General features: G+C 71.6%; 53 protein-coding genes (1 of these 53 cut by a window edge). 35 read left to right on the plus strand and 18 right to left on the minus strand.

The annotated features are described in order from the left end of the window. Nucleotides 1-10: 10 nt before the first annotated feature. Both KUF83_RS40570 and KUF83_RS40575 read right to left on the minus strand, forming a co-directional pair. Nucleotides 11-819 (minus strand): IS5 family transposase gene (locus KUF83_RS40570; protein WP_217456034.1). Its coding sequence is split into 2 segments (ribosomal slippage): nt 11-469 and nt 472-819, totalling 807 coding nucleotides; the frame shifts between segments, so codons are not numbered across the junction. Between the two features lie 67 nt (nt 820-886). After that, nucleotides 887-2,221 (minus strand): DUF2252 domain-containing protein, encoded by a 1,335-nt coding sequence (locus KUF83_RS40575; RefSeq protein ID WP_217460138.1) that lies wholly within the window; start codon nt 2,219-2,221, stop codon nt 887-889. Between the two features lie 247 nt (nt 2,222-2,468). Here KUF83_RS40575 and dnaE point away from each other — a divergent pair, with 247 nt between their 5' ends. Beyond that, nucleotides 2,469-6,011, plus strand: coding sequence for a DNA polymerase III subunit alpha (gene dnaE, locus KUF83_RS40580; protein ID WP_217460139.1), 3,543 nt, complete (start codon nt 2,469-2,471; stop codon nt 6,009-6,011). Between the two features lie 160 nt (nt 6,012-6,171). Here the strand turns inward: dnaE and KUF83_RS40585 are convergent, their stop codons facing one another. Next, a complete protein-coding gene (locus KUF83_RS40585) occupies nt 6,172-6,351 on the minus strand; it encodes a hypothetical protein (RefSeq protein ID WP_143637796.1) in 180 nt (59 codons plus the stop codon). A gap of 224 nt (nt 6,352-6,575) precedes the next feature. Here KUF83_RS40585 and KUF83_RS40590 point away from each other — a divergent pair, with 224 nt between their 5' ends. The 4 genes from KUF83_RS40590 (at nt 6,576) to KUF83_RS40605 (ending at nt 10,597) form a co-directional block, all read left to right on the plus strand. Next, the gene (locus KUF83_RS40590) at nt 6,576-7,802 is read left to right on the plus strand and encodes an NYN domain-containing protein (RefSeq protein WP_217460140.1); all 1,227 of its coding nucleotides are present in this window, start codon (nt 6,576-6,578) and stop codon (nt 7,800-7,802) included. Nucleotides 7,803-8,033: 231 nt separating this feature from the next. Next, nucleotides 8,034-9,014, plus strand: coding sequence for an ABC transporter ATP-binding protein (locus KUF83_RS40595; RefSeq protein WP_217460340.1), 981 nt, complete (start codon nt 8,034-8,036; stop codon nt 9,012-9,014). A gap of 70 nt (nt 9,015-9,084) precedes the next feature. After that, nucleotides 9,085-9,927: an ABC transporter permease gene (locus KUF83_RS40600; protein WP_217460141.1), complete on the plus strand. Its 843-nt coding sequence runs from the start codon at nt 9,085-9,087 to the stop codon at nt 9,925-9,927. 34 nt (nt 9,928-9,961) lie between these two features. Next, nucleotides 9,962-10,597, plus strand: a complete 636-nt coding sequence (locus KUF83_RS40605; RefSeq protein ID WP_217460142.1) for an AAA family ATPase — start codon at nt 9,962-9,964, stop codon at nt 10,595-10,597. Between the two features lie 266 nt (nt 10,598-10,863). Here the strand turns inward: KUF83_RS40605 and ybaK are convergent, their stop codons facing one another. The 4 genes from ybaK to KUF83_RS40625 form a co-directional block, all read right to left on the minus strand. Then, nucleotides 10,864-11,367 carry a Cys-tRNA(Pro) deacylase gene (ybaK, locus tag KUF83_RS40610; RefSeq protein WP_217460143.1) on the minus strand — a complete coding sequence of 168 codons (504 nt, stop codon included), beginning with the start codon at nt 11,365-11,367 and terminating at the stop codon, nt 10,864-10,866. A gap of 107 nt (nt 11,368-11,474) precedes the next feature. After that, complete coding sequence (locus tag KUF83_RS40615) at nt 11,475-12,215, minus strand: LON peptidase substrate-binding domain-containing protein (RefSeq protein WP_217460144.1); 741 nt, start codon at nt 12,213-12,215, stop codon at nt 11,475-11,477. Between the two features lie 11 nt (nt 12,216-12,226). Next, nucleotides 12,227-13,282: a hypothetical protein gene (locus tag KUF83_RS40620; protein ID WP_254645113.1), complete on the minus strand. Its 1,056-nt coding sequence runs from the start codon at nt 13,280-13,282 to the stop codon at nt 12,227-12,229. Between the two features lie 154 nt (nt 13,283-13,436). Then, complete coding sequence (locus KUF83_RS40625) at nt 13,437-15,017, minus strand: oxidoreductase (RefSeq protein WP_217460145.1); 1,581 nt, start codon at nt 15,015-15,017, stop codon at nt 13,437-13,439. A gap of 213 nt (nt 15,018-15,230) precedes the next feature. Between KUF83_RS40625 and hisD the strand changes: the two genes are divergently transcribed. The 10 genes from hisD (at nt 15,231) to KUF83_RS40675 (ending at nt 23,025) form a co-directional block, all read left to right on the plus strand. Continuing rightward, on the plus strand, nt 15,231-16,553 hold the full coding sequence (hisD, locus tag KUF83_RS40630) for a histidinol dehydrogenase (RefSeq protein ID WP_217460146.1): 1,323 nt from the start codon (nt 15,231-15,233) through the stop codon (nt 16,551-16,553). Continuing rightward, the gene (locus KUF83_RS40635) at nt 16,550-17,665 is read left to right on the plus strand and encodes a histidinol-phosphate transaminase (protein ID WP_217460147.1); all 1,116 of its coding nucleotides are present in this window, start codon (nt 16,550-16,552) and stop codon (nt 17,663-17,665) included. Before hisD ends, KUF83_RS40635 begins: the two co-directional genes overlap by 4 nt. Further along, on the plus strand, nt 17,662-18,255 hold the full coding sequence (gene hisB, locus KUF83_RS40640; protein ID WP_055518513.1) for an imidazoleglycerol-phosphate dehydratase HisB: 594 nt from the start codon (nt 17,662-17,664) through the stop codon (nt 18,253-18,255). Before KUF83_RS40635 ends, hisB begins: the two co-directional genes overlap by 4 nt. Nucleotides 18,256-18,259: 4 nt before the next feature. Next, complete coding sequence (locus KUF83_RS40645) at nt 18,260-18,424, plus strand: hypothetical protein (protein ID WP_217460148.1); 165 nt, start codon at nt 18,260-18,262, stop codon at nt 18,422-18,424. Next, entirely contained in the window at nt 18,415-19,065 is a 651-nt protein-coding gene (hisH, locus tag KUF83_RS40650; protein ID WP_217460149.1) for an imidazole glycerol phosphate synthase subunit HisH, read from the plus strand. Before KUF83_RS40645 ends, hisH begins: the two co-directional genes overlap by 10 nt. Before the next feature lie 3 nt (nt 19,066-19,068). Further along, nucleotides 19,069-19,794: a bifunctional 1-(5-phosphoribosyl)-5-((5-phosphoribosylamino)methylideneamino)imidazole-4-carboxamide isomerase/phosphoribosylanthranilate isomerase PriA gene (gene priA / locus KUF83_RS40655; protein WP_217460150.1), complete on the plus strand. Its 726-nt coding sequence runs from the start codon at nt 19,069-19,071 to the stop codon at nt 19,792-19,794. Beyond that, complete coding sequence (locus tag KUF83_RS40660) at nt 19,791-20,189, plus strand: RidA family protein (protein WP_217460151.1); 399 nt, start codon at nt 19,791-19,793, stop codon at nt 20,187-20,189. Before priA ends, KUF83_RS40660 begins: the two co-directional genes overlap by 4 nt. Next, the gene (hisF, locus tag KUF83_RS40665; RefSeq protein ID WP_217460152.1) at nt 20,186-20,941 is read left to right on the plus strand and encodes an imidazole glycerol phosphate synthase subunit HisF; all 756 of its coding nucleotides are present in this window, start codon (nt 20,186-20,188) and stop codon (nt 20,939-20,941) included. Before KUF83_RS40660 ends, hisF begins: the two co-directional genes overlap by 4 nt. A 138-nt stretch (nt 20,942-21,079) precedes the next feature. Further along, nucleotides 21,080-21,667 (plus strand): transcriptional regulator, encoded by a 588-nt coding sequence (locus KUF83_RS40670; protein ID WP_217460153.1) that lies wholly within the window; start codon nt 21,080-21,082, stop codon nt 21,665-21,667. Between the two features lie 44 nt (nt 21,668-21,711). Then, nucleotides 21,712-23,025, plus strand: coding sequence for an MFS transporter (locus tag KUF83_RS40675; protein WP_308403396.1), 1,314 nt, complete (start codon nt 21,712-21,714; stop codon nt 23,023-23,025). Between the two features lie 13 nt (nt 23,026-23,038). Here KUF83_RS40675 and KUF83_RS40680 read toward each other — a convergent pair whose 3' ends face one another. After that, the gene (locus tag KUF83_RS40680; RefSeq protein WP_217460154.1) at nt 23,039-23,674 is read right to left on the minus strand and encodes a TIGR03085 family metal-binding protein; all 636 of its coding nucleotides are present in this window, start codon (nt 23,672-23,674) and stop codon (nt 23,039-23,041) included. 170 nt (nt 23,675-23,844) lie between these two features. Between KUF83_RS40680 and hisI the strand changes: the two genes are divergently transcribed. The 11 genes from hisI (at nt 23,845) to lgt (ending at nt 33,213) form a co-directional block, all read left to right on the plus strand. Next, nucleotides 23,845-24,246, plus strand: a complete 402-nt coding sequence (gene hisI, locus KUF83_RS40685) for a phosphoribosyl-AMP cyclohydrolase (protein WP_217460155.1) — start codon at nt 23,845-23,847, stop codon at nt 24,244-24,246. Nucleotides 24,247-24,257: 11 nt separating this feature from the next. Then, the gene (locus KUF83_RS40690; protein WP_217460156.1) at nt 24,258-25,757 is read left to right on the plus strand and encodes an anthranilate synthase component I; all 1,500 of its coding nucleotides are present in this window, start codon (nt 24,258-24,260) and stop codon (nt 25,755-25,757) included. 155 nt (nt 25,758-25,912) lie between these two features. Next, nucleotides 25,913-26,554, plus strand: coding sequence for a TIGR02234 family membrane protein (locus tag KUF83_RS40695; protein WP_217460157.1), 642 nt, complete (start codon nt 25,913-25,915; stop codon nt 26,552-26,554). 182 nt (nt 26,555-26,736) lie between these two features. Beyond that, nucleotides 26,737-26,970: an HGxxPAAW family protein gene (locus tag KUF83_RS40700; RefSeq protein WP_217460158.1), complete on the plus strand. Its 234-nt coding sequence runs from the start codon at nt 26,737-26,739 to the stop codon at nt 26,968-26,970. Between the two features lie 124 nt (nt 26,971-27,094). After that, complete coding sequence (locus KUF83_RS40705; protein ID WP_217460159.1) at nt 27,095-27,538, plus strand: DUF2752 domain-containing protein; 444 nt, start codon at nt 27,095-27,097, stop codon at nt 27,536-27,538. Between the two features lie 167 nt (nt 27,539-27,705). Further along, nucleotides 27,706-28,515, plus strand: coding sequence for an indole-3-glycerol phosphate synthase TrpC (trpC, locus tag KUF83_RS40710; RefSeq protein WP_217460160.1), 810 nt, complete (start codon nt 27,706-27,708; stop codon nt 28,513-28,515). Nucleotides 28,516-28,523: 8 nt separating this feature from the next. Then, nucleotides 28,524-28,808 carry a tryptophan biosynthesis modulator TrpM gene (gene trpM / locus KUF83_RS40715; protein WP_254645116.1) on the plus strand — a complete coding sequence of 95 codons (285 nt, stop codon included), beginning with the start codon at nt 28,524-28,526 and terminating at the stop codon, nt 28,806-28,808. Between the two features lie 260 nt (nt 28,809-29,068). Further along, nucleotides 29,069-30,361, plus strand: a complete 1,293-nt coding sequence (trpB, locus tag KUF83_RS40720; protein ID WP_217460162.1) for a tryptophan synthase subunit beta — start codon at nt 29,069-29,071, stop codon at nt 30,359-30,361. After that, nucleotides 30,358-31,173 carry a tryptophan synthase subunit alpha gene (gene trpA / locus KUF83_RS40725; protein ID WP_217460163.1) on the plus strand — a complete coding sequence of 272 codons (816 nt, stop codon included), beginning with the start codon at nt 30,358-30,360 and terminating at the stop codon, nt 31,171-31,173. The genes trpB and trpA overlap by 4 nt, the downstream gene beginning before the upstream one ends. A 115-nt stretch (nt 31,174-31,288) precedes the next feature. Continuing rightward, the gene (locus KUF83_RS40730; RefSeq protein ID WP_217460164.1) at nt 31,289-32,062 is read left to right on the plus strand and encodes a thioredoxin domain-containing protein; all 774 of its coding nucleotides are present in this window, start codon (nt 31,289-31,291) and stop codon (nt 32,060-32,062) included. A gap of 128 nt (nt 32,063-32,190) precedes the next feature. Beyond that, complete coding sequence (gene lgt, locus KUF83_RS40735) at nt 32,191-33,213, plus strand: prolipoprotein diacylglyceryl transferase (RefSeq protein WP_217460165.1); 1,023 nt, start codon at nt 32,191-32,193, stop codon at nt 33,211-33,213. A gap of 63 nt (nt 33,214-33,276) precedes the next feature. Here the strand turns inward: lgt and KUF83_RS40740 are convergent, their stop codons facing one another. The 6 genes from KUF83_RS40740 to KUF83_RS40765 are packed head-to-tail and all read right to left on the minus strand — an operon-like array spanning nt 33,277 to nt 40,244. Next, the gene (locus KUF83_RS40740; RefSeq protein WP_217460343.1) at nt 33,277-34,122 is read right to left on the minus strand and encodes a CoA ester lyase; all 846 of its coding nucleotides are present in this window, start codon (nt 34,120-34,122) and stop codon (nt 33,277-33,279) included. Nucleotides 34,123-34,160: 38 nt separating this feature from the next. Beyond that, the gene (locus KUF83_RS40745) at nt 34,161-35,369 is read right to left on the minus strand and encodes a CaiB/BaiF CoA-transferase family protein (RefSeq protein ID WP_217460166.1); all 1,209 of its coding nucleotides are present in this window, start codon (nt 35,367-35,369) and stop codon (nt 34,161-34,163) included. After that, nucleotides 35,366-36,805, minus strand: coding sequence for an ADP-ribosylglycohydrolase family protein (locus tag KUF83_RS40750; protein ID WP_217460167.1), 1,440 nt, complete (start codon nt 36,803-36,805; stop codon nt 35,366-35,368). Before KUF83_RS40750 ends, KUF83_RS40745 begins: the two co-directional genes overlap by 4 nt. Then, nucleotides 36,802-37,953: an ADP-ribosylglycohydrolase family protein gene (locus KUF83_RS40755; RefSeq protein ID WP_217460168.1), complete on the minus strand. Its 1,152-nt coding sequence runs from the start codon at nt 37,951-37,953 to the stop codon at nt 36,802-36,804. Before KUF83_RS40755 ends, KUF83_RS40750 begins: the two co-directional genes overlap by 4 nt. Nucleotides 37,954-37,960: 7 nt before the next feature. Continuing rightward, nucleotides 37,961-39,220 (minus strand): ADP-ribosylglycohydrolase family protein, encoded by a 1,260-nt coding sequence (locus KUF83_RS40760; protein ID WP_308403399.1) that lies wholly within the window; start codon nt 39,218-39,220, stop codon nt 37,961-37,963. 16 nt (nt 39,221-39,236) lie between these two features. After that, on the minus strand, nt 39,237-40,244 hold the full coding sequence (locus KUF83_RS40765) for an ADP-ribosylglycohydrolase family protein (RefSeq protein WP_217460169.1): 1,008 nt from the start codon (nt 40,242-40,244) through the stop codon (nt 39,237-39,239). Between the two features lie 260 nt (nt 40,245-40,504). Between KUF83_RS40765 and KUF83_RS40770 the strand changes: the two genes are divergently transcribed. The 3 genes from KUF83_RS40770 to KUF83_RS40780 all read left to right on the plus strand — a co-directional run bounded on the left by KUF83_RS40770 (nt 40,505) and on the right by KUF83_RS40780 (nt 47,687). Next, entirely contained in the window at nt 40,505-41,236 is a 732-nt protein-coding gene (locus tag KUF83_RS40770; protein WP_217460170.1) for a VIT1/CCC1 transporter family protein, read from the plus strand. A 402-nt stretch (nt 41,237-41,638) separates the two neighbouring features. Then, complete coding sequence (gene gltB, locus KUF83_RS40775) at nt 41,639-46,234, plus strand: glutamate synthase large subunit (protein ID WP_217460171.1); 4,596 nt, start codon at nt 41,639-41,641, stop codon at nt 46,232-46,234. Continuing rightward, nucleotides 46,227-47,687 (plus strand): glutamate synthase subunit beta, encoded by a 1,461-nt coding sequence (locus tag KUF83_RS40780; protein WP_217460172.1) that lies wholly within the window; start codon nt 46,227-46,229, stop codon nt 47,685-47,687. Before gltB ends, KUF83_RS40780 begins: the two co-directional genes overlap by 8 nt. A gap of 339 nt (nt 47,688-48,026) precedes the next feature. On the opposite strand, the gene KUF83_RS40785 is transcribed toward KUF83_RS40780, so the two are convergent. Then, nucleotides 48,027-48,866 (minus strand): chitosanase, encoded by an 840-nt coding sequence (locus tag KUF83_RS40785; RefSeq protein ID WP_217460173.1) that lies wholly within the window; start codon nt 48,864-48,866, stop codon nt 48,027-48,029. Between the two features lie 74 nt (nt 48,867-48,940). Here KUF83_RS40785 and KUF83_RS40790 point away from each other — a divergent pair, with 74 nt between their 5' ends. The 3 genes from KUF83_RS40790 to KUF83_RS40800 are packed head-to-tail and all read left to right on the plus strand — an operon-like array spanning nt 48,941 to nt 51,038. Further along, complete coding sequence (locus KUF83_RS40790; protein WP_217460174.1) at nt 48,941-49,159, plus strand: hypothetical protein; 219 nt, start codon at nt 48,941-48,943, stop codon at nt 49,157-49,159. A gap of 11 nt (nt 49,160-49,170) precedes the next feature. Continuing rightward, the gene (locus KUF83_RS40795) at nt 49,171-50,274 is read left to right on the plus strand and encodes a hypothetical protein (RefSeq protein ID WP_217460175.1); all 1,104 of its coding nucleotides are present in this window, start codon (nt 49,171-49,173) and stop codon (nt 50,272-50,274) included. Nucleotides 50,275-50,318: 44 nt separating this feature from the next. Next, nucleotides 50,319-51,038, plus strand: a complete 720-nt coding sequence (locus tag KUF83_RS40800) for a VWA domain-containing protein (protein ID WP_217460176.1) — start codon at nt 50,319-50,321, stop codon at nt 51,036-51,038. A 175-nt stretch (nt 51,039-51,213) separates the two neighbouring features. On the opposite strand, the gene KUF83_RS40805 is transcribed toward KUF83_RS40800, so the two are convergent. Together KUF83_RS40805 and KUF83_RS40810 are read right to left on the minus strand one after the other, a co-directional pair. Beyond that, a complete protein-coding gene (locus KUF83_RS40805) occupies nt 51,214-52,278 on the minus strand; it encodes an acyl-CoA dehydrogenase family protein (RefSeq protein WP_217460177.1) in 1,065 nt (354 codons plus the stop codon). Continuing rightward, nucleotides 52,278-53,501: an acyl-CoA dehydrogenase family protein gene (locus tag KUF83_RS40810; protein WP_217460178.1), complete on the minus strand. Its 1,224-nt coding sequence runs from the start codon at nt 53,499-53,501 to the stop codon at nt 52,278-52,280. Before KUF83_RS40810 ends, KUF83_RS40805 begins: the two co-directional genes overlap by 1 nt. Nucleotides 53,502-53,565: 64 nt before the next feature. Here KUF83_RS40810 and KUF83_RS40815 point away from each other — a divergent pair, with 64 nt between their 5' ends. The 3 genes from KUF83_RS40815 to KUF83_RS40825 are packed head-to-tail and all read left to right on the plus strand — an operon-like array spanning nt 53,566 to nt 56,282. After that, complete coding sequence (locus tag KUF83_RS40815; protein ID WP_217460179.1) at nt 53,566-54,432, plus strand: SDR family oxidoreductase; 867 nt, start codon at nt 53,566-53,568, stop codon at nt 54,430-54,432. A 48-nt stretch (nt 54,433-54,480) separates the two neighbouring features. After that, complete coding sequence (locus KUF83_RS40820; RefSeq protein ID WP_217460180.1) at nt 54,481-55,098, plus strand: TetR/AcrR family transcriptional regulator; 618 nt, start codon at nt 54,481-54,483, stop codon at nt 55,096-55,098. Nucleotides 55,099-55,124: 26 nt separating this feature from the next. Beyond that, nucleotides 55,125-56,282, plus strand: coding sequence for an acetyl-CoA C-acetyltransferase (locus KUF83_RS40825; protein WP_217460181.1), 1,158 nt, complete (start codon nt 55,125-55,127; stop codon nt 56,280-56,282). A gap of 90 nt (nt 56,283-56,372) precedes the next feature. On the opposite strand, the gene KUF83_RS40830 is transcribed toward KUF83_RS40825, so the two are convergent. Beyond that, nucleotides 56,373-57,010: the 3' portion of a nitronate monooxygenase family protein gene (locus KUF83_RS40830; RefSeq protein WP_217460182.1), read on the minus strand. The gene runs 418 nt beyond the window's last position; the window shows 638 of its 1,056 coding nt (coding positions 419-1,056); the start codon falls outside the window, past its right edge — the gene reads right to left on this strand; its stop codon occupies nt 56,373-56,375.

The following is a 57,010-nucleotide window of genomic DNA, read 5'->3' on the forward strand; positions in this document are numbered from 1 at the left end:
AGACGTCGTTTCACTTGGTGAGTCGGCGGTGGTTGATGAGGCTGGTGGCGATGGCGGTGAAGGCCAGGAAGTGTTCGGGCTTGCGTTCGTAGCGTCGGTGGAGGCGGCGGCATCCGCTGAGCCAGGACATGGTGCGCTCGACCACCCAGCGGTGTCGGCCCAGGCGTTGTGAGTTCTCGACACCGCGGCGGGCGATGCGAGGAACGATGTTCCGCTCACGGAGCCATCGACGCAGGTAGGGATAGTCGTAGCCCTTGTCGCCGTGGAGCTTTGCCGGCCGGCGACGCCGCGGACCGCGAGGACTGCGGACCGGCGGGATCCCCATGACCAGCGGTTGCAGGGCCAGGCTGTCGTGGGTGTTGGCGGCCGAGATCGCGACAGAGACGGGCAGGCCGGCACGGTCGACGACAAGATGGATTTTCGATCCCAACTTGCCGCGGTCGGTCGGATTCGGTCCCGTCAACTGCCCCCTTTGAGGGCGCGGACACTGACCGAGTCCACGGCGAATCGTGACCAGTCCAATCCCCCCTGAGCACCGAGTTCATCGAGGATGACGCGGTGCAGGCGAGCCCACACACGCTGCTGAGTCCACCGCGCGAAACGTCGGTAGACGGTGGGCCAGACTGGCCCGAACACCGGCGGCAACTGCCGCCAGGAACAGCCCGACGTGGCCACGAACACGATCGCGGTCAGGCATTCACGGTCCCCGGCCCGCCGACGGCCCCCGCCCTGCGGACGCACCACCACCGTCTCCGGCACCACCCGCCGAAACAGCTCCCACAACTCATCCGAGACCAGATGCTCAGCAAGACTTGTCATACCAACACAACGACTCTCCTCGCCAAAGGAAACGTCGTCTAAAGGAGTCCTGTGAGTGGGCGGACGGCTACAGACCCGGAATCCGTCCGTTACGGAACAGGTCCACGAAGATCTGGTGGTCGGCCCGCGCGCGGGCGCCGTAGTCGTGCGCGAAGTCCACGAGGAGGTCGCCGAAGCTGTCCTCGTCGCCCGCGATCGCCGCGTCGATGGCGCGCTCCGTGGAGAACGGCACCAGCTCCGAGTGGCCGCTCTCGTCGTCCGCCGCCGCGTGCATGGTCGCGGTGGACCGGCCCAGGTCGGCGACGACCGCCGCGATCTCCTCAGGGTCGTCGATGTCGCTCCAGTCGAGGTCCACCGCGTACGGCGAGACCTCGGCGACCAGCTGGCCCGCGCCGTCCAGCTCGGTCCAGCCCAGCCACGGGTCGGCGTGCGCCTGGAGGGCACGCTGAGAGATCACCGTGCGGTGGCCCTCGTGCTGGAAGTAGTCACGGATCGAGGGGTCCGTGACGTGCCGGGAGACGGCCGGGGTCTGGGCCTGCTTGATGTAGATCACCACATCGTTCTCCAGGGCGTCCGTGGCGCCCTCCAGGAGGATGTTGTACGAGGGCAGACCGGCCGAGCCGATGCCGATGCCGCGGCGGCCCACGACGTCCTTCACCCGGTACGAGTCCGGGCGGTCCAGGGACGACTCCGGCAGGGTCTCCAGATAGCCGTCGAAGGCGGCCAGGACCTTGTAACGGGTGGCCGCGTCCAGCTCGATGGAGCCGCCGCCCGGCGCGAAGCGGCGCTCGAAGTCGCGGATCTCCGTCATCGAGTCGAGCAGCCCGAAGCGGGTCAGCGAGCGGGCGTCACGCAGGGCGTCCAGGAGCGGGCCCTGCGCGGTGTCCAGCGTGAAGGGCGGCACCTCGTCGCTCTTGGCGCCCGTCGCGAGGGCGTGGATGCGCTCGCGGTAGGCGGCCGCGTACGTCCGGACGAGGGCGGTGATCTGCTCGTCGCTCAGGGCCTTCGCGTAGCCGATCAGGGCCAGGGAGGCCGCGAGGCGCTTGAGGTCCCAGGTGAAGGGGCCGACATACGCCTCGTCGAAGTCGTTCACGTTGAAGATCAGGCGGCCCTGGGCGTCCATGTACGTGCCGAAGTTCTCCGCGTGGAGGTCGCCGTGGATCCACACGCGCGAGGTGCGCTCGTCCAGATACGGCCCGCTGTGCGTGGCCGCCTCCTGCTCCAGGTCCTGGTAGAAGAGCCCTGCCGTCCCGCGGTAGAACGCGAACGCCGAGGCCGCCATCTTCCGGAACTTCACGCGGAACGCGGCCGGGTCGGCGGCCAGCAGATCGCCGAAGGCGGTGTCGAAGACGGCGAGGATCTGTTCCCCGCGCTGCTCGGCGTTGAGCTGCGGAACCGACATCGGTAGGTGCCTCCTGGTGCAGGTGGTGCATGACGAACAGGACGGAATGTGCCGTCCGCCGTGACGGATGTCTCCGTCATCCTCCAACGGACGGGAGTTCGCGGGAGTGCCCGTTTCCCCCGTACGAAGGTACGGGGGAGACAGCTCCGTGTGTCAGTGCTCAGGCATAGACTTCGACGCTGTCCGCCAGACTGTCCGCAGCCTGTCGGGAGCTCGTCGACGCCAGTTCTTCTTGGAGGCCGAAGCCGTGTCAAAGCCGCCGTTCACGCACCTGCACGTCCACACCCAGTACTCGCTGCTGGACGGTGCCGCGCGGCTCAAGGACATGTTCAACGCGTGCAACGAGATGGGTATGTCCCATATCGCCATGTCCGACCACGGCAACCTCCATGGGGCGTACGACTTCTTCCACTCGGCCAAGAAGGCCGGCGTCACGCCGATCATCGGGATCGAGGCGTACGTCGCCCCCGAGTCGCGGCGCAACAAGCGCAAGATCAAGTGGGGCCAGCCGCACCAGAAGCGGGACGACGTCTCCGGCTCCGGCGGTTACACCCACAAGACGATCTGGGCGGCGAACAGCACAGGGCTGCACAACCTGTTCAAGCTCTCCTCGGACGCATACGCGGAGGGCTGGCTGCAGAAGTGGCCCCGCATGGACAAGGAGACCATCTCCCAGTGGTCCGAGGGCCTGATCGCCTCCACGGGCTGCCCCTCCGGCGAGCTGCAGACCCGCCTGCGCCTGGGCCAGTTCGACGAGGCGGTGAAGGCGGCCTCGGAGTACCAGGACATCTTCGGCAAGGACCGGTACTTCCTGGAGCTGATGGACCACGGCATCGAGATCGAGAGCAGGGTCCGCGAGGACCTGCTGCGGGTCGGCAAGAAGCTGGGTATCCCCCCGCTGGTGACGAACGACTCCCACTACACGTACGCGCACGAGGCCACCGCGCACGACGCGCTGCTGTGCATCCAGACCGGCAAGAACCTCTCCGACCCGGACCGCTTCCGCTTCGACGGGACCGGTTACTACCTGAAGTCGACGGACGAGATGTACGCCGTCGACTCCTCGGACGCCTGGCAGGAAGGGTGCGCGAACACCCTTCTGGTGGCCGAGCAGATCGACACGACGGGCATGTTCGAGGCGAAGAACCTCATGCCGAAGTTCGACATCCCCGACGGCTTCACCGAGGTCACCTGGTTCCAGGAGGAGGTGCGCCGCGGCATGGCGCGCCGCTTCCCCGGCGGCGTCCCCGACGACCGCCAGAAGCAGGCCGAGTACGAGATGGACGTCATCATCCAGATGGGGTTCCCGGGGTACTTCCTCGTCGTCGCCGACTTCATCATGTGGGCCAAGAAGCAGGGCATCGCGGTCGGCCCCGGCCGTGGTTCCGCGGCCGGTTCGATCGTGTCGTACGCCATGGGCATCACCGACCTCGACCCCATCCCGCACGGTCTGATCTTCGAGCGGTTCCTCAACCCCGAGCGCGTCTCCATGCCCGACGTCGACATCGACTTCGACGAGCGCAGGCGCGTCGAGGTGATCAGGTACGTGACGGAGAAGTACGGCGCCGACAAGGTCGCCATGATCGGCACGTACGGCAAGATCAAGGCGAAGAACGCCATCAAGGACTCCGCGCGCGTGCTGGGCTACCCGTACGCGATGGGCGACCGGCTCACCAAGGCGATGCCCGCCGACGTCCTCGGCAAGGGCATCGACCTGAACGGCATCACCGACCCCTCGCACCCGCGCTACGGCGAGGCCGGCGAGATCCGGGGGATGTACGAGAACGAGCCGGACGTGAAGAAGGTCATCGACACCGCGAAGGGCGTCGAGGGCCTGGTCCGGCAGATGGGTGTGCACGCGGCCGGCGTGATCATGTCCAGCGAGCCCATCGTTGACCACGCCCCGCTCTGGACGCGCCACACCGACGGCGTCACCATCACGCAGTGGGACTACCCGCAGTGCGAGTCGCTCGGCCTGCTGAAGATGGACTTCCTGGGCCTGCGCAACCTCACGATCATGGACGACGCCATCAAGATGGTGAAGGCCAACAAGGGCATCGACCTGGAGATGCTCTCCCTCCCGCTGGACGACCCCAAGACCTTCGAACTGCTCTGCCGCGGTGAGACCCTCGGCGTCTTCCAGTTCGACGGCGGTCCGATGCGCTCGCTGCTCCGCCAGATGCAGCCCGACAACTTCGAGGACATCTCCGCCGTCTCGGCCCTCTACCGGCCGGGCCCGATGGGCATGAACTCGCACATCAACTACGCGGAGCGCAAGAACAAGCGCCAGGAGATCACGCCGATCCACAAGGAGCTGGAGGAGCCGCTCGAAGAGGTTCTGGCGGTCACCTACGGTCTGATCGTCTACCAGGAGCAGGTCCAGAAGGCCGCCCAGATCATCGCCGGCTACTCGCTCGGTGAGGCCGACATCCTCCGCCGCGTGATGGGCAAGAAGAAGCCCGAGGAACTGGCGAAGAACTTCGTCCTCTACCAGGCGGGCGCCCGGAAGAACGGCTACAGCGACGAGGCGATCCAGGCCCTGTGGGACGTGCTGGTCCCCTTCGCCGGCTACGCGTTCAACAAGGCCCACTCGGCCGCGTACGGACTGGTCTCCTACTGGACCGGCTACCTGAAGGCGAACTACCCGGCCGAGTACATGGCCGCGCTGCTCACCTCGGTCAAGGACGACAAGGACAAGTCGGCGGTCTACCTCAACGAGTGCCGACGCATGAAGATCAAGGTCCTGCCGCCGAACGTCAACGAGTCGGAGCAGAACTTCGCCGCGCAGGGCGACGACGTGATCCTCTTCGGCCTCTCGGCGGTCCGCAACGTCGGTACGAACGTCGTCGAGTCGATCATCCGCAGCCGCAAGGCCAAGGGGAAGTACGCCTCGTTCCCCGACTACCTCGACAAGGTCGAGGCGGCCGCCTGCAACAAGCGCACCACGGAGTCGCTCATCAAGGCCGGCGCCTTCGACACGATGGGGCACACCCGCAAGGGCCTCACCGCGCACTTCGAGCCGATGATCGACAACGTGGTCGCGGTGAAGAGGAAAGAGGCCGAGGGGCAGTTCGACCTCTTCGGCGGCATGGGCGAGGAGGACACCAGCGAGCCCGGCTTCGGTCTCGACGTCGAGTTCACCACCGACGAGTGGGACAAGGCCTACCTGCTCGCCCAGGAGCGGGAGATGCTCGGTCTGTACGTCTCCGACCACCCGCTCTTCGGCCTGGAGCACGTGCTGTCCGACAAGGCCGACGCGGGCATCGCCCAGCTCACCGGCGGTGAGCACGGGGACGGCGCGGTCGTCACCATCGGCGGCATCATCTCCGGCCTCCAGCGCAAGATGACCAAACAGGGCAACGCCTGGGCCATCGCCACCGTCGAGGACCTCGCCGGCTCCATCGAGTGCATGTTCTTCCCCGCGACCTACCAGCTGGTGTCCACCCAACTCGTCGAGGACGCCGTCGTGTTCGTCAAGGGACGCCTCGACAAGCGCGAGGACGTACCCCGCCTGGTCGCGATGGAGCTGCAGGTCCCGGACCTGTCGAACGCGGGCACCAACGCGCCCGTGATCCTCACCATCCCGGCCCTGAAGATCACCCCGCCCATGATCAGCAGGCTCGGCGAGATCCTCAGCCACCACAAGGGCGAGAGCGAGGTGCGGATCAGGCTCCAGGGCCCGAGCAGGACCACGGTGCTGCGGCTCGACCGGCACCGGGTGAAGCCGGACCCCGCGCTCTTCGGCGACCTGAAGGTGCTGCTCGGCCCGTCCTGCCTGGCCACCGGCTGACCGTCTCCTGATCCACGCGAGCCACCGGTTCCATGCCGGTCACCGGTTCCAGGCGGGTCTCCGGACCGATGCCGGTCCTCCGGAACCGCGCGAGGGGCGCACCCGCTGCCGGGTGCGCCCCTCGACGTGTGCCAGGGCCGTAACGGCCCGTGCGCCTGCCTCAGTTGTGGCCGAAGCGCTTCTGGTGCTTACGGGCAACATCGGCGGGGCTGCCCTGGGCCTGCGACATCGGCGACTGCTGCGCCTCCGCCGAGGACCGGTCGGCCTGCTCCTGCGCACGCTCGGCCTGCGAGGAGCGGTCCTGCTGGCCGCCCTGCTTGCGGTTCTTGTTCTTGGCCATGACGATCTGCCTCCTACGGGGGATCTAGGGGCCAGGGCCGGGACCAGACTCACATAGGCTGAGAAGTCACGCATTTCGGAGAATTACCGTGCGTAATAAGGCCTGTCGGTGAGTGCTCCTCCGATCCGCCACGCCGAAGATCGAGTTCCGGCCGTTAACCTCCGCGTGGTCGGGCAGACTCGAAGGAAGCCCGAAGCAAACCTCCCGGAAAGAGGGTGGATCGCGTGGACCGCTGCATTGTCCTGGTGGACGCCGGTTATCTGCTCGGGGCCGCTGCCAGTCTCCTCGCCGGGGAACCCTCGCGATCCCGGATCACCGTTGACCACGCCGCCCTCATCCAGGGGCTGCGCGAGCGCGCCGAGTCCGAGACGGAACGGCCCCTGCTGCGCATCTACTGGTTCGACGGGGCCCCCGACCGCGTACCGCAGCCGGAGCACCGCAGGCTGCGGGTGATGCCCAGAGTCACGGTGCGCCTTGGTGCGCTCACCCGCAGTGACGGGCGGTGGGCGCAGAAGGGTGTGGATGCCGCCATGCACGCCGAGCTCACGGAACTGGCGCGCAACCGTGCCTGCTCCGACGTCGTGCTCGTCACCGGTGACGGGGATCTGCTGCCCGGCATGATGGCCGCCAAGGAGCACGGGGTCGCCGTGCACCTGTGGGCCGTGCAGGCCGCGGACGGCGACTACAACCAGTCGGAGGACCTCGTCGCCGAGGCCGACGAGCGCCGCGTACTCGACCGGATCTGGATCACCAAGGCCGTACGGGCCAAGGAACTCGGCGGGATCTGCGCGCCGGCGCCCGTGCCGCGGCCCGAGATCGCCGCGATCCTCTCCGCGCCGCTGCCCGAGTCCGCGCCGAGCTCCACGGGTGAGCGGGCCGCCCGGGAGACCGAGCACGCACAGGCCGACCCCGGGGAGAACGGCGCGGAGGCGCGGGTACCGGCCGCCAAGGGCGTGCCGACGCCCAAGGACCTTGCCGCGCTGCGCGCGCCCGGCGCCCCCGGAGCGCAGGCCCCCCAGCAACCCGCGAGCGCCACGCTCCGCTGGTCCTCCGACAAGGGGTGGGTCGACCGGCCCGGCACCGCCGCCGAGTCCGCGGAGGCCGCGCTGCTGCCGACGCTCGCGCAGCTCACCTCGGCGGAGCAGCGGTGGGCCGACCGCGAGGAGGACATCACGACGGTGGGCGGTGACCCCTACGAGGTCGGGCAGGTCTTCGCGCGGCGGTGGATGGAGCGGCTGTCGGACCAGGCGCAGTTGCCGAAGCTGTCCACGATGTATCCGCGGGTGCCGCACCGCATCGACGGTGAGCTGCTGCGGTATGCCGCGCGGTTCGGGCTGCTCGCCCACAAGGACGACCAGATCGACGAGCACGACCGGTATGCGATTCGGGCCGGGTTCTGGCGGGAGATCGACGTACGGACCGGGGCCGAGCACGCTCCCGCGGGGGAGTAGAGGGGGCGGACGCCGACGCCGACGGGGTGTTGTGTGTGATCCGCGGGTGAGTGGGGGCTTGTCGCGCAGTTCCCCGCGCCCCTCACGGGGCGCTGTTCCGCGTCCCTGATGTGGCCGATATCGGGCGTATCCCCGCCCCGGGCGTCGCCGGGTGTCCGTGACCCCGTACTCTCAATTCTCGTGAGTACGCGCACCGCACAGGCAGTCCGGGACGGGCACGGTGGGGATGTCGTGTGCGCGGTGCGGGATCTTACGAAGACGTATCCGGCGGTGCGCGGACGGCGCGGGGCACCCGGAACACCCGAGGTGCGGGCCACCGACGGGGTACGGATCGACATCAGGCGAGGCGAGATCTTCGGCCTGCTCGGGCCGAACGGCGCCGGCAAGACCACCCTCGTACGCCAGCTGACCGGGCTGATGCGCCCGGACCGCGGCAGCGTCGAGATCCTCGGGCACGACGTCGTGCGCCACCCCGAGCGGGCGGCGCGCATCCTCGCCTACCTCGGTCAGGAGTCCACCGCGCTCGACGAGCTGACCGTGTCCCTTGCTGCGGAGACCACCGGACGCCTGCGCGGGCTGGACGCGCGCGCCGCCCGGGCCGAGCGTGACGCGGTCCTGGAGGAGCTGGGACTCACCGCCCTGGCCTCGCGGCCCCTGAAGAAGCTCTCCGGCGGTCAGCGGCGGCTCGCCTGCTTCGCCACCGCGCTCGTCGGCGCCCGGCCGTTCCTCGTCCTCGACGAGCCGACCACCGGCATGGACCCCGTCGCCCGCCGTGCCGTCTGGGGCGCCGTCGACCGGCGCCGGGCCGAGCACGCCACGACGGTCCTCCTGGTCACCCACAACGTCATCGAGGCGGAGACGGTCCTCGACCGCGTCGCCGTACTCGACAAGGGCCGCGTCATCGCCTGCGACACCCCCTCCGGGCTGAAGGAACAGGTCGCCGGCGAGGTGCGCCTCGACCTCGTCTGGCGCGAGCGCGCGCCGCTCGACGTGCCCGAGGTCGCCGCCCTGCGCGACCGCGCCGTAGAGTCGGGCCGTCGCTGGTCGCTGCGGCTCGCCCCCGAGGAGGCCCGCGCGGCCGTGGCGGCGGTCACCGGGGGCGCGGCCTTCGCCGCCCTGGACGACTTCACGCTCGCCACCCCGAGCCTGGAGGACGTGTATCTGGCACTGGGCGGCAGCACCGGCAACGTACGGGGGCTGGTCAAGGCATGAGCACGCGGGCCCCCGCAGCCGTACGGAACAGGTACAGGACGACAGCCGAAGCGAACAGGAGCCGCTCGACGTGAGTGTCGTACCCGCCGAGGTCCTGCCCGGCGTAGCCCGCGCGGACGCGAACCGGGGCGTGGACACCGAGGACGGTGCCCGTGCCGTGGCCGCGCTCGGGCCGCGCGCGCGGCTGTGGCCGGCGCTGGCCGCCGTCTACCGGGCACAGCTCTCCCGGGCCCGGGTGGCGCGGATCCCCCTGCTGTTCGTGGCGACGTTCCAGTCCGTCGGGATCATGGTCCTGATGCGGGGGGTCGTGGACGGCGGCGACGAGGCGCGGGCGGTGGTCGCCGGTTCGTCGGTCCTCGTGGTCGCGTTCGTCGCGCTCAACCTGCTCGCCCAGTACTTCGGTCAGCTGCGTGCCAGCGGCGGTCTCGACCACTACGCGACGCTGCCCGTGCCGCCCGCCGCCGTCGTGCTGGGCGCGGCCGCCGCGTACGCCTCCTTCACCGTGCCCGGGACGCTCGTGACCGCCGTCGTGGGCAGTGTGCTCTTCCAGCTGCCGATGACGCACCTGTGGATCCTCGTCGCCGTCATCCCGCTCGCGGGCGCGGCCCTCGCCGGGCTCGGAGCGGCGCTCGGACTCCTTGCGCCGCGTCCGGAACTGGCCACGCTGCTCGGCCAGTTGGGCATGTCGGCCGCGCTGCTGCTCGGCGTGCTGCCGCCGGACCGGCTGCCCACGGTCGTCCAGTACGCGCGTGACCTGCTGCCTTCCACCTATGGCGTCGAGGCCCTCGGGCTGACCTTCGGGCCGGACCCGGACTGGGGCGTCGTCCTGCTCGACCTCGCCGTGTGCGCGGGCGTCGGTGTCGCCTCGCTGGCCGTCGCGACCTGGGCCTACCGCCGGGCGGCCGTCCGGTGACGCGGCCCGGGGGCGGGCCTGGCACGATGTCAGTGTGACCGCACCGCTGACTCCGCCACCGCAGCCGAACGACCAGCCTCCGCACCACACCTGGCAGGCGCCGCCGCCCGGGTACGGGCTCGGTCATGAGGAGGACGGTCCCGGGCTGAGGACGGAACTGCGCGAGGCCGCGATCGTCACGGTCGCGATGGCGCTCGGCGGGGTGCTGCTCGGTGTCCTGTGGTGGTGGCTGGCGCCGCACGTACCGCTCGTCTCGGACAGCACGGCGGTCTATCTCAAGGACACGGAGGGCGAGCAGGCGGTCGGCGTCGACGGCATGTTCACCCTGCTGGCACTCGGCTTCGGCCTGGTCAGCGCGCTCGCCGTGTTCCTCGTACGGCGTCGGGGCGGCATCCCGCTCGTCCTCGCGCTCACCGTCGGCGGCATCCTCGGCTCGCTGCTCGCCTGGCGCCTCGGCATCTGGCTCGGCCCCACCCAGGACGTGATCGGGCACGCCAAGGAGGTCGGCAAGGGAGTCGTCTTCGACGCCCCGCTGGAGCTCGGTGCCAAGGGCGCCCTGCTCGCCTGGTCCCTCTCGGCCCTGCTGATCCACCTCGGCCTGACGGCCCTGTTCGCCCCGCGGGACCCGGAACCCGACCAGTACCCGTACCCGCCGGGCCCTCCTGCCTGACGACGCGACCCGGGGGCGGCGGGCGGGCCGCCGTCCGGGTGCGCGGCACCGGTGCAAGGGTGCGGGGCCCCGCCGCGTGTGCGCGACGAGGCCCCACGGAAGCTCATGTGCCCTCAACCACCAGGTGGGCGGCTACCAGTGGTCCGCGGCCTACGAGGGCCTGCGTCCGTGGTTCGCCCGTCCCTTCCTGACCCGCCACTTCCGCTTGCGCGTCTTCTTCGACATGTCCTCGGTACTTAACCGAGAACCCGGCCTCCGTCGAGGGGTCATGCACGCCCGACAGGTGCCAGAACCGCGTCCGTGAGCTTCACCAGGTCGTCCGGAGCGAGCTCGACCTCGAGCCCCCGCCGCCCCGCCGACACGCAGATCGTGGCGTGCGAGCCCGCGGAGGCGTCCAGCACGGTGCGGAGCCTCCTGCGCTGCCCGAGCGGCGAGATTCCCCCGCGGACGTACCCCGTGGTGCGCTCCGCGGCGGCCGGATCGGCCATCGCGGCCCGTTTGCCGCCGACCGCCGCCGCCAGTGCCTTCAGGTCGAGGGAGCCCGCCACGGGCACCACGGCGACCGTCAGCTCTCCGTCGACGTCCGCGACCAGCGTCTTGAAGACCCGGTCGGGCGAGACGCCCATCGCCTCGGCGGCCTCCTCGCCGTACGAGGGATGCGCCGGATCGTGTGCGTAGGCGTGGACCGTGAACCCGACGCCTGCCGCGGTGAGTGCCACGGTCGCCGGTGTCCCGCCGGTCTGCTGCTGCTTCTTCGACTTCTTCGCCAAGAGATCCTTCTTCGCCGCCGGGAGACCTGCACCCGCGCCGGTCCGGTGCCCGCGCCGGTCCCGTGCCCGCTCACTGCCTGCGCGGGTCCGAGCAGACAGGGCTCACGTCAGTTGAGGCTCGTCGGCCCGCGCGTCAGCTCCGACGCGGGCAACGACGGCAGATTGCGGATGATCGCGGTCTCCGCCCGCAGCAGCGTCAGCTCCTCGCGCAGGCGGGCCGCCGTGTCCGGAGCCTGGAGCAGTCGCTGTTTCGCCGGGACGTCGAGCATCGCCGCGGCCGCGACCAGGTAGGAGACGACCGCCGGCTCGTCCGGCAGGTCGGCCCCGGTCGACAGGGACCGCTCCCGCGCCCCCGCCAGCCGCTTCTGGTACTGCCGGAAAGCCCGCAGCACCCCCTCGGCGAGCGCCCCCGCCTCTTCGCCGGGCTCTTCCGCCAGCTCCTCCAGCTCGGCCGTCAGATAGGCCCCCGAGGCGTCCACGGACAGCAGCCTCACCCGGGTCGTCCCGGTGGCGAGCACCTCGAAGCTGCCGTCGGCCCGCTCCCGGACGGTGGCGGCGTCGGCGACGCACCCCACCGTGTGGAAGGCCTTCACCGGGTCGTCGCCGAAGCCGGCCGAGGGCCCGCTCTGCGGCACGGCCGTCTGGTCCGGCATGCCGGGTGCGGTGCGCGCCACCTCGTGGCCGTCGCGGATGGCGACGACGGCGAACCGGCGCGGTTCGTCCTCCGGGGTCTTCAGCAGATCGCGCATCATCGCGCGATAGCGCTCCTCGAAGACGTTCAGAGGCAGGACGAGCCCGGGGAACAGCACCGAGTTCAGGGGGAAGAGTGGGAGCCGGACGGTGGTCACGACGCAAAATCCTAATGGTCACCGGAGGGCGTACGTCCGTCGTGCTCACTTTGTGGATACGGAAGATCCCTGTTGCGTGTTCTCAGCGGTCTGTCCGAGGCCACCTGGAGCCGGATTCCGTCCCGCAGTTCGAGGAACTGGCCGAGCGGATCGCCCGAGACACGGTCCCAGGGGAACGAGGTGGCGTACGGGCCGATCCTGCGCAGCTGCTCGAGCGCGTCCTCCCAGCGTTCGAGCCGGATCAGCACGTAGGTGAGCAGATTGCGGACCTCGGCGGGCCACGGGTCGCCGTCCGCGTACTCCGCGGAGAGGGCGACGGCCAGGTCGGCGGCCGCGTCGAGGCGCTTGCGGCTCACGGCCGCCCCGCCGCCCTCGGTCAGGTAGGCGAAGGCCGCGCGGACGGGCAGTGCCTGGATCAGGGAACCCGGCAGCGCGTCCTGCGCGGCCCGCTCGGCGAAGTCGAAGCACTCGCGGTGCGATCCGTACCAGGCGGCCGACAGGTACTGCAGGGCGGCCACGTGGCAGCCGTAGTGGTGCGGGGAGCGGCGCACGGCCTGGGCCCACAGCTGCTCGAAGTCGGTGTGCGGCGCGTTCGTGCCCCGGGCGTGGTCGAGGGCGATGCGCCAGGGCACCGGATCGCGCGGGGAGCTCTCGGCGGCGGCGGAGATCAGCGGCCCGACCTGGCGGAGCAGCTCGGCGCGGGCCGGTGACTCCCAGCTCCGGCACACCGCCAGCTCGGCCTTGACCAGGGTCGCGTCCGGGTCGTGCGGGGCGGCGGACCGCCACTCGTCGAACCACTCGCCGCGGGAGAGGGCGAAGGCGGCGAGGCGGATCGTGTACCGGTCCCGGTTCTCCCACTCGGCGGCCTCACGGGTGGCGGCCAGCAGCTTGCCGGCCGGTCCGTACTCGCCGCGGCCCGCCGCGACCAGGGCCGGACCGAGCCGTTCGTCCGGGACGTCGAGGAGCACCTCGTCGTCGGCGGGCAGTCCGGCGGCGAGGCTCGACGTGTTCCTGGCCATCCGGGCCGTACGGAGGAGCGCGCGCAGCAGTGCCATGGTGCTGCCCATTGAAATCCGCAGGTCGGACGCGTACCAGAGGGAGCGCGGTGACGCTTTTGTAACCGTGTATTGGTTGCGTGTGGAAGGGTCAAGGACAGGTAAAAGGTGACTGTTCCTCACATGTCGATCGGCTGTGCGGCCCTCATGCGCAGGGCGGGGCGGCTCAGCCCCTGCGGAGGGTGCGGGTGGCGCCCGCCGCCACTGTCGTCGCGAGGATCCAGCCCAGCAGGATCACCACCGCGGACAGCCACTGCCAGCCGCCGCGCAGCTGCCAGAAGCCGACCTGGCCGAGGTCGATGACCGGCAGCAGCAGATCCAGTGCGAACAGCGCGGGGTTCCACGGCGGATGCTCACCCCTCTTCAGCGGCGGATGATCGGCGTGCGCGAACGCGACCGAGGTCGCCGCCCACAGCACGGCCATCCACACGGCCGCGCGCCCCGGCCGGTATCCGTAGGCGACCGTCCAGTCCTGCGCGTACCCCCACAGCTTGGCCGCGATCGGCAGGTTCTCGCGCCGGTGGCGCTGCTTGGCGAGCAGCACCTCGCGCGCGTCCTCGTCCTCGCCGCCGTTGCGCAGCACCGTGGCCAGCCGCTCGTACGGCTCCGGGTTGTACTCCGGGGTGGCCGCGGCGACCCACTGAAGGCGCCGGGCCAGCGGGAACGGGCCGCGCGGCACCAGGTACTCGTACTGGAAGCCGCCCATCTGCAGCTGGCCCGCGCCCGGCCAGCTGGCCGCCTGGTCGATGAGGGTGATCACCCGCGCGCCGTTCAGCACGATCCGGCCGCGCTGCGGGCGCTCGCCGAGGAAGCGCAGCTCGGGCACCTGGACGCGGCGCAGCGAGACCTCCTGGTCGTCGTGCAGGGTGAGGCGGGCCTGCTCCAGGTCCACCGCGTCCCCGAACCGGCCGTCGTCGAGCCGGATCCCGCCCGTGCACTCGAACCGCTGCACCCGGGTGCCCCGCGCGGGGGTGCGTCCGCTGCTCTGCACGGGGTCGGTGAGGCCCGCGGGGGTCAGGTACACCGTGCGCTCGACGGTCAGCTGCGGCGCGTTCAGTGCCCGGCGCCCGTACGGATTGGCCAGGCGGCTGCCGCGCAGGCTGAGCGAGACGCCCACCTTGGCGCCGCGCAGGCTCAGCTCGCCGTGCGACTCCAGCATCTCGGCCTGTAAATCCTGCCCAACGGTCATCCCGTCGCCGACGAGGGAGCTGCCGCGCCGGTCCCGGTAGATCACCGCCTGGTTGAGCAGCAGGTCCGTGCCGATGTGCGCGTCGGTCAGACGTACGCCGTTGTGGAAGCGGCAGCGCGGCAGATGCAGATCGCCCTCGGTGTGCAGCCGGGCCGCCTCCAGCCGCGGTATCGCGCAGTCCACCAGGCGCAGGGTGGTGAACCGGGACTCGGGCAGCAGGACCTCCTTCTCGAAGCGGCAGCCCTTCATCTCGACATACGGCTCGACGGTGCCGCCCGCGAGATCGAGCGTGTCGACGATCTGCACCCCGGTCAGCTTGAGGGAGGCCACGCGGCCGTCCAGCGCGGGCGGCCCGTCCAGCAGCAGCCAGCACACGATCCGTGCCCGCACGGTGCGCTCCGGGCCCCACGGGTGGCCGCCGTGCGGATCGTCGACGACGGTGTCTCCGGCACGCAGGTCGTACACGCTGCCGTTGCGGAACGCCTGCCACATGCCGGCCTCGGCGGCGGTCAGGTCGTCGGGCAGCTCACCGGCGCGGAGGCCGGCCCCCTCGGTCACGGTTTTCTCTCTCTCCTCTGCTACTCGCGGGTTTCGTACAGTTGTCCACGTGATGCCCACTGAGAGACCGCCTGAACACCCAGAGTGAAGGGGGTCACTCAGCGTCACCGTCAGGTGCGAATTCGGGCCACTTGCATTCCGGTGGTCCACGGCTCGTATCAGCCGTTGATACAGGCGTCCGGCGTCCGACGGCCGTCTGCGAGAATTGGGCATGTGATCTCTCGAATCGATCTGCGCGGCGACGCCCTCCCCGAGGGTTCCGCTCTGCGCGACCTGCTGCCCCGAGCCGACTTCGACGTCTCGGCCGCCCTGGAGAAGGTGCGTCCGATCTGCGAGGCCGTGCATCATCGGGGTGACGCGGCGCTGATCGACTACGCGGAGAGGTTCGACGGCGTCCGCCTGGAATCCGTACGGGTCCCGGCGCAGGCCCTCACCGACGCGCTCGACCGGCTCGACCCGGCCGTCCGCGCGGCCCTGGAGGAGTCGATCCGCCGCGCCCGGACCGTCCACCGCGAGCAGCGCCGCAGCACGCACACCACCCAGGTCGTGCCCGGCGGCTCGGTCACCGAGAAGTGGGTGCCCGTCGACCGGGTCGGGCTGTACGCGCCCGGCGGCCGGTCGGTCTACCCCTCGTCCGTGATCATGAACGTGGTACCGGCCCAGGAGGCGGGCGTCAGGTCGATCGCGCTCGCCTCACCCGCGCAGGCTGACTTCGGCGGCCTGCCCCACCCCACGATCCTCGCCGCCTGCGCGCTGCTCGGGATCGACGAGGTGTACGCGGCAGGCGGCGCGACCGCCGTGGCGATGTTCGCCTACGGCACCGAGTCCTGCCCGTCCGCCGTCATGGTCACCGGACCGGGCAACATCTGGGTCGCCGCCGCCAAGCGGTACTTCGCGGGCAGGATCGGCATCGACGCCGAGGCCGGCCCGACCGAGATCGCGATCCTCGCGGACGAGACCGCCGACCCGGTGCACGTGGCGTCCGACCTGATCAGCCAGGCCGAGCACGACCCGCTCGCGGCCGCCGTCCTCGTCACCGACTCGGTCGCGCTGGCCGACGCGGTCGCGAAGGAGCTGGAGCCACAGGTCGCCGCGACCAAGCACGTCGACGACCGGATCGTCCCGGCGCTGAGCGGCAGGCAGTCCGCGATCGTGCTGGTCGACGGCGTGGAGGAGGGCCTGCGCGTCGTCAACGCGTACGGCGCGGAGCACCTGGAGATCCAGACGGCCGACGCGAGCGCGGTCGCGGACCGCGTACGGAACGCGGGCGCGGTCTTCGTGGGCCCCTGGGCGCCCGTCTCGCTCGGCGACTACGCGGCCGGCTCCAACCACGTGCTCCCCACCGGCGGCTGCGCCTGCCACTCCTCGGGCCTGTCCGTCCAGTCCTTCCTGCGCGGCATCCACATCGTGGACTACACGCGCGAGGCGCTGGCCGAGGTCGCCCACCACGTGGTGACGCTCGCCGAGGCCGAGGACCTCCCTGCCCACGGCGCCGCCGTCAAGGCAAGGTTCGACTGGAAGGTGCCCAGCAAGTGACCGGCATCGACGACCTCCCCGTCCGCGACGAGCTGCGCGGGAAGTCCCCGTACGGCGCGCCCCAGCTCGACGTCCCGGTCCGGCTGAACACCAACGAGAACCCCTACCCGCTGCCCGAGCCGCTCGTCGAGCGGATCGCCGAGCGGGTGCGCGAGGCCGCCCGCAGCCTCAACCGCTACCCCGACCGGGACGCGGTGGAACTGCGCACGGAGCTCGCCGCCTATCTGACGAGGACCGGCGGACACGCGGTCGGTGTCGAGAACGTGTGGGCGGCCAACGGCTCGAACGAGGTCATCCAGCAGCTCCTGCAGACCTTCGGCGGGCCCGGCCGCACGGCGATCGGCTTCGAGCCCTCGTACTCGATGCACGCCCTGATCTCGCGCGGCACCGGCACCGGATGGATCTCCGGCCCCCGCAACGAGGACTTCACGGTCGACCTCGCCGCCGCCGAGAGGGCGATCGCCGAGCACCGGCCGGACGTCGTGTTCGTCACGACCCCCAACAACCCGACGGGCAACGCGGTTCCGCCCGAGACCGTCGTCGCGCTGTACGAGGCCGCGCAGGCCGCCAGGCCGTCCATGGTCGTCGTCGACGAGGCGTACGTCGAGTTCAGCCACGGCGACTCGCTGCTGCCCCTGCTCGAAGGTCGGCCGAATCTCGTCGTCTCGCGCACGATGTCGAAGGCGTTCGGCGCGGCCGGCCTGCGCCTCGGCTATCTCGCCGCGCACCCGGCCGTCGTGGACGCGGTCCAGCTCGTACGGCTGCCGTACCACCTGTCGGCCGTCACGCAGGCGACCGCGCTGGCCGCCCTGGAGCACACCGACACACTGCTGGGATACGTCGAGCAGCTGAAGACCGAGCGGGACCGGCTGGTCGCCGAACTGCGCGCGATCGGCTTCGACGTCACCGAGTCCGACGCCAACTTCGTCCAGTTCGGACGGTTCGACGGCGAGATGGGCTCGCACGAGGCCTGGCGGAAGATCCTCGACCGGGGAGTTCTGGTCCGGGACAACGGCGTACCGGGATGGCTGCGGGTCACCGCGGGCACCCCGGCCGAGAACGACGCGTTCCTCGACGCGGTCCGTGAACTGAAGAAGGAGCAGAGCGCATGAGCCGCGTAGGCCGTGTCGAACGGAACACCAAGGAGACCTCCGTCGTCGTCGAGATCGACCTCGACGGCAGCGGAAAGGTTGACGTGTCGACAGGCGTCGGCTTCTACGACCACATGCTCGACCAGCTCGGCCGGCACGGTCTGTTCGACCTGACCGTGAAGACCGAGGGCGACCTGCACATCGACTCCCACCACACCATCGAGGACACCGCCCTCGCGCTGGGCGGCGCCTTCAAGCAGGCGCTCGGCGACAAGGTGGGGATCTACCGCTTCGGCAACTGCACCGTCCCGCTGGACGAGTCGCTCGCCCAGGTGACCGTCGACCTCTCCGGCCGCCCGTACCTCGTGCACACGGAGCCCGAGAAGATGGCGCCGATGATCGGCGAGTACGACACGACGATGACCCGGCACATCCTGGAGTCCTTCGTCGCGCAGGCGCAGATCGCCCTGCACGTGCACGTGCCGTACGGGCGCAACGCCCACCACATCGTGGAGTGCCAGTTCAAGGCGCTCGCGCGGGCCCTGCGGTACGCCTCCGAGCGCGACCCGCGCGCGGCGGGCATCCTTCCCTCCACGAAGGGTGCGCTGTAAAGCCATGAGCGGCCTCTCCACCATCCTGATCGTCGTCGGGCTCTTCCTGCTCGGCGGGATCTACTCCTTCGTCAAACAGCAGATGCCCAAGAGCCTCATCGTCCTGCTGTCGATCGGCGCGGGCATGTGTCTCGTGGCAGGTGTCCTCCGACTGGAGGTGTGGAATTGAGTACCTCGGCAAAGCGCGTGGTCGTCTTCGACTACGGCTTCGGCAACGTCAGGTCCGCCGAGCGCGCACTCGCGCGCGCAGGCGCCGACGTCGAGATAACGCGCGACTACGACAAGGCCATGAACGCGGACGGGCTGCTCGTGCCCGGTGTCGGTGCCTTCGCCGCCTGCATGAGCGGGCTGAGGGAGGCGCGCGGCGACTGGATCGTCGGACGCCGGCTCGCCGGCGGCCGCCCGGTCATGGGCATCTGTGTCGGCATGCAGATCCTGTTCGCGCGGGGCATCGAGCACGGCGTCGAGACCGAGGGCCTCGACGAGTGGCCCGGCGCGGTCGAGCCGCTGCAGGCCGACATCGTGCCCCACATGGGCTGGAACACCGTCGACACACCGGCCGGCTCCCAGCTCTTCGCCGGCCTGGACGCGGACGCGCGCTACTACTTCGTGCACTCGTACGCCGTCCACGACTGGTCCCTGGAGACCGGGAACCCGGCGATGCGCTCCCCGCTCGTCACCTGGTCCACGCACGGCAAGCCCTTCGTGGCGGCCGTGGAGAACGGCGCCCTGTGGGCCACCCAGTTCCACCCCGAGAAGTCCGGCGACGCCGGAGCCCAGCTGCTCACCAACTGGATCGGAACCCTGTAGACCATGGCCAAGCTCGAACTCCTCCCCGCCGTCGACGTCCGTGACGGTCAGGCGGTCCGCCTCGTCCACGGCGAGTCCGGTACGGAGACCTCGTACGGCTCTCCTCTGGAGGCGGCCCTCGCCTGGCAGCGGTCGGGCGCCGAGTGGCTGCACCTCGTCGACCTGGACGCCGCGTTCGGCACGGGGGACAACCGCGCCCTGATCGCCGAGGTCGCCAAGGCGATGGACATCAAGGTGGAGCTGTCCGGCGGCATCCGTGACGACGACACCCTCGCCGCGGCCCTCGCCACCGGCTGCACCCGCGTGAACCTCGGCACCGCCGCCCTGGAGACCCCCGAGTGGGTCGCCAGGATCATCGCCGAGCACGGCGACAAGATCGCGGTCGGCCTCGACGTACGGGGCACCACCCTGCGCGGCCGCGGCTGGACCCGTGACGGCGGCGACCTCTACGAGACGCTGGAGCGCCTCGACAAGGAGGGCTGCGCGCGGTACGTCGTCACGGACATCGCCAAGGACGGCACCCTCCAGGGCCCGAACCTGGAACTCCTGAAGAACGTGTGCGCGGCGACCGACCGCCCTGTGGTGGCCTCCGGAGGTGTGTCCTCGCTGGACGACCTCCGTGCCATCGCCGAGCTGGTGTCCCTCGGTGTCGAGGGCGCGATCGTCGGAAAGGCCCTGTACGCGAAGGCGTTCACGCTGGAAGAGGCCCTGGCGGCGGTGTCCGCGTGAGCGCCGTACGACGCGTCACGACGGGCGCCCCCTGGGAGGAGGCGTTCGGCTACTCCCGCGCGGTGGAGCTGCCGAACGGCCTGGTCCTGGTCGCCGGCTGCACCTCCGTGGTGGACGGCCAGATCGTCGGGGGCGACCCGTACGAGCAGGCGGTCAACTCCTTCAACGTCGCGCTGGCGGCCCTGAAGCAGCTGGGCCTCGGCCGCGAGCACGTCGTCCGCACGCGTATGTACCTCACGCACGCCCGGGACGTGGAGGACATCGGGCGCGCCCACAAGGAGCTGTTCGACACCGTCCGGCCCGCGGCATCAATGATCATCGTCTCCGGTTTCGTGGACCCCGGTCTGGTGGTCGAGGTCGAGGTGGAGGCGTACCGAGAGGCGCCCGCGTCATGACCCTGGCCGTACGAGTCATCCCCTGCCTGGACGTCGACAACGGCCGGGTCGTCAAGGGCGTCAACTTCCAGAACCTGCGCGACGCGGGCGACCCCGTCGAGATGGCCAAGGTGTACGACGCCGAGGGCGCCGACGAGCTGACGTTCCTGGACATCACCGCGTCCTCCGGCAACCGCGAGACCACGTACGACGTGGTGCGCCGCACCGCCGAGCAGGTCTTCATCCCGCTGACGGTGGGCGGCGGCGTCCGTACGGCCGAGGACGTCGACAAGCTGCTGCGCGCGGGCGCGGACAAGGTCGGTGTGAACACCGCGGCCATCGCCCGCCCCGACCTGATCCGTGAGATCGCGGAGCGGTTCGGACGGCAGGTGCTGGTCCTGTCGGTGGACGCGCGCAGGACGGACACCGGCTCCTTCGAGGTGACCACCCACGGTGGCCGCAAGGGGACCGGCATCGACGCCGTGGAGTGGGCGCACCGGGCCGCCGAGCTGGGCGCGGGCGAGATCCTGCTCAACTCCATGGACGCGGACGGCACGAAGGACGGCTACGACATCGAGATGATCGAGGCCGTACGGGGGCACGTCACGGTTCCGGTCATCGCCTCCGGCGGCGCGGGCCGGCTCGACGACTTCCCGCCCGCCGTCGCCGCGGGCGCGGACGCCGTGCTCGCCGCGTCCGTCTTCCACTTCGGAGACCTGCGGATCGGCCAGGTCAAGCAGGCGCTGCGGGAGGCGGGCCACCCGGTGCGGTGATGCCTCGGTGAGGCCCTGGTGAGAAGTGCTCGGTGAGCCCCGGCTGCCTGACGGCCGGGGCTTTCCGTCGCGCTGATACGAAAGAGAAGTTGCGCAATTTATGTTGCGCAACTTTTCCTTCGTATCTACGGTGGTGTCATGAGCGGCACGGAGAACCTCCCGATCACGGACCTGGGCACCCTCAAGGCCCTGGCCCACCCCCTGCGGATGCAGCTGTACCGAGGACTGTGCGTGGCTCGCACGGCCACCGCCTCCCAGCTCGCGGAGCAGGTCGACGAAGCGGTCTCGCTGGTCAGCTACCACCTGCGCAAGCTCGCCGAGCACGGGCTGATCGAGGCGGCCGAGCCCCAGAGCGGCGACGCCCGCGAGCGCTGGTGGCAGCCCGCGTCGCAGGGCGTGACCATCAGGGACAAGGACTTCAGGCACGCACCCGAGAAGGCGGCCGCCCATCTCGCCGCCACCAGGCTCTTCCACCAGCAGCGGACCGACCTGTACCGCCGCTACCTCGACGAACGCCTCACCTGGGGCCCCGAGTGGAACTCCGCGGCCCCGGACAACGAGTCGCTGCTGCGGCTGACCTCCGCCGAACTGGCCGAGCTCAGCGAGGAGTTGCTCGCCCTCGCCAAGAAGTACGACGAGAAGGGGCGCGCGGCGGAGGCGGCCGGCGAGACCGAGGGACGCGAGAACGTGGCGCTGCACGTGACCGGATTCCCCTTCCGCACCTGAGAGTTCGCCCGGCCCGTGCCCGCGCACTGAGAGAGGCCACCGACGTGACCATCACCCCCGTGAAACCGGGACCGGCGTCCCGCGAGCGACCCGCCCACCGTGACCCCGACGTCCTGCGCTGGCTCGGCGCGTACGCCTCCTCGGCGATGGGCGACAACGTCTACTACGTGGCCCTGTCCTGGGCCGCCGTGCAGTCCGGCACCCCCTCGCAGGCCGGGCTCGTGATGGCCCTGAGCGCCGCGCCGCGCGCCCTGCTCATGCTGGGCGGGGGAGTGATCGCGGACCGGTTCGGTCCCCGTCGCGTCCTGATCGCCGGCAGCGGTGTGCGGTGCGCGGCGGTCGTCACCGTCGCCGCCGTGCTGCTGGTGACCAGCCCCGGGCTGTGGCTGCTCGGCCTGCTCGCGCTGGTCTTCGGGGTGGTCGACGCCGTGCTCATGCCCGCGCTCGGGGCGATGCCGGCCCGCATCACCACCCGCGGACAGCTCGCCCGTGTCCAGGGCATGCGCGGGCTGGCGAGCCGTCTCGCCAACGTCGTGGGCGCCCCGGCCGGCGGTCTCGGTGTGGCGCTCGGCGGGGCGGCGGCGGCCTTCGGTGCGGCGGCGCTGCTGTTCGCGGTGTCACTGCCGTTGCTGACGGCCGTACGGACGGGGCGCCGCCAGGACCGGTCGGCCGACAGCCCGCAGCCCGCGGAGCCCGGGCCGACGGCCCGACCGGGGCTGCCTGCCGCCGGCCGGGGGCCGTCCGCCCCGCCCGCGGGACAGGAGCTCCGCGACGGGCTGGCCCACATCCGGCGCAACCCCGTCCTGGCGCGGCTGATCGTGGTCATCGCACTGAGCGACCTCGGCTTCGTCGGGCCGATGAACGTCGGACTGATCCTCCTCGCGGACGAGCGAGGCTGGGGTGCCTCCGGGATGGGGTGGGTACTGGCCGGATTCGGGGCCGGCGCCGGGACTGCCTCCCTGCTGCTCACCGTGAGGGGGCGGATACCGAGGGCCGGACTGGTGCTGTCCGTGTCGATCACCGCCGGGGCCGTCGCCATCGGCGCGCTCGCGTACACGCAGACCGTCGCCGCCGCCCTCGGCACGGCGCTCGCCCTCGGGCTGCTCGCAGGACTGAGCGGAGCCCTCAGCGGGGCGCTGGTGCAGACCGAGTCCGATCCCGCGTTCGTGGGGCGGGTGACCTCCGTGTCGAGCCTGTTCAGCCTCGGGCTCGCCCCGCTCACGTTCCCGGTGACCGGGGCGGGCATCGCCCTCTGGGGGACCGGTCCCGTCTTCGTGGCCAGCGCGGCCGTGTGCGTCCTCGGCGGGATCTTCGGCCTGTGTTCCCGGCCGCTGCGGCGAGCGGAGCTTCCCCGATAGGTGGCCGACGCGGCTACAGCCCCAGCTGCTTCGCCTCGTGGAGCTTGGCGATCGCGTCCTTGTCGCCCTCCAGCTCCACGTCGGCCGCGCTCTGACGGCCGTTCGCGAAGAGGACGAGCTCGGAGGGTTCGCCGGTGACCGTGACCACGGGGGTGCCCCGGTGGGCCACGGCCGTCTGGCCGTCCGGGCGGCGCAGGACCAGACCGGTGGGCGCGCCACGGCCCATCAGCCGGGCCGTCCGTTCGAGACGGGACCACAGGGCGTCCTGGAAGACCGGGTCGATCACGCGGGGAACCCAGTCGGGCCGGGCACGGCGTACGTCCTCGGTGTGGACGTAGAACTCGATCGCGTTCGACGCCTCGTCGATCTGCTTGAGGGAGAACGGCGAGAAACGCGGCGGTCCCGTACGGATGAGCTGGATCAGCTCCTCGTACGGCTTCGCCGCGAACTCCAGCCTCACCCGCTCCAGACGGGACGCGAGCTGCTTGATCAGGATGCCGCCGGCGGCGTCCGGGCGATGCTCGCGCACCACGGAGTGGGCGGCGAGGTCACGGGTGGTCCAGCCCTCGCAGAGGGTCGGGGCCTCCGGGCCCACGGCCTCCAACAGATCGGCGAAGAGAAGTCGTTCACGCTTGGCATGGGTCGACATACCTGCCAGCCTACGACCGCCCCCGCGGTCCGCCCAGTTCTCACGGCCGCAGGCTCCTCGTCAAGGCGTCCTGGAGCCGAAATGGCGGAGGGCCGGCCTCCGGCGCACCGCCCCTCTCATCCAGTGGACGGCGTCCGGGCGCGTCCGGCCGGCGCGGCACAATGGTCGGCATGACCAGCACGCCCACGCCCAGCAGGCCCAGCGGCCTGGACCCCGAGATCGCCGCCCGCCTCAGGCGTGGCGCCGACGGGCTCGTTCCCGCCATCGCCCAGCAGTACGACACCGGCGAGGTGCTGATGCTCGGCTGGATGGACGACGAGGCACTGCATCGCACCCTGACGACGGGCCGGTGCACGTACTGGTCGCGCAGCCGCCAGGAGTACTGGGTCAAGGGCGACACCTCCGGCCACGTCCAGTGGGTCAAGTCCGTCGCCCTCGACTGCGACGCCGACACCGTGCTCGTCAGGGTCGACCAGGTCGGCGCCGCCTGCCACACCGGCGACCGCACCTGCTTCGACGCCGACGTGCTGCTGGGGGACGCCGATTCCGGCGCACCGGCAGTGGATCAGTAAGGTCAGCCGCCATGGACCTAGAGACGTTCCGCAAGCTGGCCACCGACCGGCGAGTCATCCCCGTCAGCCGCAAGCTCCTCGCGGACGGCGACACCCCCGTCGCGCTCTACCGCAAGCTCGCCGCGGAGCGCCCCGGCACCTTCCTCCTGGAGTCCGCCGAGAACGGGCGTACCTGGTCCCGCTACTCCTTCGTGGGTGTCCGCTCGTCCGCCACGCTCACCGAGCGCGACGGCCAGGCCCACTGGCTGGGCACCCCGCCCGTCGGCGTCCCCGTGCAGGGCGACCCCCTCGCGGCCCTGCGCGCCACCATCGAGGCCCTCCACACGCCGCACGACCTCGCCCATGGCTCCGACCTGTCCGGGCTGCCCCCCTTCACGGGCGGCATGGTCGGCTACCTCGGCTACGACATCGTGCGCCGGCTGGAGAAGATCGGCCCCGGCGAGCGCGACGACCTGAAGCTGCCCGAGCTCACCATGCTGCTCACCAGCGACCTGGCCGTCCTGGACCACTGGGACGGCACGGTCCTGCTGATCGCCAACGCGATCAACCACAACGACCTCGACACGGGCGTTGACGAGGCGTACACCGACGCGGTCGCCCGCCTCGACGCCATGGAGGCCGACCTCTCGCGGGCCGTCTCGCAGCCCCCGGCCGCGCTCCCGCCGTCCGAACTGCCCGAGTACACCGCGCTGTGGGGCGGCCCCGACTACCAGGACGCCGTCGACGACATCAAGGAGCGCATCCGGGCCGGCGAGGCCTTCCAGGTCGTCCCCTCCCAGCGCTTCGAGACGCCGTGCACGGCCTCCGCGCTGGACGTCTACCGGGTCCTGCGGGCCACCAACCCCTCCCCGTACATGTACCTCTTCCGCTTCGACGGCTTCGACGTCGTGGGCTCCTCCCCGGAGGCCCTGGTCAAGGTCGAGGACGGCCAGGCGATGGTGCACCCCATCGCGGGCACCCGGCCGCGCGGCGCCACCGTCCAGGAGGACCAGGCCCTCGCCGACGAGCTGATCGCCGACCCCAAGGAGCGCGCCGAGCACCTGATGCTCGTCGACCTGGGGCGCAACGACCTGGGGCGGGTCTGCGAGCCAGGCTCCGTGGAGGTCGTCGACTTCATGTCCATCGAGCGCTACTCACACGTCATGCACATCGTGTCGACCGTGACCGGCAGGGTCGCCGAGGGCCGTACGGCCTTCGACGTACTGACGGCCTGCTTCCCCGCCGGCACCCTCTCCGGCGCCCCCAAGCCCCGCGCCATGCAGATCATCGACGAACTGGAGCCCTCGCGGCGCGGCCTGTACGGCGGCTGCGTCGGCTACCTCGACTTCGCGGGCGACTCCGACACCGCCATCGCCATCCGCACGGCCCTGCTCCGCGACGGCACGGCGTACGTGCAGGCCGGCGCCGGAGTCGTCGCCGACTCGGACCCCGTCGCCGAGGACACCGAGTGCCGCAACAAGGCCGCCGCGGTCCTCCGCGCGGTCCACACGGCCAACCGGCTGGCCCAGTAAGCCCAGTAGGGCGCGCACCGGCCCCGGGCACGACGCACACCGGTGGGAACGGCACGTCGCGTCCGGTTCCGGACGCCCGGAAGCGGACATACGCGCCCAGTGCGACGCGTCTCACGTGAGCCCCGGGTGACGGTTCGCCCGGGGTTCAGGCGATAGTGGAGCACGTGACTGCTGTTCCGCACCCCCGATCCGAAGCCCCCGGACCCGCCCGGTCCGGCCGCCGAAGCCTCGCCCTCGCCCTGGTGTCCGGCGCGCTCGGCGCGGCCGTCGTGCTGCTCGCCACCCGCCGTGGCTGGTCGGACGGCACCGCGACCGTCGCAGGCGGCGCATTCCCGCTGAGCGCCTCGGGCAGTGACGTCACGGGCGTCCCCGCCTCCCTGGCGATAGTGGGACTGGCCTCCCTCGTCGCGGTCTTCGCCGTCCGCCGGGCCGGCCGCTTCCTGGTCGCCGGACTCCTCGCGCTCTCCGGCGCGGGCACGATCGCCGCGGCGCTCCTCGGAGTGTCCGACAGCTCCGCGCTCGACGAGAAGGCCGCCCAGGCCACCGGGGACACCGCGGCGACCGTTGACACCATGACCCACACCGCCTGGCCGTACGTGGCCGCCGCAGGCGGTCTGCTGCTCCTCCTCGCCGGCCTCCTCGCCCTGCGCTACGGACGGCTGTGGCCGGCCATGTCGGGACGGTACGAGCGCGACGGCGCCCCGCGGGTGCGCAGGACCCGGGCCCCGGCGGACCCCGACCGACCCGAGGAGATCTGGAAGGCCCTGGACCGCGGCGAGGACCCGACCAGCGCCTGACGGATCCGCCACCCGGTCCGCCGGAACCGCCGTGAGACGCGGGCGGGTCCGCGGTGGCCGGCCGCGCGGCCCCCGCGCCCGGCGGGAGCGTGGCACCCCCGGCTCCGAGCGGTCCCGCAGGTACGGAACAATGGGCGGCGAGCGTCCGACTCACATACGCACACAGCAACGAGGAGCAAGTCATGGCGGGCAGCAGCCACGGTCACACCCCGGCCGCCTGGACCGGTGTCATCATCGCCTTCATCGGTTTCTGCGTCTCCGGTGCCTTCATGGTGATGGCCAGCCCGCTGGGCTTCTGGGCCGGCATGGTCATCGTCGTCCTCGGTGGCGTGGTCGGCATGGCCATGCGCGCGGCGGGCCTCGGCCAGCCGAAGCGCACCCACCCGACCCACCAGGTGGCGTCCGCCGAGAGCTGAGCCCGCCCGTAGGGCTGCACGGTTCCACGGCATCACGGGAGGCGGGTCCGGCTTCGAACGCCGGGGCCGCCTTCTCCGTGTGTCCCGGCGCGGGCCGGTGCGCGGTCCACCCCGGCGCGGCACAATGCGACGGGTGAACGCCGATTCCCAGAGGGTGACGCCCGCTCCCGGATCCCTGCCGCGCCGGCTCGCCGTGCCCGGCGGGATCCTCGCGGCCGTCGTCGGCGCCTTCGCGTACGTGGGGACCGTCGACCCGAACGAACCGGGGCACTACCCCGCCTGCCCGCTGCTCCGGTACACCGGCCTGTACTGTCCCGGCTGCGGCGGGCTGCGCAGCGCCTACGCCGTGGTGCACGGGGACTTCGGGGCCGCCCTCGGGGCCAACGCGGTCGCCGTTCTCGGCTACGCCGCCTTCGCCGCGCTGTGGACCGTCTGGGTGGTCCGCTCGGTCCGTGGACGGCCGACGCGCGTCGATCCGGGGCCGTCCCTGCTGTGGACGCTGGGCGCGTTGTTGCTGGTCTTCACCGTTGTCCGGAACCTGCCGTTCGGTGGCTGGCTCCACCCTTGATCAATGTACGAATGTCCAGGTAGTGGGACCGCCGTCAACCGGATGTGAGGCCTAAGCCCTCCTCCGGATACCATCGCAGTGACCACCGGTTTCGTCCGATGCGACGGATCCGGGGTCAACAGCAGAACCGCTGCAAGTGCCAACCGTCAGGGAAGGGGGCCGCTCGCGTGAGTGTGCTCGACGAGATCATCGACGGAGTCCGTGCCGACCTCGCGGAGCGACAGGCGCGCGTCAGCCTCGACGAGCTCAAGGAGCGCGCCGCGAAGGCTCCGGCAGCCAAGGACGGTGTCGCGGCCCTGCGCGGCGACGGCGTCAAGGTCATCTGCGAGGTCAAGCGCTCCAGCCCGTCCAAGGGCGCCCTCGCCGCGATCGCCGATCCCGCGGCCCTCGCCGCGGACTACGAGGCGGGCGGCGCGTCCGTCATCTCCGTGCTCACCGAGCAGCGCCGCTTCGGCGGATCGCTGGCCGACCTGGAGGCCGTGCGGGCCAAGGTCGACATCCCGGTGCTGCGCAAGGACTTCATCGTCACGTCGTACCAGCTGTGGGAGGCCCGGGCGTACGGCGCGGACCTCGCGCTGCTCATCGTGGCCGCGCTCGACCAGCCCGCCCTGGAGTCCCTCATCGAGCGTGCCGAGTCCATCGGACTCACCCCGCTCGTCGAGGTGCACGACGAGGACGAGGTCGAGCGGGCGGTGGACGCCGGCGCGAAGGTCATCGGCGTCAACGCGCGCAACCTCAAGGACCTCAAGGTCGACCGCGGCACCTTCGAGCGCGTCGCACCCGAGATCCCCGCCCACATCGTGAAGATCGCGGAGTCCGGCGTCCGTGGTCCGCACGACCTCATCGCCTACGCGAACGCCGGCGCCGACGCCGTACTGGTCGGCGAGTCCCTGGTCACCGGCCGGGACCCGCGCACCGCCGTCTCCGACCTGGTCGCCGCCGGCGCGCACCCCGCGCTGCGGCACGGACGGGGCTGACACCCCGGATGCGCACCGGCCGTACCCCCGCCGCGACCACCCGTCCGGGCTCACGCCCCGACGGTGGTCCGGCGTGTGTGCGGTCCGCCGCCGCGGGGCCCTCGGTGGCCCGCGGCCCCTACGCCCGGCTCGCCCGCGGCTGCCGTCCGCGCGGCTGCCGCGCGCCCGCCAGGCGGGTGCACGGGCGCCGGGTGCGGTACGTCATCGGCGACGAGCCGGGCCAGGTGAACGGCATGCGATGGCGCCGGCGCGTACGCGCCACCACCGCCCACGGACTCCGCCCCGTCTCCTGACCGGGCCGGGCCCCGGTTCGGCGCCACCCGATCCCCGTCGCGCGGGCTCTCCGCGCGCGGCCGGGTGGGTGCCACTCTCTCCTGCTCGTTCCCGGCCCCGTTCGGGCCCGGGAACTCCTTCCGCGCCGCGACGACCACGCGGCGCGGTCCGGCGGCACTGCGACCGCCGCGGCCGGGGAGACGGACCGCCGGCGGACGCGGCGCACACGTGACCGTCATCCGACCTGTAGACCGGGGCCACGCCCCAGCGAGGTAACCGCATGCCCAGCGAGTTCTTCATTCCCGACCCCGAGGGTCAGGTCCCCAGCGCCGAGGGGTACTTCGGCGCGTTCGGCGGAAAGTTCATCCCGGAGGCGCTGGTCGCCGCCGTGGACGAGGTCGCCGTCGAGTACGACAAGGCGAAGTCCGACCCCGCGTTCGCCCGGGAACTGGACGACCTGCTCGTCCACTACACCGGCCGCCCCAGCTCCCTCACCGAGGTGTCGCGCTTCGCCGAACACGCGGGTGGCGCCCGGGTGTTCCTCAAGCGCGAGGACCTGAACCACACCGGCTCCCACAAGATCAACAACGTGCTCGGGCAGGCCCTGCTCACCAAGCGCATGGGCAAGACCCGCGTCATCGCCGAGACCGGCGCGGGCCAGCACGGCGTCGCGACGGCCACCGCCTGCGCGCTGTTCGGCCTCGAATGCACCATCTACATGGGTGAGATCGACACCCAGCGCCAGGCCCTGAACGTGGCCCGGATGCGCATGCTCGGCGCCGAGGTCATCGCCGTGAAGTCCGGCAGCCGCACGCTGAAGGACGCCATCAACGAGGCGTTCCGCGACTGGGTCGCCAACGTCGACCGCACCCACTACCTGTTCGGTACGGTCGCGGGCCCGCACCCCTTCCCCGCCATGGTCCGCGACTTCCATCGCGTCATCGGCGTCGAGGCCCGGAGGCAGATCCTGGAGCGTGCCGGCCGCCTCCCCGACGCGGCCGTCGCCTGCGTCGGCGGCGGCTCGAACGCCATCGGCCTCTTCCACGCCTTCATCCCGGACGCGGACGTCCGCCTGATCGGCTGCGAGCCCGCCGGGCACGGCATCGACACCGGCGAGCACGCGGCGACGCTGACGGCCGGCGAGCCGGGCATCCTGCACGGCTCCCGCTCGTACGTCCTCCAGGACGAGGAGGGCCAGATCACCGAGCCGTACTCGATCTCGGCCGGACTCGACTACCCGGGCATCGGCCCCGAGCACGCCTACCTCAAGGACAGCGGCCGCGGCGAGTACCGGGCCGTGACCGACGACGCTGCGATGCAGGCCCTGCGCCTGCTCTCCCGCACCGAGGGCATCATCCCGGCGATCGAGAGCGCCCACGCGCTCGCCGGAGCCATGGAGATCGGCAGGGAGCTCGGCCCGGACGGGCTGATCGTCGTCAACCTGTCCGGCCGCGGGGACAAGGACATGGACACGGCCGCCCGCTACTTCGGCCTGTACGACGAGGGCGCCGACGCCGTCGTCGAGGCGGACGCCGACAGCGACCGTGCCGAGATCGAGGGGGACGCCAAGTGAGCGGCAACATCCAGCTGTTGAGCGACACGCTCGCCGGTGCGAAGGCCGAGGGCAGGTCCGCTCTCATCGCGTACCTCCCGGCCGGCTTCCCGACCGTCGACGGCGGGATCGCGGCCGTCAAGGCCGTCTTCGAGGGCGGCGCGGACGTCGTCGAGGTGGGGCTGCCGCACAGCGACCCCGTCCTCGACGGCCCGGTCATCCAGACCGCCGACGACATCGCCCTGCGCGGCGGCGTCCGGATCGCGGACGTGATGCGCACGGTCCGCGAGGCGTACGAGGCGACCGGCAAGCCCGTCCTCGTGATGACGTACTGGAACCCGATCGACCGCTACGGCGTCGAGCGCTTCACCGCCGAACTGGCCGAAGCGGGCGGGGCCGGCTGCATCCTGCCCGACCTCCCGGTGCAGGAGTCCGCGCTGTGGAGGGAGCACGCCGAGAAGCACGGCCTCGCGACCGTCTTCGTCGTCGCCCCCAGCAGCAAGGACGCCCGGCTCGCCGAGATCACCGCGGCGGGCTCCGGCTTCGTGTACGCGGCCTCACTGATGGGCGTCACCGGCACCCGGGAGTCCGTGGGCGCGCAGGCGCAGGACCTCGTCCGGCGCACCAAGGCCACCACCGGCATCCCGGTCTGTGTCGGCCTCGGCGTCTCGAACGCCCGGCAGGCCGCCGAGGTGGCCGGCTTCGCCGACGGCGTCATCGTCGGCTCGGCCTTCGTGAAGCTGATGCTGGACGCCCCGGACGAGGCCGCCGGGCTGGACGCCGTACGCGCTCTCGCGGCCGATCTCGCCAAGGGCGTGCGCGGCACGAAGTGACAACCGTTCGTTGCCGTACGGCTGTTCACGTACGTAACGGACAATCCGCTCACTCGAACGGGTGGACCTGAGGCCGGGGAGGCGCGGAGCGCCTCCCCGGTTCGTTCTGCGGGATGTGAGCGAGAAGAACCGTGAGGGAAAGCGCACCGCCCGCGAGCGGCTGGCGGAAGAGCGAGACAAGCAGAAGGCCGCGGAGAAGCGCCGCCGCGTACTGGTCGTGGGCGGGGCAGTCGTCGCCGTGCTCGGCCTGGCCGCGGTGATCGGCGTACTGGCCGCGAACTCCGGCAAGGACGAGGCGGACACGGCGGGCCCGCTGACGGCCCCCTCGGGGGCGAACGGCGACGACAGCCTGGCCATCCCCGCGGGCAAGGAGAGCGCCAAGTCCACTCTCACCGTGTGGGAGGACTTCCGCTGCCCGGCCTGCAAGAGCTTCGAGGACGCCTACCGCTCGACGATCCACGAGCTGACGGACGCCGGACAGCTGAAGGTCGAGTACCACCTCGCGACCCTGATCGACGGGAACATGGGCGGCAGCGGCTCCCTGCACGCAGCCAACGCCGCGGCCTGCGCCCAGGACGCCGGGAAGTTCACGGCGTACCACGACGTGCTCTTCGAGAACCAGCCCGCCGAGACGGACGACGCGTACGCGAAGAACAGCAAGCTGATCGAGCTGGCCGGCAAGGTCGACGGACTGACCACCGACCCCTTCAAGAAGTGCGTGGAGGACGGCACGCACAACAGCTGGGTCGCCAAGTCCCACAAGGCCTTCCAGAGCGGCAACTTCAGCGGCACCCCGACGGTGCTGCTGAACGGGAAGAACATCTACCAGGACCAGACGATGACCCCGGCCAAGCTGAAGCAGATGGTGCAGCAGGCCGACAAGGCGTGAGCGCGGCGGGCCGCGGGGGGCCGCACGGGCGCACCACCGGCCCCAGCGGTCCCGCCGGTCTCGTTATGGACCCGTAGCCCGGGCGGGTTGCCGTACGTGGCGCCCGGCAGGGTAGCGTCGACTCCGCCATGGAAATTGCCTACATCCCCAGCCCGTCGCGCGGAGTGTACGAACTATTCGGCGTCATTCCGCTGCGCGGCTACGCGTTCTGCATCATCATCGGCGTCTTCGTAGCCGTCTGGCTCGGCAACAAGCGGTGGATCGCGCGCGGGGGCCGTTCAGGCACCGTGGCGGACGTCGCCGTGTGGGCCGTGCCGTTCGGCCTCGTCGGCGGGCGGCTGTACCACGTCATCACTGACTACCAGCTGTACTTCAGCGAGGGTCAGGACTGGGTCGACGCCTTCAAGATCTGGGAGGGCGGCCTCGGTATCTGGGGGGCCATCGCCTTCGGCGCGGTGGGTGCCTGGATCGGCTGCCGCAGCCGTGGCATCCCGCTGCCGGCGTGGGCCGACGCCCTCGCCCCGGGCATCGCCCTCGCACAGGCCATCGGCCGCTGGGGCAACTGGTTCAACCAGGAGCTGTACGGGCGGGAGACGGACCTCCCCTGGGCGCTGCACATCACGTCCTCGACGGACGGCCGGGTGCCGGGCTACTACCACCCGACGTTCCTGTACGAGTCGCTGTGGTGCATCGGTGTCGCGCTCCTCGTCATCTGGGCCGACCGCCGCTTCAAGCTCGGCCACGGCCGCGCCTTCGCCCTGTACGTCGCGGCGTACTGCGCGGGCCGCTTCTGGATCGAGGCCATGCGGGTCGACGAGGCCCACCACTTCCTCGGGATGCGTCTCAACGAGTGGACCTCGATCGTCGTCTTCCTCCTCGCGGTGCTCTACATCGTGCTGTCGGCGCGGCGCAGGCCGGGCCGGGAAGAGGTCGTCGAGCCGGGCGCGTCCGACGGGGACACGGACGACGGAGCCGCGGTGGAACTGGACAAGAAGTCCGGGGACGAGAAGTCCGGGGACGAGAAGTCCGGGGATGCGAAGTCCGGGGATGCGAAGTCCGAGAACGAGAAGCCCGGGGACAAGAAGACCGACGACGGCGCCGAGGATTCCGCCGCGACGAAGGACGAAGCCGGGTCGGCGAAGAAGTCCTGACCTGAGCGAGTACGTGGACAGGGGCGCCCCCAGTACTGGGGGCGCCCCTCTTCCTGTGCGCGGTCAGGGGCGGCGGGCCAGTGCCAGGGTGCGGTGGGCCCCCGCGACGACCGCCGCGTCGATGAAGTGGCCGTCGGGGAGGGCCTGGGCGCCCGGCCGGGTGGCCGCCGCCTCGATGACGGACTCGGCCGTCTCGATCTCCTGGGGGGTCGGCAGGTAGGCGGCCTCGATGACCGGGAGCTGACGGGGGTGGATGGCCGCGCGGCCGAGGAAGCCCAGGGCGCGGCCGTGGGCGCAGGACGCGGCCAGGCCGGCGAGGTCGTGCACGCGGGGATGGACGGACTGGGCCGGCGGGGCGAGACCCGCCGCGCGGGCGGCCAGGACCACTCGGGAGCGGGGCCAGTCGAGGCCCGTGTCGTCGTGTACCCCCAGGTCGGCACGGAGGTCCGCCTCACCGAGGCCGATGCCGCGCAGGGCGGGGTGGGCCGAGGCGATCGCGTACGCGTGCTCGACGGCGAGGGCGGATTCCAGGAGGGCGTACAGAGGGAGGTGCGGGGCCCTGTCCGCCGTCCGTACGACCTGGGCGGGGGAGGAGACCTTCGGCAGGCGCAGGCCCGCGAGGGCCGGGAGCGCGGCGAGGGCGTGGAGGTCGGCGGCGCACTCCGGGCCGTCCGGGGCGTTGACGCGGACGTGGACCGGGACCGAGTGCGGCTCCGCGAGGAGGTCGGCGGTGGCGGCGCGGGCGTACTCCTTGCGGCCGGGGGCGACCGCGTCCTCCAGGTCGACGACGACCACGTCGGCGCCGGCGGTCAGGGCCTTCGCCACCACCTCGGGCCGGTCGCCGGGAACGTACAGCCAGGTGAGAGGGAGAGCGCCCCAGGCCCTCGCGGATTCCGTGGCGGGTTCCACGGCTCCCGGGGCTCCCGTTGCTCCCGCGGCTTCTGTGGTCACAGGGCGCCCTCCGCCCGGAGTTCGGTGATCTCGCCTGCCGTCAGGCCGAGTTCGGTGAGCACCGTGTCGGTGTCGGCGCCGTGCGGACGGCCCGCCCAGCGGATCCCGCCGGGGGTGTCGGTGAGACGGAAGAGGACGTTCTGCATGCGCAGCGGGCCCAGTTCGGGGTCGTCGACGGTGGTGATCGTGTCGAGGGCCGCGTACTGCGGGTCCTCCATGACGTCGGTGACGTCCTGGACGGGAGCCACCGCCGCCTCCGCCTTCTCGAAGGCGGCGATGACGTCGGCGCGGGTGTGACGGGCGATCCACGAGCCGACCGCGTCGTCGAGGACGTCGGTGTGGCGGGCCCGGTCCGCGCCCGTGGCGAACCACGGCTCGGTGATCAGGTCGGGACGGCCGACCAGGCGCATCACGCGTTCTGCGACCGACTGCGCCGATGTCGAGACGGCGACCCAGGTGCCGTCGGCGGTGCGGTAGGTGTTGCGGGGCGCGTTGTTCTGGGAGCGGTTTCCGGTGCGGGGCTGGACGTGGCCCAGCTGGTCGTACCAGAGAGGCTGCGGGCCGAGGACCGTGAGGATCGGCTCGATGATCGCCATGTCCACGACCTGTCCACGGCCCGTGCGGTCGCGGCCCGCCAGGGCCGTCATCACCGCGTACGCCGTGGCCAGGCCCGCGATGGAGTCGGCGAGGCCGAAGGGCGGCAGGGTGGGCGGGGCGTCCGGCTCACCGGTGATCGCGGCGAACCCGCTCATCGCCTCGGCGAGCGTGCCGAAGCCGGGGCGGCGCGAGTACGGGCCGAACTGGCCGAAGCCGGTGACGCGGGTGAGGACCAGCCGGGGGTTCACGGCCGAGAGCTCCTCCCAGCCGAGGTCCCACTTCTCCAGCGTGCCCGGCCGGAAGTTCTCGATGATCACGTCGGTGGTGGCGGCGAGGCGCAGCAGGGTGGCGCGGCCGCCGTCCGTGGAGAGGTCCAGGGTCATCGTGCGTTTGTTGCGTCCGAGGAGCTTCCACCACAGACCGATGCCGTCCTTCGACGGGCCGTGGCCGCGGGACGGGTCCGGCCGCCGGGGGTGCTCGACCTTGATGACCTCGGCGCCGAAGTCGCCGAGCATGGTGGCGGCGAGAGGGCCGGCGAAGAGGGTCGCGAGGTCGAGGACGCGGAGGCCGTCGAGGGGCGCCGGGGCGGTCGCGGCGGTGGCGGTCATGGGTGCGGGGCCTCCTGGGGGCTGGGACGGGCCGCCGGTGCGGCGGCCGGTGCGGCGGTCAGCCGGGCTGTCAGGTGGGCGAGGGAGTCGAAGCCGGTTCCGTCGAAGTCACCGACGGAGGTGGCCAGGCGGTTCTTCAGGGGGGCCGTCCACCGGGACGGGAGGGCCCGGGGGCTCCCCGCGAGCAGACCCGCGATCGAACCGGCCGTCGCGCCGTTGGAGTCCGTGTCCCAGCCGCCCGACACGGCACGGCAGACGGAGGCGGCGAAGTCGCCGTCCGCGTGGGTGAGGGCGGCGGCGAGCAGGGCCGTGTTGGGGACGGCGTGCACCCAGTGGTACGAGGCGTGGGTGGCGTGCAGTTCGTCCACGACACGGTCGAAGTCCCGCTGCTCCCGCGCCAGTCGGACCGCGTGGCGGACGGCCACAGCGAGGCGGGAGCCGGGGGGTACGACGGTGAGCCCCGTGCGGAGGCAGGCGTGGACGTCGCTGGTGCCGGTGGCCGCCTCGGACAGGGCGGCCGCCGTGAACATCGCCGCGTAGACGCCGTTCGCGGTGTGGGTGAGGGTGGCGTCCCGGTGGGCCTGTTCCGCGGCGGCCGCGGGGGCGCCTGGGTTGGTCCAGCCGTGGACGTCGGCGCGGATCAGGGCGCCGATCCATTCGCGGAACGGGTTGCGGTGGCGTGCCGTCTGCGGGGGTTCGACGCCGTCGAGGAGGTTGCGGTAGGCGATGCGTTCCGCGGTGAACGTACGGCCTGCGGGGAGTTCGTCCAGCCAGAGCCGGGCCACGTCCGTGGTGGTGAAGTGCCTGCCGTGGCGTTGCAGCAACAGGAGGTTCAGGACGGGGTAGTTGAGGTCGTCGTCCTCCGGCATGCCGTCGATGTTCTCGGCGAGGGAGGTGAGGGCGGAGCGGCGGTTCCAGGGGTGGGCGGCCTTCAGTTCGGGCGGCAGGCCGCGTTCCGTGAACCAGGTGGTGAGGGGCCAGTTGCCGGTGGCCCGGGCGAGTTGGCGGATGCCGTCGAGGGGCAGCTTCTCCACCGGCTTGCCGAGCAGGCAGCCCGCGGCTCTGCCCAGCCAGGCGGCCTCCATGCGGGGCTGGAGTGCGGCGGGGGTCGGGGCAGGGCTCCCGGGCGCACGGTGGGGGGCCGTTGTCGGCCAGTCGGGGCACAGGGCGCGGATCCTGGACAGGTCGGTCGGCTCCGTGTCCGCCAACGCGCTCGGCAGGTCCGCCAGTTCGTCCAGGAGGTCCCGGGCCAGTGCCCGCAGATAGGGGGAGGCGGGGTTCCTGGACGAGCCCGCGCGCAGAGGCGTGTCCGGGCCGCCCGCCGTCCGCCAGCGGGCCGCGACGGCCGACGGCTCGCGGCCGTCCTGCCTCGCCTGACGCAGTTCGTGACCGAGCAGGTCCTCCGGCTGGACCCAGGTCAGACGCAGAGGGGTCATGACAACTCCGCGTACGCCGTCTCGTGGGCCCGGCGGCGCCGAACGTCACGGGCGAAGATCTCGCGGGTCACCTCCGCGAGCGCCGTCGCGGGTGCCCGCAGGTCCAGGCGGCTGGCCTCGGCGACCGTCTTGGCCCAGTCGGACGGGATCTCCGACCCCAGGGCGCCCGCCAGGGCACCGGACATCGTGGCGATGGAGTCGCAGTCGCGGCCGTAGTTCACCGAGCCCAGCACCGCGTGCCGGTAGGCGCCGCGGGAGACCAGCAGCATGGCGAGGGCCACCGGGAGTTCCTCGACGGAGTGGATGCGGGAGGGGCGGCGGGCGCCCAGGGACGGGCTCCGGTAGTCCGGGCCGACCGTGTCGTAGGGGGCGACCGCCTCGCGCACGGGGCGCAGCGCCGACTCGAAGTCCGAGTACCGCGCCGCCGTGTCGCAGACCGTCTCGATCGCGGCCCGCGTGCCGTCCTTCGCCACCGCCAGGCAGGCCTCGACCACCGAGTCCGGGGTCGCGCCCGGGGCGCAGGCGGCCGCCACGGCCGCCGCGAAGACACCGGCCGCCTCCCGCCCGTACGACGACTGGTGGGCGCCCGCGATGTCCAGGGCCTCGGCGTAGGCGCCCGCCGGGTTCGCCGCGTTGACCAGGCCGACCGGGGCCATGTACATGGCGGCACCGCAGTTGACGATGTTGCCGGAGCCCGCCTCCCGGGGGTCCACGTGGCCGTAGTGGATCCGGGCCACCAGCCACTTCTCGGCGAGGAAGATCCGCTGGAGGGGCAGGGCGTCCGTCTCGAGTTCCGGGATCCAGCGGGGTGTCGTCATCAGGTCGGGCACCAGGTGCCCGGCGACGGCGTACGCGTCGAGATGGTCGCGGACCGTCGCGTACACCCGTACCAGCGCGTGCGTCATCAGGGTGTCGTCGGTGACGTGGCCGTCGCCCTTGTGGTACGGGGCGACAGGGCGGGCCGTGCGCCAGTCGTCGCCGTGCCAGGGGCCGACGATGCCGTGGACGCGTCCGCCGTGGCGTTCGGTGATCTGGTCGGGGGAGTAGCCCTCCACGGGGCCGCCGAGCGCGTCGCCGACGGCGGCTCCGACGAGGGCTCCGGTGATCCGTTCGTCGAGGGTTCCTGTTCCTTCTCCTTTGGGCGTCATGCCCGAATCATCCCTCCGGGAGGGCCAGTTCCGTCGCTTCCAGCAGTTCGGCGAGTCCGATGAGGTCCGTGCCGGTCAGCCGCGGCAGTGCGCAGCCGGACAGGGTGCGGCAGGTGTCGCGCCAGGCGGCGGGGATCGCCGCGCCGCCGCCGAGCGCGCCGGTCAGTGCGCCGGCGAGGGCCGGGGCCGAGTCCGCGACCCGGGACAGGCAGGCCGCCGCGGGCACGGCCTCCGCGATCCGGCCGTGTGCGGCGACGGCGAGCGCGAGGGCGACCGGGACGGTCTCGGCGGCGGCGATGCCGTAGCTGTAGACGTGGTCGACGATCTGGTGTTCCAGGAGGGGGACGACACCGAAGGCGCCGTGCCCCTCCGTCATGGAGTCACGGGCGAGCGCGAGGGCGTGCCGTGCGTTGCGGCCGATCTCCGTGGCCTCCGGGAGTTCGGCGAGGGCCGCCGCCGCGCAGGAGTCCACGTCCGCGCCGCCCAGCGCGAGCGCGACAGCCGCGGCCATCGCCCGGGCGCCGTGCACGCCGTCGCCGTCCTGGGTGTAGCGGGCGTCGAACTCGGCCAGTTCCGCGGCGGACCGGGCGTCTCCCGCGTGGGCCACCGCCAGGACGCACGCCCGTACGCAGGCCGCGTCGTCGAAGTAGTGGGGGTTGTCGTGGCCGGAGGCCGGCGGGCGCAGACCGGCCGCGAGGTTTCCGAGGCCGGCCCGTACCGAGATGCGGGCGCGCAGGGGGAGTACGGCGGACTCGATCTCGGGGGCGCGGTCGGCGGCCGCGGCGACCTCGCTGGCCACGGCGTTCCAGGAGAGGTCGATGGCCGCGCGCATCCGGCGCTCCCGGCTCAGGTCGCCGAGCGCGCCGGCGTCGGCGGCGCGCAGGACCGCCTCCGCCGCGAACGCCGCCCATTCGGCGTCGTCCGACGGGCCGAGCCGCAGCGGTTCCGGTGGCTGGTTCAGGGCGATGGGGACGGGGAGGGTGGTCGTCGCGTTCTGTTCCGCGAAGGTGTCCAGCTCGCGGGTCAGACGTCGGGTCCATTCGGGCATGCGGGCGGCTCGGTGCCGGGCCGCGGGCCAGCCCGCTGCGTCGCCCGCGGCCAGGCCCAGGAGGAGGCCCTCGATGCGGCGCAGGGCCTGGGGGCGGTGGGTGATGCGCGGGTCCGTGGGGGCCGGTCCCGCAGTTCTCCGCGCCCCTGAGGGGGCGGGGGGTGCCTCGGCTCCCGCGGCGGTGCTGTCGAGCAGGTGGGTCGTCGGGTTGGGATTCACAGGGGTACCTCGTCCTTCACGTGGACACCTCGTCCGGGGTCAGCAGGTCCGCCACGTCCAGGACGTGGTGGCCCTGCATGGCGGGCAGACAGCTGCCTCGGGCCGGGCCGATCGCAGCCGCCCAGGCGGCGGGGATCGCCGAGGCGCCCTTCGTCGCGCCGGCCAGGGCGCCCGCGACCGCGGCGGTGGTGTCGGCGTCCCGGCCCATGTTCACCGCTGTGAGGACCGCCTCCGTGAAGTCGCCGTCGGCGGCCGCGTACGCGCCGAAGGCGAGGGCCACGGCCTCGGGGGCCAGGTCGGTCCAGGGGTAGCCGCCGATGACGACGGCCGAGCGGACCGCGCGTTCGCCGCGGTGCGCGCAGGCCACGGCCCGGCGCAGGGAGCGTGCCGTCCAGGAGTCGTCGGGGACGACGGCCAGCGCGGAGGCGACGACCACGATCGTCGGGGCGCCGGCCATCGCCGCCGCGACGCCCGCGGCGACGGCCTGGCCGCCGTAGATGCCCTCGCCGTCGTGGCTCACCGACCCGTCGATCGCCACCAGCCTGGCCGCCTCCGCGGGGCGGCCCGCCGCGAAGACGCCGAAGGGGGCCGCGCGCATGGCGAGGCCGTCGCTCCAGGCGTGCCGGTGCTGTGCGGAGATGGGGGCGGCCAGTCCCCGGCGCAGGTTCTCCAGCGTGCCCCGCTCGCTGAAGCCCGCACCCCGGAACGGGCCCTCGTCGCGGTCCGCGATCCACTGGTGCCAGGCCGCCTCCACGTGCCGGGCCGTGAGCGCCGAACCGTGCCGGGCGAGCAGCAGCCCCGAGAAGATCGCGTACTCGGTGTCGTCCGTGCCGGCCGGCTTCTCGGCCACGTACCCCGTGATGCGTCCCCAGCGCGCACGGATCTCGGACGGCTTCATGTTCTCGGCCGGTGCCCCCAGCGCGTCACCCACGGCGAGCCCCAGCAGCGCGCCGCGGGCCCGTTCACGGAGAGCGGCGGCGCCCCCTGGCGCCGGGACCGGCGGAACGCAGGCAATCGAAGCCATGGCGGTGCCTCTCCGTCGCGGGGTCCCGGAAGGTCGGAAGGACCCTTTGCGCATGTGTCCCCACGGAGCGGTTCACCGGAGCCTCGCACGCCTCAGCATCACCCGGTCGACATCTGTGCGCAGGTCACCACGGATGAGCGGATGAGGCGAAAGCGCAGGTAAGTACGGCCTTCCTTGCTGGCGAGCGGGAAATTTCAGGCGTACCTTCGGCGTTGTCCAAAAGTAGAACCAATCCAATCAAGCACCTGGAGGACCCGGGAATGGCCATCATCGAGACCGAGGCGGCACTCCATGAGGCCCACCGCGACAACCACACCCACCGGGACGTGAACGGGGGATGGCTGCGCCCCGCCGTCTTCGGCGCGATGGACGGTCTCGTCTCCAACCTGGCGCTGATGACGGGTGTGGCGGGCGGAGCCGTCTCCTCCCGGACCGTCGTCATCACCGGACTCGCGGGCCTGGCTGCCGGAGCCTTCTCCATGGCCGCCGGCGAATACACCTCCGTCGCCTCGCAGCGCGAACTCGTCGAGGCCGAACTCGACGTCGAACGGCGGGAGTTGAGGAAGCATCCCAAGGACGAGGAGCGCGAGCTGGCCGAGCTGTACCAGGCGCGGGGCGTCGACGCCGGTCTCGCCCGCGAGGTGGCCCGTCAGCTGTCCAGGGATCCCGAGCAGGCCCTGGAGATACACGCGAGGGAGGAGCTGGGCATCGATCCCGGCGACCTGCCCTCGCCCGCCGTCGCCGCCGTGTCGAGCTTCGGCTCCTTCGCCCTGGGGGCCCTGCTCCCCGTCCTCCCCTACCTGCTGGGCGCGACCACCCTCTGGCCCGCCCTGCTGCTCGCCTTCCTCGGGCTCTTCGCCTGCGGCGCGATCGTGGCCAGGGTGACCGCCAGGTCCTGGTGGTACAGCGGGGCACGGCAGCTCGCACTGGGTGCTGCCGCCGCCGGTGTGACGTACGCCCTGGGCGGTTTCTTCGGTACGGCCGTAGGATGACCGCACCGCTGAGGCGAGCAGCTATGCAAGGGACTGCATAAGTAGTCGTTACTCAGCGGTTTCGAATGCTTAACCACTGGGCATGAGCCGTAAGCGCTGCGGGCAATGACGCCTGCTCCTCCCGTGAAGCGGTGGGCGACGTTGCCTGCCGCGCTCTGGCCGACGGTCACTGATCTGTCCGAAAAGGCCCCCTTGTTCAGCCGCCACGAGCGGCACCTCGCCGCACCCCTGGCGTCCGCATGTTGGAACGCGGTATCCGGTTCCCGAGATCCGTCCCATCATGTAACCTGCACGAAATTTTGCACCTTTCGCAGAGGGCCAACGTCGTCCCTCGGCACTCGCTCCCCCAGAGCCGCAAGAGCCTGGGAGGCGCCCCCAGCCACGACGACGACGGGAGAGCCGATGCGTACGCCGCGCCAGCCGTCCCAGCACTCCGAGAATGGCCAGAAGTGGTCCTTCATGGATGCTCGCCCTGCCGCGCAGGGTATGTACGACCCCCGCAACGAGCACGACGCCTGTGGCGTCGGTTTCGTGGCCACCCTCACCGGCGAGGCGAGCCACGCGCTGGTCGAGCAGGCGCTCACGGTTCTGCGCAATCTGGAGCACCGCGGTGCCACCGGCGCCGAGCCCGACTCCGGTGACGGCGCGGGCATCTTGTCCCAGGTCCCGGACGCCTTCTTCCGCGAGGTCACCGACTTCGACCTGCCCGGAGCCGGTGCGTACGCGGTCGGTACCGCCTTCCTGCCCGCGGTCGGCGCCGACGCCGCTGTCACGCGCATCGAGACGATCGCCGCCGACGAGGGCCTGACGGTCCTCGGCTGGCGCGAGGTCCCGGTCGCCCCCGGACTCCTCGGCGCCACCGCCCGCTCGACGATGCCCCTCTTCCGGCAGATCTTCGTCACGGACGGGGCCAGCCAGGGCATCGACCTCGACCGCAAGGCGTTCGTGCTGCGCAAGCGCGCCGAGCGCGAGGCCGACGTGTACTTCCCGTCGCTCTCCGCCCGCACCATCGTCTACAAGGGCATGCTGACCACCGGCCAGCTGGAGCCCTTCTTCCCGGACCTGTCCGACCGCCGCTTCGCCTCCGCGATCGCGCTCGTGCACTCCCGGTTCTCCACCAACACCTTCCCGAGCTGGCCGCTCGCCCACCCGTACCGCTTCGTCGCGCACAACGGCGAGATCAACACGGTCAAGGGCAACCGCAACTGGATGGCGGCCCGCGAGTCCCAGGTCGTCTCCGACCTCTTCGGACAGCAGGACAAGCTCGACCGGATCTTCCCGATCTGTACGCCCGAGGCGTCCGACTCCGCCTCCTTCGACGAGGTCCTGGAGCTGCTGCACCTCGGCGGCCGGTCCCTCCCGCACTCCGTACTGATGATGATCCCGGAGGCGTGGGAGAACCACGACTCCATGGACCCGGCCCGCCGCGCCTTCTACCAGTTCCACTCCACGCAGATGGAGCCCTGGGACGGCCCGGCCTGCGTCACCTTCACCGACGGCACCCAGGTCGGCGCGGTCCTCGACCGCAACGGCCTGCGCCCCGGCCGCTACTGGGTCACCGACGACGGCCTCGTCGTCCTCGGCTCCGAGGTCGGCGTCCTCGACATCGACCCCGCGAAGGTCGTCCGCAAGGGCCGCCTGCAGCCCGGCCGCATGTTCCTCGTGGACACCGCCGAGCACCGGATCATCGAGGACGACGAGATCAAGGCCGCCCTCGCCGCCGAGAACCCGTACGCGGAGTGGCTCGAAGCCGGCGAGATCGAGCTCTCCGACCTGCCCGACCGCGAGCACATCGTGCACACGCACGCCTCGGTCACCCGCCGCCAGCAGACCTTCGGCTACACCGAGGAGGAGCTGCGCGTCATCGTCGCGCCCATGGCCAAGACCGGCGGCGAGCCGCTCGGTTCCATGGGCACGGACTCGCCGATCGCGGCCCTGTCCGAGCGCCCGCGGCTGCTCTTCGACTACTTCACCCAGCTGTTCGCGCAGGTCACCAACCCGCCGCTGGACGCCATCCGCGAGGAGCTCGTCACCTCGCTGCGCTCCTCGCTGGGCCCCGCGGGCAACCTCCTCGAACCGACCGCCGCGTCCTGTCGCAGCGTCACCCTGCCCTTCCCGGTGATCGACAACGACGAGCTGGCCAAGCTCATCCACATCAACGCCGACGGCGACATGCCCGGCATGAAGGCCGCCACGCTGTCCGGCCTGTACCGCGTCTCCGGCGGCGGCGACTCGCTCGCCGCCCGGCTCGATGAGATCTGCGCCGAGGCCGACGCCGCCATAGAGAACGGCGCCCGGCTGATCGTCCTCTCGGACCGGCACTCCGACGCCGAGCACGCGCCGATCCCCTCGCTGCTGCTCACCGCGGCCGTCCACCACCACCTCATCCGCACCAAGCAGCGCACCCAGGTGGGCCTGCTGGTCGAGGCGGGCGACGTCCGCGAGGTCCACCACGTGGCCCTCCTCATCGGCTTCGGCGCCGCGGCCGTCAACCCGTACCTGGCGATGGAGTCCGTCGAGGACCTCGTCCGGGCGGGCACGTTCCTCCCCGGCATCGAGCCCGAGCAGGCCATCCGCAACCTGATCTACGCCCTCGGCAAGGGCGTCCTCAAGGTCATGTCCAAGATGGGCATCTCCACCGTCGCCTCCTACCGCGGCGCCCAGGTCTTCGAGGCCGTCGGCCTCGACCAGGCCTTCGTGCAGAAGTACTTCAACGGCACGGCCACCAAGATCGGCGGCGTCGGCATCGACGTCGTCGCCAAGGAGGTCGCCGCCCGCCACGCGAAGGCGTACCCGGCCAGCGGCATCGCGCCCGCGCACCGCGCCCTCGACATAGGCGGCGAGTACCAGTGGCGCCGCGAGGGCGAGCCGCACCTGTTCGACCCGGAGACGGTCTTCCGCCTCCAGCACTCCACGCGCAGCGGCAACTACGACATCTTCAAGAAGTACACGGACCGCGTGAACGAGCAGTCCGAGCGGCTCATGACGCTGCGCGGCCTCTTCGGCTTCACGTCCGGCCGTGAGCCGATCTCCCTCGACGAGGTCGAGCCGGCCAGCGAGATCGTCAAGCGCTTCTCCACCGGCGCCATGTCGTACGGCTCCATCTCGAAGGAAGCCCACGAGACGCTCGCCATCGCCATGAACCAGCTGGGCGCCAAGTCCAACACCGGTGAGGGCGGCGAGGACCCGGACCGCCTCTACGACCCGGCGCGCCGCTCCTCCATCAAGCAGGTCGCCTCCGGCCGCTTCGGCGTCACGTCCGAGTACCTGGTCAACGCGGACGACATCCAGATCAAGATGGCCCAGGGCGCCAAGCCCGGCGAGGGCGGCCAGCTGCCCGGCCACAAGGTGTACCCCTGGGTCGCCAGGACCCGGCACAGCACCCCCGGCGTGGGCCTCATCTCCCCGCCGCCGCACCACGACATCTACTCCATCGAAGACCTCGCCCAGCTGATCCACGACCTGAAGAACGCGAACCCGCAGGCGCGGATCCACGTGAAGCTGGTCTCGGAGGTCGGCGTCGGCACGGTCGCCGCGGGTGTCTCCAAGGCGCACGCGGACGTCGTCCTCATCTCCGGCCACGACGGCGGCACGGGCGCGTCCCCGCTCACCTCGCTCAAGCACGCGGGCGGTCCCTGGGAGCTCGGCCTCGCCGAGACCCAGCAGACGCTGCTCCTGAACGGCCTGCGCGACCGGATCGTCGTACAGACCGACGGCCAGCTCAAGACCGGCCGTGACGTCGTCATCGCCGCACTGCTGGGCGCCGAGGAGTTCGGTTTCGCGACCGCGCCGCTCGTCGTCTCCGGCTGCGTCATGATGCGCGTCTGTCACCTGGACACCTGCCCGGTCGGCATCGCCACCCAGAACCCGGCCCTGCGGGAGCGGTTCACCGGCAAGGCCGAGTACATCGTGAACTTCTTCAAGTTCATCGCCGAAGAGGTCCGCGAGATCCTCGCCGAACTGGGCTTCCGCTCCATCGAGGAGGCCGTCGGCCACGCCGAGACCCTCGACGTGGAGCGGGCGGTCACCCACTGGAAGGCGCAGGGACTGGATCTGTCCCCGCTCTTCTACGTGCCGGAGCTGCCCGAGGGCACCCCCCTCCACCAGGTCATCGAGCAGGACCACGGCCTGGAGAAGGCACTCGACAACGAGCTGATCAAGCTCGCCGCCGACGCCCTCGCCGCGTCCAGCGCGACCGACGCCCAGCCGGTCCGCGCCCAGGTCGCGATCCGCAACATCAACCGCACGGTCGGCACCATGCTCGGCCACGAGGTGACGAAGAAGTTCGGCGGCGCGGGTCTGCCCGACGACACCATCGACATCACCTTCACCGGCAGCGCGGGCCAGTCCTTCGGCGCCTTCCTCCCGCGCGGTGTGACGCTGCGCCTGGAGGGCGACGCCAACGACTACGTCGGCAAGGGCCTCTCCGGCGGCCGGGTGATCGTCCGTCCCGACCGGGGCGCCGACCACCTCGCCGAGTACTCCACGATCGCGGGCAACACCATCGCGTACGGAGCGACCGGCGGCGAGCTCTTCCTGCGCGGCCGCACCGGCGAGCGCTTCTGCGTCCGCAACTCCGGCGCGACCGTCGTCTCCGAGGGCGTGGGCGACCACGGCTGCGAGTACATGACCGGCGGTCACGCCGTCGTCCTCGGCGAGACGGGCCGCAACTTCGCGGCCGGCATGTCGGGCGGCATCGCGTACGTCATCGACCTGAACCGCGACAACGTCAACGCCGGCAACCTCGGTGCCGTCGAGGCACTGGACGACGCCGACAAGCAGTGGCTGCACGACGTAGTGCGCCGGCACCACGAGGAGACGGCCTCCACCGTCGCCGAGAAGCTCCTGGCCGAGTGGGACACCGCCGTGGACCGCTTCAGCAGGATCATCCCCAGCACGTACAAGGCAGTGCTCGCCGCCAAGGACGCCGCCGAGCGAGCCGGACTCACCGAGTCCGAGATCACCGAGAAGATGATGGAGGCGGCGACCAATGGCTGATCCCAAGGGCTTTCTGAACCACGGCCGTGAGGTCGCCAGGGCCCGCCCCGTCGAGGAGCGCGTCAAGGACTGGAACGAGGTCTACGTTCCGGGCTCCCTCCTGCCCATCATCCCCACGCAGGCCTCGCGCTGCATGGACTGCGGCATCCCCTTCTGCCACAACGGCTGTCCGCTGGGGAACCTCATCCCCGAGTGGAACGACTTCGCGTACCGCGAGGACTGGTCCGCCGCGTCGGAGCGTCTGCACGCCACGAACAACTTCCCCGAGTTCACGGGGCGGCTGTGCCCGGCGCCCTGTGAGTCGGCGTGCGTGCTCGGCATCAACCAGCCCGCCGTGACCATCAAGAACGTCGAGGTCTCGATCATCGACAAGGCGTGGGACAGCGGCGACGTCGCGGCCCAGGCCCCCGAGCGGCTCTCCGGCAAGACGGTCGCGGTCATCGGTTCGGGCCCTGCCGGACTGGCCGCCGCCCAGCAGCTCACACGGGCGGGCCACACGGTCGCCGTGTACGAGCGGGCCGACCGCGTCGGCGGCCTCCTGCGCTACGGCATCCCCGAGTTCAAGATGGAGAAGCGGCACATCAACCGGCGCATCGAGCAGATGCGCGCGGAGGGCACCCGCTTCCGTACGGGCATCGAGATCGGCCGCGACCTCAAGGCGACCGACCTGCGCAAGCGGTACGACGCCGTGGTCATCGCCGCCGGCGCCACCGTCTCCCGCGACCTGCCCGCCCCCGGACGCGAGCTGAACGGCATCCACTTCGCGATGGAGTACCTGCCGCTCGCCAACAAGGTGCAGGAGGGCGACTTCGTGTCACCTCCGATCACCGCCGAGGGCAAGCACGTCGTCGTCATCGGCGGCGGCGACACCGGCGCCGACTGCGTGGGCACCGCCCACCGCCAGGGCGCGGCCTCCGTCACACAGCTGGAGATCATGCCGCAGCCGGGCGAGGACCGCGCTCCCCACCAGCCCTGGCCGACGTTCCCCATGCTCTACAAGGTGACCTCCGCGCACGAGGAGGGCGGCGACCGGGTCTACTCCGTCTCCACCACCCACTTCGAGGGCGACGAGGACGGCAACGTGCAGTGGCTGCACCTCGTCGAGGTCGCGTTCGTGGACGGCAAGCTGACCCAGAAGCCGGGCACGGAGCGCAAGATCCCCGCCCAGCTGGTCACCCTCGCCATGGGCTTCACGGGCACCGACCAGGAGAACGGTCTGGTCTCCCAGTTCGCCCTCGAACTCGACGAGCGTGGCAACATCGCGCGCGACGGCGACTACGCGACCAACGTTCCCGGCGTGTTCGTCGCCGGTGACGCCGGGCGTGGCCAGTCCCTCATCGTCTGGGCCATCGCGGAGGGCCGCTCGGCCGCCCGCGGGGTCGACCGCTTCCTGACCGGGGTCAGCGAGCTGCCGGCTCCGGTCCGCCCCACGGACCGTTCCCTGATGGTCTGACGCTCCACCCCAAAAGACGTCCCGTACAACGGCGTACGGAACTGAGCGCGGCGCCCGCTGTGTCCCCGACCGGACTCCTGGTGGGCGCCGCGGTGCGTCTGGGAGCCTCCTGTTACAGGGGCTCCCGGCTGGGGGCTTGGCGCCCCCAGGCCCCCGCTTCGGTCCTGCGGCCGTCCTTGCCGGACGGGCCGGACGGGCTGGAGGGTCTTCGTCTGCGGGTCGGTGGGGGCTGGTCGCGCAGTTCCCCGCGCCCCTAAAAGGACTGCGCAGTTCCCCGCGCCCCTTAAGTGACTGCGCCGTTCTCCGTGCCCCCAAGAGGCAGTTGAACCGGGCCGGGGGTCAGCGGACCTCGTACGGCTGGCCGTAGACCTTCCACTTCAACGGGGTGTCCAGGTCCAGGTTGCCGTCGTACAGGAACTGGCGCTGGGCCGTGTCCACCCGGGACGTGTCCCGGTCTTCTTCCTTCATCGTCTTCTTCCTGGCGTCCAGGAAGATGTCGAGGTAGGCCTCCTCCTCGCCGCCCTCCGCGGGAGTGTCCGCCTGTTCCATGGCCCGCTCGCGGATGCCGTAGAAGCCGGGATCGGTACCGGGCCCGTGCATGACCATGGCGTCGTAGTAGACGAACTGGCCGAGCGCGCCCAGGCCGTCCCGCCGGGCGAGGCGGACCGCCGGGTCGAAGTACACCCGGTCGCGCTCGGAGTCCTGCGCGCGACGGAACGCGGCCTTGCGCGACTCCGCCTTCCAGGCCGCGACGAACCCGGAGCCCAGCCCCTCGTGGGACTCGGAGCCGTCGACCTCCCGGAGGGCGGGGAGGTAGCGGGCCAGGGCGTTGTCGGGGTGGGACTTCGTGTAGCGCTCGACCAGTACGAGCAGGTCGTGCGTGCCCGTGGTGAAGCCGATGATGCCGGCGGTGTAACCACGGCCGTCACCTATGTCCTCGACGTAGTCGTACTGTCCGCGCCAGTCGAGGCTGGAGTTCTCGGCGCTGGACACGATCCGCTGGGCCAGTTCCTTCTTGTCCGGCGAGTCCAGGCCGCTGCGTCCGTCGGCGGACCGGGCGGGAGAAGCCGTCCGGGCGTCCGAGCGCGAGTCGTCACCGCTCTGGCCGGGCACGGCGAAGTACGCCGCCACCGCGACGAGAGGGACGGCGACGAACAGCAGACGGCCAGCGCGTTTCATGGGCAAAGAGTACGATCGGCCCTCAGCGGCGTGCCGCATCGGGTGGAGTATCTGTGAGCGTCGGGGGAGGACCTGTGAGCGCGGACGAACTGGCGCTGCTGCGGGCGGAGTTGGGCAGCCCCCTGCCGGAGGGCTTCGGGACGCTGGACGGCCCGCAGGCCCGGTCGCTCGCCCAGGCACTGCGCCGGGCCCGGGAACGCAGGGCATCCGGACTGACGGAGGCCGTCGAGGACGCCCTCACCCTCGTACCGGCCCTGACCAGGGAACCTGTCCGCCGGATGCTCTTCCGCTAGGGGACCACCGCATGGACACGCTGCGCGGCAGAGCAGAAACCCTCAAGCTCGCCCGACTGCTGGACGTCGAGCCACAGACGCTGGCGTTCCTCGAAGAACTGCCCGTCGAGGACGTACGTCTCTTCCGTGAGCGGTCCGTCGCCGCGCTCTTCGACGACACCCCCGGAACCCTCGACCGCGTCGCCGCCCTGACGAAGCTGCTGCCCGCCGGCGTCGCCGCGGGCATCGCACAGAAGGCGCTGGGCCCACGCCTGGCCGCCGCGCTCGCCGGCCGCCTCGAACCGGCCCGCGCGGCCGACATCATCGACAGGCTCCCCGCCGACTTCACGGCCCGCTGCTGCCACCACCTCGACCCGCGCCGCATCGCCGGGATCATGGGCAGGCTGGACGACGGCATCGTCGTACGCATCGCCCTCGTCCTCGCCGAACGCGGCGACCACCTCACCATGGGCCGCTTCGTCGGCCACCTGCGGGACTCGGCCCTGAGGACGGTCCTGCCGCAGCTCGACGACACGACACTGCTGCGCACGGGCTTCGTCATCGACCATCCCGAACGGCTCGCACACATCGTCGAGCTGCTGGACGACGAGCGCGTCTCCTCGGTCATCGAGGCCGCGGCCGACCACGGCCTGTGGCCCGAGGCCATGGCCGTCGCGGGCATGGCGGCCGGCGCCCAGCGGACCCGGATCGCCTCACTGACCGCCGCACAGCCCGAGGCCCGCCTCGACTCGCTGGTACGGGTCACGGCCGAGCAGGACCTGTGGGAGTCGCTGCTGCCGATCGTGTCCCTGCTCAGCGAGGACGAGCTGCGAGCCGTCGCCGCGCTGCCCGCACTGCGCGACCCCGCGGTGCTCGACGGTCTCGTCCGAGGAGTGGTGGCGACCGGCCTCTGGTCGGACTTCCTGCCCATGGTGGGGGCCCTGCCGCCGACCGCCCGACGGACCGTGGCGAAGGCCACCGGAGCGCTCGACGACCTCGACCTCGACGCACTGGCCCGCGGCGTCGACAAGGAGGACCTGTGGGAACTGGTCTTCCCACTGGTCGAGTTGATGGACGACACCGCCAGGCAACGGCTCCACGAACTGCCGGCCTTCCAGGAGCGGGCGGCCGGTTAGGGCCTAGGCTCATTCGGTCCGGTCCATGACCGAAAGGAGCCCCTATGGCCGTGATCAGCCTCAGCAAGGTGGAGGAGACCGCACCCGCTCTGGTCAGCCTGTACAAGAGCGCGGGGCTTTCTCTGCACAAACATGGCCTGAGCGGGCAGCGGGCCGCCGTCTACCTCGTCGTCGATTACTCGGGATCGATGAGACCGTATTTCAAGGATGGCAGCGTGCAGGCGCTCGCCGACCGGGTGCTGGGGTTGTCTGCCCACATTGACGACGACGGGACCGTACCGGTCTTCTTCTTCTCCACGGACATCGACGCCGTCACCGACATCGCGCTCGACAACCACCAGGGGCGCATCGAGCGGATCGTCGCCGGGCTCGGGCACATGGGGAAGACGAGCTATCACCTGGCGATGGACGCCGTCATCGACCACTACCTCGACAGCGGCTCCAAGGATCCCGCGCTCGTCGTCTTCCAGACCGACGGAGGCCCGATCAACAAGCTCGCCGCCGAACGGTACCTGTGCAAGGCGGCGAAGCTGCCGCTCTTCTGGCAGTTCATCGGGTTCGGGGACACGTCGAGCAAGCAGTTCGACTTCCTGCGCAGGCTGGACGACCTGGCGGTCCCGGGCAAGCGGGTCGTCGACAACGCCGGTTTTTTCCACGCGGGTGCGGATCCGCGGCGGGTCTCGGACGACGAGCTGTACGACCGCTTGGTGGGCGAGTTCCCCCACTGGCTGTCCGCGGCGAGGAGGCAGGGCATCATCGGGTGACCGCACGGACGCTCCCACCGGGCCGGTTCGCGCAGTTCCCCGCGTCCCTGCGGAGCGGGCTGCCTGAGGCCCGTCCGCACCGTGCCGGTCAGTTGTGGCTGGTCGCGCAGTTCCCCGCGCCCCTTGGGAGCAGAGGGCGCCCTGCGCCCCGCACGGACCGAGGAGTGCCACGAGCTCATGGACGGCGACGAGCACCACCGCTGACGCCGTCCGCGGCGAGGACCAGTTCCCGGCACTGCTCCGGGGTGCCCCAAGCGCCCCGCAGCGCCCGGGCCTTGGTCAGCCACAGGGACAGGTCGTACTCCGCGGTGTAGCCGATCGCGCCGTGCAGTTGCAGGGCCGTGCGGGCGGTCGCGTAGGCCGCCTCGCAGGCGGTGACCTTCGCGGCGGCGACGTCGGCCGGGTCCATCGTCAGCGCGGCGCCGAAGAGCAGGGGGCGCGCGAACTCCAGGGCGATCTTCGCGTCGGCCAGCCGGTGCCTGACCGCCTGGAACGAGCCGATGGGAACGCCGAACTGGCTGCGCTGCTTGACGTAGGTGACCGTCCTGTCGAGGAGGGCGAGGCCCACCCCGAGGGCCTGGGCGGCGGTCGCGAGGCGGGCCCAGGTGAGGGCCGCGTCCGCGCCGGAGGCGAGGTGGGGGCCGGCGGCAAGCAGTTCACCTCCGGGGCGAGGGAGGCACAGGCGCCGGGCGGGGTCGAGGGAGCGGCGAACCCGTCCGCCCGCGACTTCGGAGGAAGCGGATCCTGGAACAGCCGTCAGCCGCAGCTCCCCGGCGCTGGACTCCCCGGCCCCGGCCACCGTTGCCCCGGAAGCCCCCGTCACGGTCAGTTCCACATCCGCGACGTCGCCGTCCAGCACGTACGGTCCTGAGCCCGGCAGGGCCACCGTCGCGACGGTCTCCCCGACGGCCAGCCCCGGCAGGAATCTCTTGGCCGGACCCGGATCGGTGAGCAGCGAAGCCGCCGCCACCGTCTCCACCAGCGGTCCCGGCACCACGTGCCTCCCCAACTCCACGAAGGCGACGGCCAGTTCGACGGGTCGCGGTCCGAAGCCCTCGTACGCTTCGGGCACCGCCAGCGCGAACACCCCCGCGTCGCCGACACGCGACCACAGGGCCCGCCCGGCCGCATGGTCGCCGACGCTCCACGACCGTACGACCGAAGGGGTGTCCGACGCGGTCAGCAGCGCGTCCAGGGAGCGGGCGAACGCGGTCTGTTCGGCGTCCAGGACGAAACGCATCAGCGGCGCCCCTTCGGCAGGCCGAGCAGCCGCTCGGCGATGATGTCGCGCTGGATCTCGTTCGTGCCCGCGTAGATGGGTCCCGCGAGCGAGAAGACGTACCCCTCCGCCCATCCGCCGCCGCCCGCGTCGGCCGATGGGCCGTCCGTCAGCTCCCCGTCCGGCGCTTCCCCACCCGACAACTCTTCACCCGACAACTCCCCACCCGCCAACTCCCCGTCCCCGCCGAGGAGATCGAGTGCCGTCTCGTGGAGCGCTATGTCGTACTCGGACCAGAACACCTTGTTCAGACTGGACTCCGGCCCGACGGGCTCGCCGTCGAGGAAGCGGGACGCGGCCGCGTACGTGAACAGCTGGTAGGCGCGGGCGCCGATCACCGCGTCCGCCACGCGGTCACGGGTGAACGGGTCCCGGCCGCGCTCGCGCCAGAGCGCTGCCAGCCGGTCGGCCGAGGCCAGGAACCGGCCGGGGGAGCGGAGCGTCAGACCGCGTTCGTTGCCCGCCGTCGACATGGCCACCCGCCAGCCCTGCCCGGGCTCGCCGATCACATCCTCGTCCGGTACGAACACCTCGTCCAGGAACAGTTCCGCGAAGGCGGGCTTCCCGTCCAGCCTGCCGATCGGGCGGACGGTCACACCCGGCGCGCGCAGGCCGAACATCAGGTAGGTGAGGCCCTGATGGGGCTTCGGGGTGTCCGGCTCGCTGCGGAACAGGCCGAAGGCGCGGTCGGCGAACGCGGCCCGCGACGACCACGTCTTCTGCCCGCTCAGGAGCCAGCCGCCGTCCGTGCGCACCGCCCTGGACCTGAGTGAGGCGAGGTCGGAACCGGCCTCGGGCTCCGACCAGGCCTGTGCCCAGACGACCTCGCCGGAGGCCATCGGAGGCAGGATCCGCGCGCGCTGCTCCTCCGTTCCGTGGTCGAAGAGCGTCGGCGCGAGGAGGTTGATGCCGTTCTGGCCGACCCGCCCCGGGGCGCCCGCCGCGTAGTACTCCTCCTCGAAGACCAGCCAGCGCAGGAGCCCGGAATCCCGGCCGCCGTACGCGGCAGGCCAGGACACCACCGACCAGCGGTCCGCGGCGAGTTCGGCCTCCCAGGCGCGATGGGCGGCGAAGCCCTCCCCGGTCTCCAGGGAGGGCAGCGGCCCGGCCGGTACGTGCACGTCGAGCCAGGCGCGGGCCTCGGCGCGGAACGCCTCGTCGGCGGGTGAGTGGGTCAGGTCCATCGGGCGGCTTCCTTCGGTGGCGGCACGCTTCCCTAACAAGTGTTTGGTAGGTTAGCGTGGGCTCATGACAGACGTCGAGGGTCCGGTGTACGTACCGGGGCACGGGCTGTTGAAGGGGCGCACCGCGGTCATCACGGCCGCCGCGGGCGCCGGGATCGGTGGTGCCACCGCCCGCCGCTTCCTGGAGGAAGGCGCGCGCGTGCTGATCAGCGACGCGCACGAGCGGCGGCTGAAGGAGTACGAGGAGGAGCTGGCCGGGGAGTTCGAGGGGGTCGCCGCGCTCGCGTGCGACGTCACCGACGGGACCCAGGTGCGCGCGCTCTTCGGTGCGGCGGTGCGGCTGCACGGGCGGCTCGACATCGTGGTGAACAACGCGGGTCTCGGCGGCACTTCGGACCTCGTCGACATGACCGACGAGCAGTGGTCGAAAGTCCTCGACGTGACACTGGGCGGTACCTTCCGGTGCACCCGCGAGGCTCTGCGGGCCTTCCGCGACGGCGCCCACAGTGGTCACGATGGTCATGGCGGTCACGATGGTCATGGCGGTCATGGCGGTCATGGCGGTCATGGCGGTCATGGCGGTCACGGTGGCGTGATCGTCAACAACGCCTCCGTCGTCGGCTGGCGCGCCCAGGCCGGCCAGGCGCACTACGCGGCCGCGAAGGCGGGCGTGATGGCGCTGACCCGGTGCGCTGCCATGGAGGCGGCCGCCTTCGGAGTGCGGGTCAACGCCGTCTCACCGAGCCTCGCCATGCATCCGCACCTGGTGAAGGTGACCACTCCCGAACTGCTGGAGGAGCTGACGTCCCGCGAGGCCTTCGGGCGGTACGCGGAGCCGTGGGAGGTGGCCAACGTGATCGTGTTCCTCGCCTCCGGCTACTCCTCGTACCTGACCGGCGAGGTCGTCTCCGTCAGCAGCCAGCATGCGTGAGCACTCCGCGTGGGGCCGGGCCGAGGCACCGCACACCACAATGGAACCGTGCCTACCAAGAAGAAGCCCCAGGTGACCGCCTCGCCCGAGCGGCGCCGTGAACTCCTCGGTACCGCCGCCGAGGTCTTCGCCGAGCAGGGCTACAACGCCACCACCGTACGCAAGATCGCGGACCACGCGGGCATGCTCGCGGGCAGCCTCTACTACCACTTCGACTCCAAGGAATCGATGCTGGAGGAGATCCTGCGGACCTTCCTGGACGAGCTCTGGGACGGGTACGACACCGTCCTGGACGCAGAGCTCGGCCCGCGCGAGACGCTGGAGGCCCTGGTCACCGAGTCCTTCCGGGAGATCGACCGGCATCGCGCGGCCGTCGCGATCTACCAGAAGGAGTCCAGGCAGCTCGTCGCGCAGGAGCGCTTCGCGTTCCTCGCCGAGTCGCAGCGCAGGTTCGAGAAGGCGTGGCTGTCCACGCTGGAGCGGGGCGTGGCCGGCGAGGTCTTCCGGGACGACCTCGACATCCGGCTCACCTACCGTTTCGTGCGCGACACCGTGTGGGTCGCCGCGTCCTGGTACCGGCCCGGCGGACAGCACAGCCCCGACGAGATCGCCCGCCAGTACCTGTCGATGGTGCTGGACGGGATCGCCGTACGAGACCAGCCGTAGAAGGCAGTTGAAGCAGGGGAGTCGTCATGGCCGAGGCCTACATCGTCGAAGCGGTCCGTACACCCGTGGGGCGCCGGAAGGGCGGACTGGGCGGGGTCCACCCGGCCGATCTGGGCGCGCACGTGCTGAAGGCCCTGGTCGCGCGCTCCAAGGTCGACCCGGCCGCCGTCGAGGACGTCGTCTTCGGATGCCTGGACGCCGTCGGGCCGCAGGCCGGTGACATCGCGCGGACGTCCTGGCTGGCGGCCGGGCTGCCCGAGGAGGTGCCGGGGGTGACCATCGACCGGCAGTGCGGATCCTCGCAGCAGGCCGTGCACTTCGCCGCGCAGGCCGTGCTCTCCGGCACACAGGACCTCGTGGTCGCCGGCGGCGTGCAGAACATGACGCAGATCCCCATCGCCTTCGCCTCCCGCCAGGCCGCCGAGCCGCTCGGACTCACCCAGGGGCCGTTCGCCGGCAGCGAGGGATGGCGGGCACGCTACGGCGACCGGCCCGTCAACCAGTTCCACGGCGCCGAGCTGATAGCCGCCAAGTGGGGCATCAGCAGGCAGGACCAGGAGGAGTTCGCCCTGCGGTCCCACCAGCGGGCGCTACGGGCCATCGACGAGGGACGCTTCGTGCGCGAGACCGTGCCGTTCGGGGATGTCACGGTCGACGAGGGGCCCCGGCGGGACACCTCGCTGGAGAAGATGGCCGGGCTGAAGCCCGTCGTCGAGGGCGGCACCATCACCGCCGCCTGCTCCTCGCAGGTGTCCGACGGGGCGGCCGCGATGCTGCTCGCCTCGGAGCGAGCCGTCCGTGAGCACGGCCTCACCCCCCGGGCGCGCGTGCACCACCTCTCCGTGCGCGGGGAGGACCCGATACGGATGCTGTCGGCGCCGATACCCGCCACCGCGTACGCCTTGAAGAAGACGGGGATGTCCATCGGCGAGATCGACCTCGTCGAGATCAACGAGGCGTTCGCGCCCGTGGTGCTGGCCTGGCTGAAGGAGACCGGGGCCGACCCCGGGCGGGTCAACGTCAACGGGGGTGCGATCGCTCTCGGGCACCCGCTGGGCGCCACGGGAGTGAAGCTGATGACGACCCTCCTGCATGAACTGGAGCGGACCGGCGGCCGGTTCGGGCTGCAGACGATGTGCGAGGGCGGGGGACAGGCCAACGTGACCATCATCGAGCGGCTCTAGGCTACTTGCCGGCTGCGGGTGGGCGAGGGCCCGTCCCGCAGATCCCGCGCCCCGAGGGGGTGTCCCGACGGGGCGCCCCTGTGGAGGCGCTCACGGTGAGCCGGGGCCGGGAAGCGCGCCGAGCGTCTCCCTGGCCTCCGCCATCACCCGCTCCACCAGCTCCGCACACGACGGCAGGTCCTCGATCAGCCCTGCCACCTGGCCCGCGGCCATCACCCCGAGATCCGCGCGGCCCTCGACCATCGACGCGCGCAGCAGCATCGGGGTGTTGGCGGCAAGGAGGACCTGGCTCCAGGTCAGGCTCCTGCCGTGCTTCATCGCCAGGCCGTCGCGGATCATCCGCGACCAGGTGAGCCCCGACAGCTTCCTGAACCCGGCGGCCCGGCGCACCGCCCGGCTCAGGGTCCGCACGCGGCCCGCTCCCTCCAGGGAGTCGACGAGGTCGGTACGGAGCATGCGGTGCGGCAGCCCGTCCACGGCGGTCGTCACCGTCACGTCCTTCACCGTGGCCGCGAGATACCGGGCCTTCACCGCGTCCGGCACCGTCGACTCCGAGGTCAGCAGGAAACGGGTGCCCATGGCGACGCCGGACGCGCCGTACGCGAGGGCCGCGACCAGACCCCGGCCGTCGAAGAAACCGCCCGCCGCGACGACGGGTATACCGACGGCGTCCACGACCTGGGGAAGGAGGACGCTGGTCGCCACCTCACCGGTGTGGCCGCCGCCCT

It is taken from the genome of Streptomyces sp. BV286 (assembly GCF_019090165.1).
In the GTDB taxonomy this organism is placed as follows: domain Bacteria; phylum Actinomycetota; class Actinomycetes; order Streptomycetales; family Streptomycetaceae; genus Streptomyces.

Bases quoted from the DNA above. Each gene is read 5' to 3' on its own strand.
- gltB (WP_217460171.1), top strand. From the start codon at position 41,639: ATGCGTACGCCGCGCCAGCCGTCCCAGCACTCCGAGAATGGCCAGAAG.
- hisF (WP_217460152.1), top strand. From the start codon at position 20,186: ATGACCCTGGCCGTACGAGTCATCCCCTGCCTGGACGTCGACAACGGC.
- KUF83_RS40690 (WP_217460156.1), top strand. From the start codon at position 24,258: ATGGACCTAGAGACGTTCCGCAAGCTGGCCACCGACCGGCGAGTCATC.
- KUF83_RS40620 (WP_254645113.1), bottom strand. From the start codon at position 13,282: ATGGGCAGCACCATGGCACTGCTGCGCGCGCTCCTCCGTACGGCCCGG.
- KUF83_RS40765 (WP_217460169.1), bottom strand. From the start codon at position 40,244: ATGGCTTCGATTGCCTGCGTTCCGCCGGTCCCGGCGCCAGGGGGCGCC.
- KUF83_RS40700 (WP_217460158.1), top strand. From the start codon at position 26,737: ATGGCGGGCAGCAGCCACGGTCACACCCCGGCCGCCTGGACCGGTGTC.
- KUF83_RS40805 (WP_217460177.1), bottom strand. From the start codon at position 52,278: ATGCGTTTCGTCCTGGACGCCGAACAGACCGCGTTCGCCCGCTCCCTG.
- KUF83_RS40645 (WP_217460148.1), top strand. From the start codon at position 18,260: ATGAGCGGCCTCTCCACCATCCTGATCGTCGTCGGGCTCTTCCTGCTC.
- KUF83_RS40795 (WP_217460175.1), top strand. From the start codon at position 49,171: ATGGACACGCTGCGCGGCAGAGCAGAAACCCTCAAGCTCGCCCGACTG.
- KUF83_RS40770 (WP_217460170.1), top strand. From the start codon at position 40,505: ATGGCCATCATCGAGACCGAGGCGGCACTCCATGAGGCCCACCGCGAC.
- KUF83_RS40810 (WP_217460178.1), bottom strand. From the start codon at position 53,501: ATGGACCTGACCCACTCACCCGCCGACGAGGCGTTCCGCGCCGAGGCC.
- KUF83_RS40585 (WP_143637796.1), bottom strand. From the start codon at position 6,351: ATGGCCAAGAACAAGAACCGCAAGCAGGGCGGCCAGCAGGACCGCTCC.
- KUF83_RS40670 (WP_217460153.1), top strand. From the start codon at position 21,080: ATGAGCGGCACGGAGAACCTCCCGATCACGGACCTGGGCACCCTCAAG.
- hisI (WP_217460155.1), top strand. From the start codon at position 23,845: ATGACCAGCACGCCCACGCCCAGCAGGCCCAGCGGCCTGGACCCCGAG.
- KUF83_RS40780 (WP_217460172.1), top strand. From the start codon at position 46,227: ATGGCTGATCCCAAGGGCTTTCTGAACCACGGCCGTGAGGTCGCCAGG.
- KUF83_RS40680 (WP_217460154.1), bottom strand. From the start codon at position 23,674: ATGTCGACCCATGCCAAGCGTGAACGACTTCTCTTCGCCGATCTGTTG.
- KUF83_RS40785 (WP_217460173.1), bottom strand. From the start codon at position 48,866: ATGAAACGCGCTGGCCGTCTGCTGTTCGTCGCCGTCCCTCTCGTCGCG.
- trpB (WP_217460162.1), top strand. From the start codon at position 29,069: ATGCCCAGCGAGTTCTTCATTCCCGACCCCGAGGGTCAGGTCCCCAGC.
- KUF83_RS40575 (WP_217460138.1), bottom strand. From the start codon at position 2,221: ATGTCGGTTCCGCAGCTCAACGCCGAGCAGCGCGGGGAACAGATCCTC.
- KUF83_RS40800 (WP_217460176.1), top strand. From the start codon at position 50,319: ATGGCCGTGATCAGCCTCAGCAAGGTGGAGGAGACCGCACCCGCTCTG.
- trpM (WP_254645116.1), top strand. From the start codon at position 28,524: ATGCGCACCGGCCGTACCCCCGCCGCGACCACCCGTCCGGGCTCACGC.
- KUF83_RS40705 (WP_217460159.1), top strand. From the start codon at position 27,095: ATGCGACGGGTGAACGCCGATTCCCAGAGGGTGACGCCCGCTCCCGGA.
- KUF83_RS40750 (WP_217460167.1), bottom strand. From the start codon at position 36,805: ATGACCCCTCTGCGTCTGACCTGGGTCCAGCCGGAGGACCTGCTCGGT.
- KUF83_RS40745 (WP_217460166.1), bottom strand. From the start codon at position 35,369: ATGACCGCCACCGCCGCGACCGCCCCGGCGCCCCTCGACGGCCTCCGC.
- KUF83_RS40755 (WP_217460168.1), bottom strand. From the start codon at position 37,953: ATGACGCCCAAAGGAGAAGGAACAGGAACCCTCGACGAACGGATCACC.
- KUF83_RS40815 (WP_217460179.1), top strand. From the start codon at position 53,566: ATGACAGACGTCGAGGGTCCGGTGTACGTACCGGGGCACGGGCTGTTG.
- priA (WP_217460150.1), top strand. From the start codon at position 19,069: ATGGCCAAGCTCGAACTCCTCCCCGCCGTCGACGTCCGTGACGGTCAG.
- hisB (WP_055518513.1), top strand. From the start codon at position 17,662: ATGAGCCGCGTAGGCCGTGTCGAACGGAACACCAAGGAGACCTCCGTC.
- lgt (WP_217460165.1), top strand. From the start codon at position 32,191: ATGGAAATTGCCTACATCCCCAGCCCGTCGCGCGGAGTGTACGAACTA.
- KUF83_RS40825 (WP_217460181.1), top strand. From the start codon at position 55,125: ATGGCCGAGGCCTACATCGTCGAAGCGGTCCGTACACCCGTGGGGCGC.